Source organism: Myxococcus sp. AM011 (assembly GCF_013372595.1).
Taxonomy (GTDB): domain Bacteria; phylum Myxococcota; class Myxococcia; order Myxococcales; family Myxococcaceae; genus Myxococcus; species Myxococcus eversor.
On record NZ_JABXEM010000030.1, the window covers coordinates 1 to 57,671 of the forward strand.

47 protein-coding genes and 1 other RNA gene are annotated in these 57,671 nt (G+C 68.7%); 27 read left to right on the top strand and 21 right to left on the bottom strand.

Annotated features, from left to right (window positions below):
* The coding region (locus tag HUW62_RS08650; RefSeq protein WP_176434147.1) for a hypothetical protein at positions 1-339 on the top strand (339 nt) is incomplete at its 5' end.
* Between the two features lie 4 nt (positions 340-343).
* Here the strand turns inward: HUW62_RS08650 and HUW62_RS08655 are convergent.
* Complete coding sequence (locus tag HUW62_RS08655) at positions 344-799, bottom strand: hypothetical protein (protein WP_163867439.1); 456 nt, start codon at positions 797-799, stop codon at positions 344-346.
* 328 nt (positions 800-1,127) lie between these two features.
* Here HUW62_RS08655 and HUW62_RS08660 point away from each other — a divergent pair, with 328 nt between their 5' ends.
* The 6 genes from HUW62_RS08660 (at position 1,128) to HUW62_RS08685 (ending at position 8,647) form a co-directional block, all read left to right on the top strand.
* The gene (locus HUW62_RS08660; RefSeq protein WP_176434148.1) at positions 1,128-2,966 is read left to right on the top strand and encodes a DUF1549 domain-containing protein; all 1,839 of its coding nucleotides are present in this window, start codon (positions 1,128-1,130) and stop codon (positions 2,964-2,966) included.
* Positions 2,966-4,006: a hypothetical protein gene (locus HUW62_RS08665; RefSeq protein WP_176434149.1), complete on the top strand. Its 1,041-nt coding sequence runs from the start codon at positions 2,966-2,968 to the stop codon at positions 4,004-4,006. The genes HUW62_RS08660 and HUW62_RS08665 overlap by 1 nt, the downstream gene beginning before the upstream one ends.
* A 12-nt stretch (positions 4,007-4,018) precedes the next feature.
* Positions 4,019-5,596 carry a DUF1501 domain-containing protein gene (locus tag HUW62_RS08670; protein ID WP_176434150.1) on the top strand — a complete coding sequence of 526 codons (1,578 nt, stop codon included), beginning with the start codon at positions 4,019-4,021 and terminating at the stop codon, positions 5,594-5,596.
* Between the two features lie 346 nt (positions 5,597-5,942).
* The gene (locus tag HUW62_RS08675; RefSeq protein WP_176434151.1) at positions 5,943-7,631 is read left to right on the top strand and encodes a hypothetical protein; all 1,689 of its coding nucleotides are present in this window, start codon (positions 5,943-5,945) and stop codon (positions 7,629-7,631) included.
* A 75-nt stretch (positions 7,632-7,706) separates the two neighbouring features.
* Complete coding sequence (locus HUW62_RS08680) at positions 7,707-8,048, top strand: PadR family transcriptional regulator (RefSeq protein WP_163867435.1); 342 nt, start codon at positions 7,707-7,709, stop codon at positions 8,046-8,048.
* On the top strand, positions 8,045-8,647 hold the full coding sequence (locus HUW62_RS08685; protein ID WP_176434152.1) for a hypothetical protein: 603 nt from the start codon (positions 8,045-8,047) through the stop codon (positions 8,645-8,647). The genes HUW62_RS08680 and HUW62_RS08685 overlap by 4 nt, the downstream gene beginning before the upstream one ends.
* A gap of 192 nt (positions 8,648-8,839) precedes the next feature.
* On the opposite strand, the gene HUW62_RS08690 is transcribed toward HUW62_RS08685, so the two are convergent.
* From HUW62_RS08690 to HUW62_RS08700, 3 genes are all read right to left on the bottom strand, one after another.
* Positions 8,840-9,613, bottom strand: coding sequence for an RICIN domain-containing protein (locus HUW62_RS08690; protein ID WP_176434153.1), 774 nt, complete (start codon positions 9,611-9,613; stop codon positions 8,840-8,842).
* A gap of 89 nt (positions 9,614-9,702) precedes the next feature.
* Positions 9,703-10,839, bottom strand: coding sequence for an alpha/beta hydrolase (locus tag HUW62_RS08695; protein ID WP_176434154.1), 1,137 nt, complete (start codon positions 10,837-10,839; stop codon positions 9,703-9,705).
* 145 nt (positions 10,840-10,984) lie between these two features.
* Positions 10,985-13,174, bottom strand: coding sequence for an NBR1-Ig-like domain-containing protein (locus HUW62_RS08700; protein WP_176434155.1), 2,190 nt, complete (start codon positions 13,172-13,174; stop codon positions 10,985-10,987).
* 427 nt (positions 13,175-13,601) lie between these two features.
* Between HUW62_RS08700 and HUW62_RS08705 the strand changes: the two genes are divergently transcribed.
* Positions 13,602-15,077, top strand: a complete 1,476-nt coding sequence (locus HUW62_RS08705; protein WP_176434156.1) for a ricin-type beta-trefoil lectin domain protein — start codon at positions 13,602-13,604, stop codon at positions 15,075-15,077.
* Between the two features lie 125 nt (positions 15,078-15,202).
* Here HUW62_RS08705 and HUW62_RS08710 read toward each other — a convergent pair whose 3' ends face one another.
* Positions 15,203-18,304 (bottom strand): non-ribosomal peptide synthetase, encoded by a 3,102-nt coding sequence (locus HUW62_RS08710; RefSeq protein WP_217911213.1) that lies wholly within the window; start codon positions 18,302-18,304, stop codon positions 15,203-15,205.
* Positions 18,305-18,635: 331 nt separating this feature from the next.
* Between HUW62_RS08710 and HUW62_RS08715 the strand changes: the two genes are divergently transcribed.
* The 10 genes from HUW62_RS08715 to HUW62_RS08760 all read left to right on the top strand — a co-directional run bounded on the left by HUW62_RS08715 (position 18,636) and on the right by HUW62_RS08760 (position 29,318).
* Entirely contained in the window at positions 18,636-20,447 is a 1,812-nt protein-coding gene (locus HUW62_RS08715; protein ID WP_176434158.1) for a hypothetical protein, read from the top strand.
* A gap of 193 nt (positions 20,448-20,640) precedes the next feature.
* Complete coding sequence (locus HUW62_RS08720; protein ID WP_176434159.1) at positions 20,641-21,468, top strand: hypothetical protein; 828 nt, start codon at positions 20,641-20,643, stop codon at positions 21,466-21,468.
* Complete coding sequence (locus HUW62_RS08725; RefSeq protein ID WP_176434160.1) at positions 21,468-22,367, top strand: M12 family metallo-peptidase; 900 nt, start codon at positions 21,468-21,470, stop codon at positions 22,365-22,367. The genes HUW62_RS08720 and HUW62_RS08725 overlap by 1 nt, the downstream gene beginning before the upstream one ends.
* Positions 22,368-22,499: 132 nt before the next feature.
* Positions 22,500-22,874: a hypothetical protein gene (locus HUW62_RS08730; RefSeq protein WP_176434161.1), complete on the top strand. Its 375-nt coding sequence runs from the start codon at positions 22,500-22,502 to the stop codon at positions 22,872-22,874.
* A gap of 21 nt (positions 22,875-22,895) precedes the next feature.
* A complete protein-coding gene (locus HUW62_RS08735) occupies positions 22,896-23,612 on the top strand; it encodes a DUF5819 family protein (RefSeq protein ID WP_163867420.1) in 717 nt (238 codons plus the stop codon).
* A complete protein-coding gene (locus tag HUW62_RS08740) occupies positions 23,609-24,526 on the top strand; it encodes a hypothetical protein (RefSeq protein ID WP_176434162.1) in 918 nt (305 codons plus the stop codon). The genes HUW62_RS08735 and HUW62_RS08740 overlap by 4 nt, the downstream gene beginning before the upstream one ends.
* Positions 24,527-24,591: 65 nt before the next feature.
* Positions 24,592-25,275 carry an ABC transporter ATP-binding protein gene (locus HUW62_RS08745; RefSeq protein WP_368670372.1) on the top strand — a complete coding sequence of 228 codons (684 nt, stop codon included), beginning with the start codon at positions 24,592-24,594 and terminating at the stop codon, positions 25,273-25,275.
* A complete protein-coding gene (locus HUW62_RS08750) occupies positions 25,272-26,444 on the top strand; it encodes a hypothetical protein (RefSeq protein ID WP_176434164.1) in 1,173 nt (390 codons plus the stop codon). Before HUW62_RS08745 ends, HUW62_RS08750 begins: the two co-directional genes overlap by 4 nt.
* The gene (locus tag HUW62_RS08755; RefSeq protein WP_163867416.1) at positions 26,441-26,629 is read left to right on the top strand and encodes a hypothetical protein; all 189 of its coding nucleotides are present in this window, start codon (positions 26,441-26,443) and stop codon (positions 26,627-26,629) included. Before HUW62_RS08750 ends, HUW62_RS08755 begins: the two co-directional genes overlap by 4 nt.
* Positions 26,630-26,639: 10 nt before the next feature.
* On the top strand, positions 26,640-29,318 hold the full coding sequence (locus tag HUW62_RS08760; protein ID WP_176434165.1) for a carboxypeptidase-like regulatory domain-containing protein: 2,679 nt from the start codon (positions 26,640-26,642) through the stop codon (positions 29,316-29,318).
* Positions 29,319-29,630: 312 nt separating this feature from the next.
* On the opposite strand, the gene HUW62_RS08765 is transcribed toward HUW62_RS08760, so the two are convergent.
* Both HUW62_RS08765 and HUW62_RS08770 read right to left on the bottom strand, forming a co-directional pair.
* Positions 29,631-30,092: a hypothetical protein gene (locus tag HUW62_RS08765; protein WP_176434166.1), complete on the bottom strand. Its 462-nt coding sequence runs from the start codon at positions 30,090-30,092 to the stop codon at positions 29,631-29,633.
* 60 nt (positions 30,093-30,152) lie between these two features.
* Positions 30,153-30,548: a hypothetical protein gene (locus HUW62_RS08770; RefSeq protein ID WP_163867413.1), complete on the bottom strand. Its 396-nt coding sequence runs from the start codon at positions 30,546-30,548 to the stop codon at positions 30,153-30,155.
* Between the two features lie 202 nt (positions 30,549-30,750).
* On the opposite strand from HUW62_RS08770, the gene HUW62_RS08775 reads away from it, so the two are divergent.
* Positions 30,751-31,152: a hypothetical protein gene (locus HUW62_RS08775; RefSeq protein WP_163867412.1), complete on the top strand. Its 402-nt coding sequence runs from the start codon at positions 30,751-30,753 to the stop codon at positions 31,150-31,152.
* Between the two features lie 111 nt (positions 31,153-31,263).
* On the opposite strand, the gene ssrA is transcribed toward HUW62_RS08775, so the two are convergent.
* Positions 31,264-31,629, bottom strand: a transfer-messenger RNA (tmRNA) gene (gene ssrA, locus HUW62_RS08780).
* A gap of 230 nt (positions 31,630-31,859) precedes the next feature.
* On the opposite strand from ssrA, the gene HUW62_RS08785 reads away from it, so the two are divergent.
* The 3 genes from HUW62_RS08785 (at position 31,860) to HUW62_RS08795 (ending at position 36,896) form a co-directional block, all read left to right on the top strand.
* A complete protein-coding gene (locus HUW62_RS08785) occupies positions 31,860-33,221 on the top strand; it encodes a pitrilysin family protein (protein ID WP_163867411.1) in 1,362 nt (453 codons plus the stop codon).
* On the top strand, positions 33,221-34,831 hold the full coding sequence (locus HUW62_RS08790; RefSeq protein ID WP_176434167.1) for a pitrilysin family protein: 1,611 nt from the start codon (positions 33,221-33,223) through the stop codon (positions 34,829-34,831). The genes HUW62_RS08785 and HUW62_RS08790 overlap by 1 nt, the downstream gene beginning before the upstream one ends.
* A 148-nt stretch (positions 34,832-34,979) precedes the next feature.
* Positions 34,980-36,896 (top strand): OmpA family protein, encoded by a 1,917-nt coding sequence (locus HUW62_RS08795; protein WP_240356570.1) that lies wholly within the window; start codon positions 34,980-34,982, stop codon positions 36,894-36,896.
* 283 nt (positions 36,897-37,179) lie between these two features.
* Here the strand turns inward: HUW62_RS08795 and HUW62_RS08800 are convergent, their stop codons facing one another.
* Positions 37,180-37,689, bottom strand: a complete 510-nt coding sequence (locus HUW62_RS08800; RefSeq protein WP_163867596.1) for a TlpA disulfide reductase family protein — start codon at positions 37,687-37,689, stop codon at positions 37,180-37,182.
* A gap of 62 nt (positions 37,690-37,751) precedes the next feature.
* Entirely contained in the window at positions 37,752-38,828 is a 1,077-nt protein-coding gene (locus tag HUW62_RS08805) for a CFI-box-CTERM domain-containing protein (RefSeq protein ID WP_163867408.1), read from the bottom strand.
* A 95-nt stretch (positions 38,829-38,923) separates the two neighbouring features.
* On the opposite strand from HUW62_RS08805, the gene HUW62_RS08810 reads away from it, so the two are divergent.
* The 5 genes from HUW62_RS08810 (at position 38,924) to HUW62_RS08830 (ending at position 42,929) form a co-directional block, all read left to right on the top strand.
* Complete coding sequence (locus HUW62_RS08810; protein WP_176434168.1) at positions 38,924-39,214, top strand: hypothetical protein; 291 nt, start codon at positions 38,924-38,926, stop codon at positions 39,212-39,214.
* Positions 39,215-39,301: 87 nt separating this feature from the next.
* The gene (locus HUW62_RS08815; protein ID WP_163867406.1) at positions 39,302-40,561 is read left to right on the top strand and encodes a S1C family serine protease; all 1,260 of its coding nucleotides are present in this window, start codon (positions 39,302-39,304) and stop codon (positions 40,559-40,561) included.
* A gap of 145 nt (positions 40,562-40,706) precedes the next feature.
* Positions 40,707-40,979, top strand: coding sequence for a vegetative protein (locus tag HUW62_RS08820; protein WP_163867405.1), 273 nt, complete (start codon positions 40,707-40,709; stop codon positions 40,977-40,979).
* A gap of 322 nt (positions 40,980-41,301) precedes the next feature.
* Complete coding sequence (locus HUW62_RS08825) at positions 41,302-41,892, top strand: hypothetical protein (protein ID WP_163867404.1); 591 nt, start codon at positions 41,302-41,304, stop codon at positions 41,890-41,892.
* Positions 41,893-41,969: 77 nt separating this feature from the next.
* A complete protein-coding gene (locus HUW62_RS08830) occupies positions 41,970-42,929 on the top strand; it encodes a phosphoribosylaminoimidazolesuccinocarboxamide synthase (protein ID WP_176434169.1) in 960 nt (319 codons plus the stop codon).
* A 24-nt stretch (positions 42,930-42,953) separates the two neighbouring features.
* Here the strand turns inward: HUW62_RS08830 and purB are convergent, their stop codons facing one another.
* From purB to HUW62_RS08885, 11 genes are all read right to left on the bottom strand, one after another.
* Complete coding sequence (purB, locus tag HUW62_RS08835; protein ID WP_176434170.1) at positions 42,954-44,267, bottom strand: adenylosuccinate lyase; 1,314 nt, start codon at positions 44,265-44,267, stop codon at positions 42,954-42,956.
* Entirely contained in the window at positions 44,264-45,211 is a 948-nt protein-coding gene (locus HUW62_RS08840) for an ABC transporter substrate-binding protein (RefSeq protein WP_176434171.1), read from the bottom strand. Before HUW62_RS08840 ends, purB begins: the two co-directional genes overlap by 4 nt.
* Complete coding sequence (locus HUW62_RS08845) at positions 45,208-47,700, bottom strand: SUMF1/EgtB/PvdO family nonheme iron enzyme (protein ID WP_163867400.1); 2,493 nt, start codon at positions 47,698-47,700, stop codon at positions 45,208-45,210. Before HUW62_RS08845 ends, HUW62_RS08840 begins: the two co-directional genes overlap by 4 nt.
* Positions 47,701-47,815: 115 nt before the next feature.
* On the bottom strand, positions 47,816-48,271 hold the full coding sequence (gene dut, locus HUW62_RS08850) for a dUTP diphosphatase (RefSeq protein WP_176434172.1): 456 nt from the start codon (positions 48,269-48,271) through the stop codon (positions 47,816-47,818).
* Positions 48,272-48,415: 144 nt separating this feature from the next.
* On the bottom strand, positions 48,416-49,426 hold the full coding sequence (locus tag HUW62_RS08855) for a M23 family metallopeptidase (RefSeq protein ID WP_163867398.1): 1,011 nt from the start codon (positions 49,424-49,426) through the stop codon (positions 48,416-48,418).
* 8 nt (positions 49,427-49,434) lie between these two features.
* Positions 49,435-50,241 carry a hypothetical protein gene (locus tag HUW62_RS08860; protein WP_176434173.1) on the bottom strand — a complete coding sequence of 269 codons (807 nt, stop codon included), beginning with the start codon at positions 50,239-50,241 and terminating at the stop codon, positions 49,435-49,437.
* A 163-nt stretch (positions 50,242-50,404) separates the two neighbouring features.
* The gene (pnp, locus tag HUW62_RS08865) at positions 50,405-52,573 is read right to left on the bottom strand and encodes a polyribonucleotide nucleotidyltransferase (protein WP_163867396.1); all 2,169 of its coding nucleotides are present in this window, start codon (positions 52,571-52,573) and stop codon (positions 50,405-50,407) included.
* 378 nt (positions 52,574-52,951) lie between these two features.
* Positions 52,952-53,221, bottom strand: coding sequence for a 30S ribosomal protein S15 (rpsO, locus tag HUW62_RS08870; protein WP_141644273.1), 270 nt, complete (start codon positions 53,219-53,221; stop codon positions 52,952-52,954).
* A gap of 208 nt (positions 53,222-53,429) precedes the next feature.
* On the bottom strand, positions 53,430-54,305 hold the full coding sequence (gene truB, locus HUW62_RS08875; protein WP_163867395.1) for a tRNA pseudouridine(55) synthase TruB: 876 nt from the start codon (positions 54,303-54,305) through the stop codon (positions 53,430-53,432).
* 32 nt (positions 54,306-54,337) lie between these two features.
* Positions 54,338-54,697, bottom strand: a complete 360-nt coding sequence (rbfA, locus tag HUW62_RS08880; protein ID WP_141644243.1) for a 30S ribosome-binding factor RbfA — start codon at positions 54,695-54,697, stop codon at positions 54,338-54,340.
* Positions 54,694-55,302 carry a DUF503 domain-containing protein gene (locus tag HUW62_RS08885; RefSeq protein WP_176434174.1) on the bottom strand — a complete coding sequence of 203 codons (609 nt, stop codon included), beginning with the start codon at positions 55,300-55,302 and terminating at the stop codon, positions 54,694-54,696. Before HUW62_RS08885 ends, rbfA begins: the two co-directional genes overlap by 4 nt.
* Positions 55,303-57,671 lie beyond the last annotated feature (2,369 nt).

Consider the following 57,671-nt stretch of genomic DNA (forward strand, 5'->3'; position numbering starts at 1 on the left):
GGGGGGCTGGTGGGGCATGGCGAGGGGGAATATGCGCACTACCGCTACACGGCGGGCGAGACTACGTACGCGTTCGCGGTGAAGACCGTGGCGCCCATCTCGAAGATGACCCCGAGCGACCACTCGCCCTTCTCCACGCGGAAGGAGCGGCGGGCCCATCTGGCCCTGGCGCGACAACAGCAACAGGGCTTCCGGAAGCTGTCGAGCGGACAGGAAATCGAGGTGCGGTTCAATCCCAAGGACCCCGCGGAACACGTGCTCGGGGCACCGCTGCCGCACATCACCCTCTCGACGGTGGCGTTCCAACTCGAACCCATCGTCCTCGCCCGGTCGAGGTAGCGCCTCAGTAGTCGAAGCGCGAGGTGATGATGCCGTCGAGCCGGTAGAAGGAGTTGTCCACGTCGATGTTGTAGGGGCTTCCCACGGGATGACTGAGCCCCTTGGCGTAGCCCGGGCACGCGGCGCACACGAGCACGCCATCGAGCGTCACGTTCCAGAGGCCCTGCACCACGTCGTTCGTCGGCAAGCCCTGGAGGGCCACCAGGTGGAGCTCGAGGACGGTGGCGATGCCACTGGCATCCGCCGTGATCCGCGCATTCGCGAACGCGGGCCCCGCGCCTTCCTTCCAGCTCACCACCGAGGAATTGAGGACGGGCGCGAAGAGGGTGCCTTTGATGACGGCGGCGCCGCCCTTCGTCGACCAGATGCTGTGCACGCCCTGACTCGCCGCGGCCACCAGCCCCGGAACCATGACGACCGCGAACAGGAGGGCAACGACCGCTGGGCGAAGCTTGCGCATGGACGCACCTCGAACCGCGAAGACAGGATTTGAAAGCGAAGGACGCGCGCAGTGTTCGCCCGACGGCCTGCAATGTCAAACACGCCCCCGACAGCGTCAGCCCTCCGTGCCCGTCGAGCAGTCGAGGTGGGGCGGCTGCCCACAAGCCAACCCCATGGCGCGGTGCGTGAACCTGTGGTGGGGAGTCCACCCCACCGTGGCCTCCAGTCACCGCCACCCGGGGCCCGAAAGACAGTCGGGTGTAGAGGAGAGTCCACCCCCGTTCTCGGGGAATGACAGACATCTCTCCCCGTGATTTATTGTGTCAGCCGATGCTATTGTCTCGGGCATGCACTGGCACCTGCACTTGAAGAGCGCGGCCCTCGCGGCCGTGCTGTTCGCGACGTCCGGGCTCGGCGTGCCCGACGCGCACGCGCAGCAATGCGAACCCGAGCCGACGTCTCCGGTCGACCCACCCCAGGACCAGATGAGCGACACGCGCCTGCTGCGGCGAATCGTGCTCGGCCTCACGGGGACGACTCCCACCCTGGAGCAGTACGAGGCCATGGCCGCGACGGCCTCGCCCGAGGCGCGCGCCTCGCTGCTGCGTTCGACGCTCGACGAGGTGCTCGCCTCTCCGAAGTTCTACGAGCGGATGCTGCGCTTCGGACACGAGTGGATCGCCGTGGGCGCCTACACCACGGGCGCCAACGGCGACGCGTACCAGGGCGACATGTCAGGACACCTTCACCGGTGCGCCGACAACACCCCGCACCCGGGCGCGTACTACGCGGTGAACGAGTTCGCCTCGGGGGACCCGGGGCAGCAGTGCTCCGACAAGGATGGGAGCGGGAATCCCGCCGTGCCGGTGGTGCACACCGTCGAGCCCTGGTGGGCTCCGGGGACGACGGTCCAGGTGCTGGGCCTGGCGGGCTCCGACGTCAAGACCGTCACGGACACCGCCACGGGGAAGGTCAACGACTGTGGCATCGCCTACGGCGGCTACTACGACCCCGTGCTGGTCCGGGGTTGCGGGTGTGGCCCCAATTTGATGTGGTGCTCGCCGCTCGCCGGCCTGAACTCCACGGGCACCTCGAGCCTCAGTGGTCAGCGCCGCCACCCCTACGAGGAGCCCGCGCGCCTGTTCGCGCACCTGGCATGGCATGACCGGCCGCTCTCGGACCTCGTCGTCGGCAACTACTCCGTCGGCACCAACTGGCTGCGGGCGCTGTACATCCGCTTCGGCCGGCAGATGGGCAGCACCTCCGTGGACCAGAACACCACGTGGTGGCGTCCGGACGTGGGCAACGCCCCGCGCGACCCGCTGCATCCGACGCCGAACGACCCGCTGGCGTGGCGCGAGTTCGTGGTGGAGGAGCTGGAGCCCTTCCACCTCTCGCTCACTCCCGACAAGACCCGCTCCGGCAGCATGGAGCGCACCTATCGTTTCGACCCGCGCACGACGAAGGACGCGCCCCTGGGCCTGCCCGCCGCCGGGGTGCTCACGATGATGGGGTCCATGTCCTCGTTCCCGCGCGAGCGCGTCCGGGCCGCGCGCTTCCTGGAGATCTTCGCCTGCCAGAACTTCTCCCCGCCTCCCGCGGACGTGCACTTCCCGCCGCTGGAGATCGACCCGGCGACCGGCGGGACGTGCCTGCACTGCCACAAGACGCTGGACCCCGCGGCCGTCGCCTTCAAGCGATGGGACTTCACTCCGTTCCCGAGCTACTACGTGCCGTGGCCCTTCATCGGGGGAATCGGCAACCAGCGCGTCACCGCGGAGTGGCTGTCCGGACAGTATCCGCACATCGGCAATGCGCCGGGCCAGCGCTGGAAGAACGCCTTCGTGCCCAACACGGTGCTGACCCCTGTCACGCCGGAGCAGCTCAAGGCGAATCCGGAGGCGGTGCTGCTCGACACGATGCCGGAGTCGTACACGCTGCTGGGTGAACATGGCGATGGCACCATGGGCCCGCTGGGCTTCGGCAAGCTGCTCGTCCGCTCCGGTGAGTTCGACCGCTGCGCCGCGCGCAAGCTCTACGCGATGTTCATCGGTCGGGAGCTGAATCCGGCCACGGAGAAGGGCTTCATCGACAAGCTCGCGAGGGAGTTCGTCTCCAGGGAGCGCAAGCTGCGGCCCTTCCTCCGATATCTCTTCGAGCAGTCCGAGCTGCGGAGGGGCCTGTGATGCGCACGCTGAGTTCGTTCCTGGGAGCCGTCGCGCTCGTCGCGCTCTCACTCAACCTGGGGGCTTGTTTCGGAGATGTCTCGCAGGGCGGCGATGACAAGCCGGACGCGGGTGACAGCTGCGCCGCGGCGAGCGACAACGACGCGGTCCGCCTCGCGCTCGCGCCCGCCTGCGAGGGCTGCCACGTCAACGGCAACAAGCCCTTCTTCGCCTCGCTCGCCGCGTTCGAGAGCGGGCTCGTCTACGACGAGCGGTTCGTGAAGCGTGGGGACCCGGAGGGCAGCCTCCTCATCAAGATGCTCAAGGGCGTGGCTCCCGGCAGCTACGCCCAGATGCCGCCGGGCCAGCCCTACGAGCAGCTCGTCGCCAGCGGCCGCGTCACGATGACCATCGCCCAGGTGGAGGCGTGGATTCGCGACCTGAAGGCGCCGCCCGTGCAGTTGGACACTCCGTCCCCCGCGGAGTTCAAGGTCCGCCGGCTGGCCGCCGACGAGATGGTGGTGAGCCTGATGGACCAGTTGGGGCTTACGCTCGAGGACTTCGTCAGCACGAGCGACCCCCACTGGCGCGACCAGGCGTACGTGGTGAACTGGAACAAGTTCTTCGTGTGGCCCGGTGACTGGGCTCCCGGCATCTCGGGGCAGTACGTCTCCGACCCGCGCTCCGTCGAGCGCTTCGAGGCGCTCGGCGGCGGCAACTCCCTGGAGTACCGCAAGAAGGACCCGAGCTTCGGCCCCTCCGCCGGGCAGGCGCTGGTCCAGATGTCCCAGGCCTGGTGCGGGCGCGCGGTGGACAAGCCCAACAACAAGGCGGTGCTGCGCTTCGCAACGCTCGCGGACACCTCCACCAAGAGCCCGGACGCCGTGCAGAAGAACCTGCGCAACCTCTACCTGCGCATGCTGGGACAGCCTCCCGCGGACGCGGAGCTGAAGGAGCTGTACGAGCAGGTCTACCTCCCGCTCGAGGCGCAGAGCACGCGCCTGGCCTGGGTGGGCACCTGCGCGGCGCTCATCCGTCACCCGCTGTGGATCACCTACTGAGCCGAGGACCCCATGCCGACTACTTCTCGACGCACGTTGCTCAAGTGGGCCCTCGGAGCCAGCCAGCTCGCCCTCCTCGAACGCGCGGGGCTCCTCGGTTCTGGAGTCGCCCAGGCCGCGGACGCGGACGTCCCCTCCCGGCTCGTGGTGCTCTATGTCCCGGGCGGCTTCCGTCCGGCGTACTGCTTCACGCCGATGGAGGACTCGGAGATTCCGCTCTGCGTCCCGGGGCCCTCGGGCTTCATCAGCGAGCCCGTCTTCTTCGAGGCGAGCAAGGTGGTGAACCTGGCGCCCGCCAACGGCCCGTACAAGCCGCTGCGGACGTGGCAGTCCTGGAATCCTCAGGACCCGGCGGCGCGCGGCTCCTTCAGCCCGCTCATGTATGGCTACCAGCACTTCGCGCTGCATGAGCAGTTGAGCGTGCTGCATGGCATCGACCAGGGCACCAATGACCATGCCAGCGCGTTCATCTCCGCGATGTGCGGCGTCGCGGGCGCGGACTACCGGGCGCCCGCGATGCACTCGGTCATCGCGAACCACCTGTACGCGCGGCACCGGGAGACCCGGCCCCTGCCGTTCGTGGTCGTCTCTGGAGAACGGGGGGTGCCGTCCGGCATGGGGTTGCCGTCGCATGCCTCGCCCGTGGGCGTGCCGTCCATCGACGCGCTCAAGCCGATGCTCTCCGGGAAGCCCGCGGACAACGCCTGGTGGACGGGGCTGGATGCACGCACCGAGGGCGCGGAGCTGGATGCGCGAGGCAGGCCCACGGGGGCCGCGCTGAAGACGACCACGGTGGAGCGCTACTCCCTGGGGCGCGCGCAGCCGCTCCTGGGCCGCTCGACGGCGAAGGTGGACAACTACCTGGAGGGCCTGCATGGCTCGCTGTCATCCGTCTCCCGCGTGCTGGCGACGGATGTGGTGTCCCTGCTGGAGGGCACCAAGGGCATCGACACGCTGAAGACGAACCGGCCCGCGTACCTGTCGAGCTACTTGAACGAGTCGTTCACCTACACGTTCGGCAACGCGAACTTCCACCTCGTCGGGTTGGACCCGCGCATGGACATGGCGCTGCGCCTGCTCAAGTCGGACCTGTGCACGTCGGTGCATGTCTCGCTGCGCATGGACTTCGACACGCACAGCGGCTCGGGGCATGCCTTCAGCTGCGCGCATGGCCGGGGGCTGATGGATTGCGTCGCGCGCTTCCTGGGCGAGATGAAGGCCACGCCCGCTCCGGGCAAGCCGGGCAAGACGCTGCTCGATGACACCCTGGTGCTGGTGATGAGCGAGTTTGGCCGGAGCTGGGCCTCACGCTCGGGGGATGGCAGCTACAACCTGCCGGATGACCATCACCCCTTCACCTCGGTCGCCTTCGCGGGCGGAAACGTGGCGGCGAATCGACAGGTGGGCACGTATACGACGCGCGGGCTCGGGGTCCCGGTGGACATCATCGAGGAGACGGGACAGACGCAGAAGCGCGTCCCCCGGTCCGCGGACGTCGTCACCACCGCGCTGCGCATCATGGGGATGGAGGCGCACGAGTTCTTCATCCCTGGTGGCTATGGCGAGGTGGTGGGACTCCGGAAGGGGTAGCGGCGGTGAGCAGGGCGAAGAGGCGACGCCAGCGGACATCGAGCAGTCACTCGTAAGCTGTCTGCCTGGCGATACCCCTCACATCATCTCTGTCTTGCTAATCCAATACGAACCCCAACAAGCGTTACAACGCGGGCCCCGAGGGAGAGCGCGTCCGCGGCCAGTGATTCTGACGGACGCCTGACACGAGCCCCTGGGTCGCCTCGCCCACATGAGCGAGGCGACTCGGGCACGGGAGCCACTCTGGAGTCACGCCGGACTCGGCATTGAGCGTCAGACGCGAGAGCGAAGGAAACACAGGGCCACCGTCTAGCCATGAGTCCCTCTCGACAAGACGGAGTCCTCCATGCGTCGTCTCCTCGCCTTCGCGGTCCTGGCGCTGCCGTGCCTGGTCCTCGCGGCGCCGGTCAGCCGGTTGAACCTCAACTCCAGCAGCGACAACTCCCGGACCTTCGCCGGCATCACTCCGGACCGGCCCGTCCTCCAGCTCTTCATGAACCATGTGGACCGCGCGACGGACGTGTCGCTGCTGTTCTCGGGCGCGGTGTATGCCTCCAAGCAGGATGACTGGCTTCGCGTGCGCATCCTCGATGGCTGTCTCAACGAGGTCTTCACGCAGCAGTACCCGCTTGGCCTCACGCTCGGCCCCAACCAGCGCAACTGGTTCAACTTCCCCCTGGGAGTGAATCTGACGCACGGCAGCTACTACTACCTGGAGCTGTCCACGCGTTACGGCGGCTGGGACGGCAGCGCGCAGCTCGTCGTGAACAACGCCCGCTACGAGCATGGCCGGCTGTTCGCGCCGGGCTCGGTGCAGGCGCTGGGCTTTCCCGGGAAGAAGGACGACGTGATGTTCATGCTGAACGGCACCGTCGAGGAGGCGAAGTCCTGGTACCCGACGGCCACCACCAACGTCCTCTGCCCCGGCCGCTGCCAGGTGCTGGGCACGGAGAAGCAGACCCACGGAGCGCGCAACCAGTTCAATGTCATCGTCCAGGAGACGGGAACGGCGGGTGCCACCGGCTCGTTCTGGAGTGACTACAACTCCGACCCGGCGCTGCTGTCGCTCAAGGAGAACTTGCGCCGCGTCCTCGAGGAGGCCAGCGGCCCGCCCATTTCTGGCGGGCGCCAGACGGCGCCGCTGTCCCAGACGGTGCCCTTCAACTCCTACTACGGACAGATGAACTTCTACGTCGCGGTGGAGAACCCGGCGATTGACCCTCGCGCGGCGAAGGGCTTCTTGTACTGCGCGAACATCGACGCGCAGGTGACCGTCAAGACAGGCTCCTATGGGGAGTATGGAGCAACCGCCTACAGCGGCGACCTGCCCAGGCCCTCCGGGGGCGCGCCGTGGCAGCACGACTTCTCGCGCGGCATCCTCCAGCACGAGCTGCTGGGCCATGGCATCGGCCAGCTCACCGAGGAGTACATCCTCGCGGGAGACACCGGGGCGATGGTGCAGACGACCTTCTCTCCGAACATGGACTCCATCGGCTGTTCCTCCTGGTGTGGCTCCTCGCTGACAGTGAACCAGCTCATCACCCAGATGGCGGCGGACCCGAACGCCGCCTGCTGGACCTACGATGCGACGACCTGCCGGGCCCGCGAGGCCCCAGGCAGCAGCCCTCGCTGCCTGACATTGAGCGGCTTGAGCAACCCAGGCCTCGCCTGGTTCGGCGGGAGGGCCTGCGCCCCGGTGACGGTGACGAACTACAACATCGGCCAGTCCTGCACCGGGAACACCGGCTGCTACATCGGCAAGACGAATGGCGGCGTCATCGTGGTCAACGCGGCGCAGCCCGGGGGCGACATCATGGGCGCGAAGGGACGCTCGACCGCGGCGGCCCAGGGCTTCAGCACCGCGATGGAGAACCACCTCCGGGACATCATGGACTGCTTCTTCCCGACGACCTGCGCGGCCTACCCGGAGGCGCGCTGCCTGGCGTTCCAGACGAAGTGGAGCGCGGGTGGAAACCGCGAAGTCTTCGCCACCCGCGCCAACGCCTGCGAGAGCGGCTGGTATCGCCGCCGTTAGCCGTTGGAGGTCCTCCGCCGCCTCCCTGGGATGGGGTTCTTGCGGTACTATGCGCGACACAGTACTGTGCTCCGCATGGGTCAGGCGGAACCGTTCCACAAACTGGAGCTCGAGCTGCGCCGAGGGGTGGTGGTGTTGGCCACCCTCTCGCAGCTGCGTGGGCCTCGCTACGGGTATGAGCTGAGACAGGCCTTGGCGGAGAAGGGAATGCCGATTGAAGAGGGCACCCTGTACCCGTTGCTGCGCCGCCTGGAGACGCAAGGCTTCTTGCGGAGCGAGTGGAGGCTCGAAGACGGTCCCCCCCGGCGCTACTACGCGCTGAACGCGGACGGCCGGAAGCTGCTCCAGAACCTCACCGACGCCTGGCAGGGGATGAATGACGCAATGGACCGGCTCCTGAAGGAGGACCCTCAATGAACGCGAATGACGTGCTCGAGTCCTACATCACCGATGTCGCCGTGCGGTTGCCACGCAAGCAACGCGACGATGTGGCGTTCGAACTGCGTGAATTGCTCACCGAGGAGCTTCAGGCCCGGGCCGCCGCGGATGGACGCGACGCCGATGCGGCCATGGCCACGGAGCTGCTCCGTGCCTTCGGTCGGCCAGAGGCGGTGGCGGCGCGCTACCGCCCCGCGCTGACCATCATCGACCCCGCCGACGGGAGCCGCTTCCTGCGGGCGACTGTCATCGGACTGGCCGTCATCTGGTCCACCGGCCTGCTGACGCGGCTATGGCAGCCCATCCAGTCGGGACAAGGTGTGCTCCAGGCGCTCGGCCAATGGTGGGTGCACACGGTGGTGGCTTCGCTGTGGTGGCCAGGCATGTTGGTCGTGGGGTTCGGTCTCGACGCCTGGACTCGCCGCCGGTGGCCGCTCACCTCGAGTTCCGGTCCGTTCGTCCAGCACCAAGCCTCCACGGCACGCATGGCTGACGGGGCCCAAGCCTCCCCCACCCTCAAATGCCTGGGGGAGGTCCGTCGAGACGGACACCGCGCGGGGCTCGCACCGAGCGCGTGAGGCTCTCGACGGAAGCCGGGTGGCCGCGCCCGCTCCCGACGGTGTCATCGCGATGCACGCTTGCATTGACGATGCGAGACACCTCGATGCCGTTGGTCCGCGCGTCAAGGAGCCGTTCAAACACAGCCGAAGGCGGCACCCGGTTCCAGCGGTGCCGCCACACATCCCCTACCGTCTCATGAGCCCCGGGGGTCAGATGTCCAGCTGCCAGAGCTGGTTGTCCGCCCGGCCCTCGCGATGCATGGGGTAGGTGATGAGCCGCCCCGAGCCATCCGTCTTGCCGCCCTCGATATCCAGCACGAGGCCGCTGAGCTGGCTCTGGATGAAGTAGGTGCCACGGACGCGACCGGGCACGAGCTGCCACACCTGATTGAGCCCGCCGTGAGCCTCCCACATGACAACGCGGGTTCCCGCGCCCTTGTTGGCGCCCTCCACGTCGAGCACGAGCCCGTTGAGCTTGCTGCGGATGAGGTAGCCGCCCCGCGTGGGCACCAGCTCCCACTTCTGGTTGTCATTGCCCTCGCGGTTGGACTTGGGCCGGTGGGCGATGAGCCCCGTGCCGGGCGAGCGGTCATTGCCCGCGATGTCGATGACGAGCCCCGCGAGCTTGCTGCGGATGAAGGTGCTGCGCTGGGGACGCGTCTCTCCCCGGCCATGGCCCCAGTCCCCTCCGCCGTGGTCCCGGTCCGGACGCCCGGGCGGCGGCGGAGGCGGCGTGGGGCGCGACTCGCCCTGGCACCAGCCCGCGGAGCTGCACGTCCGCGCGCCATCGCAGTGCGAGTCATTCTGGCAGCGGTTGGGCCCCGGGCGGTTGCGCGACTCATCGTGGCGGTAGGCCGGCCCCGGCCCCGCCGCGGCCGTCAAAGGCAGGAGCAGCAGCGCGAGCGCCATCCATCCCCTGCCCTTCGCGGACGACCGGATTTCACGCGCACCCGCACCCTCGGAACCACTCCGAACCGCCAACATGGGACATCTCCTTGTTTGAAGTCTCCAGTGGAGGGGCGACTCTCGCCGCCCGCTCACCCTGTGCTGTATCTGACGGGGGCCCGGGAGTTTCATTCACCGACGGGCACGTGCGCCTGGAGGAACAGTCCCACCCGCCCTCGGGCGAGCTGACGGCCGAAGCCCCCATCCCAGATGTCGAAGCCGTGCTCCGCGTACGGCAGCGTGAAGAGCACATGGGGCACGCCCACCTGGGCAAGTCGAGCCGCCATCGCACGCGAGGCGTCGAGCGGCACGACGCTGTCCGCCTCCCCATGGACCAGGAGTGTGGGGGGAGAGCGTGGTCCGATGTGGTTGACGGGTGAGAGCAGCTCGTACAGCGCTCGGTGGCCTTCCAGCGGCACTCCCGTGAAGCCCTCGAGCGCGACCTGGTCACCCACCGCGTGGGCCACCAGGTCGCCAGGCGCGTAGAAGCTGATGATGGCCGCCACGGACGAGTCCCCGGAGGCACAGGAGGACGGGAGGCGCGAATCGCCCTCGGAGTACCCCGCCAGGGTCGCGAGGTGCCCGCCCGCGGACTCTCCGAACAGGACGAGCCGGTCCGGGTCGATACCGTAGGTGGCCGCGTGGTCCTTGACCCAGCGGATGCCACACTTGACGTCCCCCGGCGCCTTCAAACCCGTGGCGGGGGGAAAGAGCCGGTAGTCGAGGGCGATGAACACATACCCCCGCGAGGAGAAGAAGTCGGCCCAGGCGCGGCCATATGCGCGCCCTCCGCCACTCCAGCCACCTCCGTGCAGATAGAGCACGGCTGGGCGGGCCTTCGATGCGGGGGCTCCCGGCAGGAAGACGTCTGCGTGCAACTCGTGTCCGGCGACCACGGCGAAGCGAACGGTCTGACTGGGGAGGGGTCGGGCTCCGACGAGGGGACGGAGATACTCCCGGAGGTCGAGCGGAATGTCGGCCGCCCTCGCCATCCGCCACGCGGAGGCGGCGGGCCACACCGCGAGGAATCCGACCAGCAGCGCGGATGCGGCCGTCCCCCAGCGCAGCCACCTCCACGCGTCCGTGTGAGCGCTCCAGACGGACACCAGCGCCGTGAGGAGCGCCGGCAACAGCATCACCAGGCTGTATTCCCTCAAGATTCCCTTGAGGAGGTGGACGAGCGTGGGCGCCCCGGTGGGAGCGAAGAAGACCGCCGCGAGCAGCATGCAACCCACGAGGTGAAGGAGGGCCAGAAGGGTCGGCATGGAGGAGGCGAATCTCGCGGACCCTTGATGACCTCGTCCATGAAGAAGAACTGGGAGGGAGAGCCTGGAGCACCTGAACGCGGAGGGGCGCGAACACTCGCCGCCCTGTCCGCGCGCCCCTCCTCCGCATTGAATGTGTCGCGGGCTACTCGATGGGAGGCGGGCAGGTGTCGGGGCAGTCGAGTCCGAAGGTGCAGCCATCACACGAGAGCGGTGGCATGACGGTGATGGTCAGGGGGAGCGTGCTCTGACCGAACGGCTGGTTGCCCTGTACGAGTCGCCACTCGAACGGGTAGGCCCCCGTCAGCGAAGGGGCGACGGCGGTGAAGACGAAGGTGGCGTCCTGGCCTGGCTTGACGACCTCGTAGGGCATCAGCGGGACTCGGGCCACTCCCCAGGACACGTTGTCCGGCGGGTTCTGGGAGCCCAGTTCGACGGGCGTCTGGGCGTTCCAGCTCTGGGTGCCCCAGTTCTTCATCCGGACGGAGAACTGGAAGGTCTCACCTGGGGCCACGGCGGCGGGAACCAGGGTCTGCTCCACGAGCTCCGAGGCGAACGCGGGGGACTTCACGTTGACGGTGAGGGTCAGCTCCGGGCCGAACGCCACGCCGTTTCGTTGCATCCTCCACCGGTAGCTGAAGCGTCCCGGCGTCAGGGGCGCAGTGGGCGTGACGGTGAACGTCTTGTTCTGGCCCAGGAGGATGGCGTCCCCCGGAGTGAGGACCAGGTTCGGTGCCCCATCGAGCGAGACGCCGTGCGTGCCGTTGGCCGCGCTCCAGAGCGTGGTGCCGGTATTGGTGACGGAGACAGAGGCGTGGAAGGGCTGCCCGGCGACCACGGTGGGCACCCTTCCGTTGGAGTCGCGCTGGAGGGCGCCGAGGGCGGAAGTGTCCAGGAAGCCGCCCAGGATCCGCTGGCGGAAAGGGAGGAAGGTTCCCGTCTGCAAGTCTGAGATGAGGAAGCGGGGCTCATCGGGTGGAGCGGTGGGGTCCGGGACTTCGTTGGTGTGGACGAAGGAGGTCCGGATGTTGGGAAAGGTGCCGATGGTGCCTCCCAGGTCCGCGAAGCTGCTGCGGTTGTGGCAGCCGGCGCAGGACAGCACCTGGGCGCGTGAGACCACCTGTTCGGGCGTCAGCGAGCTGCCGATGCGCTGGAGCTCCGTGGAGATGGCGGTGGCGAAGCGGTTGCCTGGAGGACCGAAGAGGAACTCGTTGAGGTAGTCGTCCGAGGAGAGGAACGACTGCGCATCGCTCTGGGCGGCGTTGTAGATGTCGGGGACCTCGTAGTTGAAGCGGTTGATGTCATCGACCGCGAGGCCCGCCACCTGGGTGATGAAGTGCTCGCGAAAGCTCACCGCGAGCGGGGATGTGTTGAAGATGTTGAAGAAGTCGCCGCGCGGGTTGACCTTCACCGTGACGGGCACGAAGCGCAAGGTGCAGCCGGTGGGGCCGCACTGCCGCTTGAGCTTGAACTCACGGAGCATCCACGGGGCGGGCGGTCCCTGCTGGATGAACTGATTGGTGCGAATCTGTCCCTCGCCCAAGGGGTTGTTGCCGTAGTGATTGGCATGGACGACGGGGACATGGCCGGGGCTGCTCGCGTCCAGGAAGAATGACCTCACGAGGCCACGGCGGGCGATGGGGTCCGTGAGGGTGGAGAAACCCGCCCAGGTCTGGGCGATGGGGCGGCAGCCCTCCAGGCCCAGCTCGCGGCGAGGGTTGGGGAGGACGGCCTCGAAGATGACCAGGTTGCGGTCCGCGGGCGGGCGGGCGAAGACCATGCGGTATTCGCCGCAGTTGGCGCCGTCGGGAGGGGCCAGGTCGAAGCGGTTGAAGAGACCGATGAGGTTGTAGCGGTCCAGGACGGAATCGGCGCCGAGGATGGCCTCCCGGCCCTCCGACGGACGACAGGCATACGGCGCCCCATTGAGCGTGAAATTCTGGTCGCTGCAGTGCGCGCCCCCAGGGAGGTCGGACTCGCCCGGTGCGGGGTTCTGGGTGTCCCAGAGCTGGCGGAAGAGCTGCTCGGCGGTGAAGCCCGTGTTTCCGGCCTGATGGACGAGCTGGTTCATCACCATCCGGAGGGTGATGGTGGAGACGGTCGCGAAGTCGGTGATGGCGAGCGAGCGGCGCGGGTCCAGCACCGTGGCCGTGGTGGAGGGTTGGTCGGCCAGGGGCGACGTGTGGAGCCCTCCACGCTCGGAGTGGGGAGAGGCCGCGAGGGAGGCTCCCAGGCTCGCGAGGAGCAAGCTGGCGCCCGCGAGGCGCGAGGCGGTGAGCCACCGGAAGAAGTGGCTCGGGGGCGGAACGGCGGAACGGGAGTGTGGCTGATGCATGGCTGTGGCCTCGGAGACACCGATGTCCACGCGCCATTACGCCAGCAGGCGTCAACCTGGTTGATGGGAGCGGCCGGCTCTCGAAGCAGCTCGGGGCCCCCGCGGTACAGGGCCCTCACTTCACACCCTCCGAAGCAGAGGACAGGCGCATGAGCGACAACCTGAAGTGCAGACAGAATTACCGCACGTGATGCGTCGCCACAGCGCCCTTGGCTGTTGAGCGCCAAGGGGCCCGGAGGCGGTGAGGAGACTCAGCCCTCACCACCTTGGGTGATGGCTTACAGCGTGAAATCCACCTTCGCTTCCGGTATTTCCGTGGTGCACCGCGCGAATCCAAGGATTGGGACGCTGCGCGTTCCTGACAGCGCGAGACCTCGGCGCTCCGGCCATTTTCCGGGCAGCGCTTCGAGGGATGAGAGGGACGGACATGCTGCGTCAAATGGCGGGAGTGCTGGCCTTGCTGCTGGTGGGTTGTGGCACGGAGCTCGAGGTCGTGGAGGACACTCCCCTGCAATTCCAGCGGGAAGGACTCATCGTTGGCGGCAATGACCTCATCCCCGTGGCGGCGGATGGCTCGAACATCCCGGCGAAGTACCGCCCGCTGCTGGATGCCTTCGGCCTGCTGAAGATCGGCGGGGCGGGCTTCTGCACCGCGACCCACCTGGGCAACGGCGTGGTGATGACGGCAGGCCACTGTTTCGCCGCGGGCTCCAGCGAACAGTGGAACCTCGCATGTCCCACGGACACCACGGTCTCCTGGGGAAAGCGCGCGGGGACCGGCCCATATCTGGTCTCAAGCTGTACCCGCATCCTGTCGATGCAGAACTCGGGCGCCTGGGACTACGCCTTCATCGAGGTGAGCCCGCGACCCTTCGCGGCGGTGGGGTTCCAGTCCAACGCGGGCGGTATCAACAATGCGGTGGGCTCCACTGGAACCATCTTCAGCCACCCCCAGGGCAGGGACCTCGAGTGGTCACAGACGTGCTACATCCCGCCTCTCGCCGCCGGCTTCCTCCACTCCTGCGACACGGAGTCTGGAAGCAGCGGTGCCGCAATGATTGAAGATGACTCGCTGCAGGTGGTCGGGCTGAACCACTCGAACAATGGCATCCACAACCAGGGCATCTACCTGGACCACACCTCCATCGGGTGGCTCTGGCGGGCGCACCGCCCCACCGGGGAGCTGAAGGCATGGGGCGGCAAGTGCCTGGACGCGCAGGGCGGCGGCACCGCGAACGGCACCCCGTTCCAGCTCCACTCGTGCAACGGCTCCTCGGCGCAGACGTTCCGGCGGGAAGGGCTGGCCTTCGTCGGCAACGCGGGCAAGTGCCTGGACGCGCCCTCCGCGACCGTCGGTGCCACCACCCAGCTCTTCGACTGCGTGGGGAGCACCAGTCAGCAGTGGCGGATGGAGAACGTGGAGCTTCGCCACCTCTCCGGCAAGTGCGTTGACGTCCCCTATGCGTATGACGGCTCGGGGACCTGGCTCTTCGACTGCTATGGGGGCCCCAACCAGAAGTGGACGGTGACGGATTCAGGCCTCATCCGCGCGCCAGACGGTCGGTGTCTGGATGTGCCGTGGAGCACCGCGAATGGCACACCGGTGTGGGCCTATGCCTGCCATGGCGGCGCGAACCAGCGGTGGACGTTCAACCCGGGCGGGGAGATTCGCGGCCTCGGGGGGAAATGTCTGGACCTCGCCAACGGAGATACGACCAACCGCACCCCCTTCCGGCTCTGGGACTGCAATGGCTCGTCCGCGCAGAAGTTCCATCTGCGCGGGGAGATTCGGGGGCCGGGCGGGCTGTGCCTCGACAACCCCTGGAGCACGTCCGATGGGACGCTGCCGCTCGTGTGGAGCTGCCACGGGGGTGACAACCAGAAGTGGGAGCACCGCTGGTAGGGCGTCCACCCGGTGAGAGGCGCACTCTGACCTAGACGAGGTGCGCCACTTCCCGCTCCCGCGCGGAAGCCTCGCAGCCTTGAGCCTCCACTTCCCCGCTGCTTCGCGGGGAGCCCCGGGGCGCGTCAGCGGGTGGGGAGCAGGCCCTTGCGGCGCCAGTCCTCCAGGTGGAGGGACATCAGCGCGGGGTCCATCTGACGGAACACGAGGCCGAGCTCGGAGATGGCCTCCCTCGCTTTCCGGGTATCGTAGACAGGCTGGCCTTCGTGGAGCTCCCAGCGCGTCGCGCTCCCGCCGTAGACCCGCTCGTAGAGCATGGGCACCAGGGCGCAGAGAGGGTTCTCCGCCGCGCGAGGGTCTCGCATGAGGCGATCCACCCACTCCTCATAGGGGACACGGCTGAGGGGCTGTCCGCACTCCGCGAGGAGGGAGTAGAGCCCGTCCATGTCCATGGAGTCGCGAGGTCCGGGAGGAACCAGGTGATAGGCCTTGCCGACCGCGCCTTCGCGCGAGGCGATTCCTAGCAGGGCGCCGCTGACGAAGTCCACGGTGACCATCTCCTTGCTTTGACGAGGAAGGATGGGACAGCAGCCAATCTGGATGCAGCCGCGGATGAAGCGCGCGACGAAGTCATCCGGATTCCCGATGCCTGTCTCCCCATGGCCCATGACGAAGCCAGGACGGTAGACGTTGACCGCCAGGCCTCTGTCCCGGGCTTCCCACACACGCTTCTCCGCCACCCACTTGCTGGCGGCGTATCCCACGTCATGGCGCAGGCCTTCGAGGTGCCCGTCCAGGCCCTCGTCCTCGCGAAGGACGCGCATGTCATTGAAGTAGCCGGCGGGGCCGAACACGGCGATGGTCGACACGTAGTGCAGCGGTGTCGGTCCGAGTGCGGCCAGCCGCAGCACCTCCGTGGTTCCGTCCACGTTGCCGGCCCGGAGCCCCTCGTAGGACTTCACGAAGTTCACATGCGCGCCGACATGGAAGATGGCCTCGGCTCGCTCGGCGAGTGAGCGGTGTCGCTGGATGTCCATTCCCAGGTTCGGGGCCCCCAGGTCTCCGAACACCGGCTCGATGCGTGGGGCGAAGCGGTCCTCCCACAGCTCGTACTTCTCCAGGGCCTGGCGAATGCGAGCAAGCGCCGTCTCCGAGTCCTTGGCGCGTACGAGGCAGGCCACCTGCGCCTTCGTGGTCCGCAAGAGGTCGCGCAGGACGTAGGCGCCGAGGAAGCCCGTTGCGCCCGTGAGGAAGATGCAACGCATGTCCGTCAAGGGCTTCCCCTTCGTCACGGCCCTCCCTGGAGCGAGGACGATGTCCGCGGGCAGTCGCGCTTCCTCGCGCCAGGCCTCGGGCCCCGAGATGGCGTGGCCTTCGTCCTGGATACCCGCGAGCGCCCGTCGCACCGCTTCGATGAAGTCGCCCAGGGTGCGCGCTTCATGCAGGGCATACGCCGAGAGGCCCACGCCGAACTTCTCGCGCAGCCGCAACACCAGGCGTCCCGTCATCAGGGAGTTCCCCCCCAGCCGAACGAAGTCGTCGCCGGGAGAGGCGGCCTCCACGCCGAGCAGTTCGGCCCAGATGGTGCTCACTCCCGCGACGACGGGGTCCTCCGAGGTCGTCGTGCTCCGCGTGAGCGCGGGTCCGCTTCGCGGCGACACGAGCTTGGGCAGTGCCGAGCGGTCGGTCTTCCCATTCACCGTCACGGGGAGCCGCTCCAGCAGGACGAAGCGAGCGGGCACCATCTGCTTCGACACCCTGGCGTGCATGAAGTCCCGCAGAGCCTCCTCGACGTCCGAGGTGGAGTCCTTGGGGACGACGAAGGCCGCCAGGGACTTCTCACCATCCGGCCGCTCCTGGAGCGTCACCACGGCGTCCCGGAGCAGCCCGCTCTGCAAGAGCGCCTTGGAGACCTCTTCCAGTTCGATGCGGTGGCCGAGAATCTTCACCTGCTGGTCGTTTCGGCCCAGGTATTCCAGCGCGCCATTTTCATCCCACCGCGCCAGGTCTCCCGAGCGGTAGATGCGGAGGGCCTGGCCTTCCTTCAATCCAGACACCGTGGGGAAGCGCTCCCGGGTGAGCTCCGGCTGGTGGAGGTATCCACGTGTGACGCCCTCTCCCGCGAGGCACAGCTCTCCCGGTTGTCCCGGCGCCACGGGGCGCAGGTGCTCGTCGAGCAGGAAGACCTCGGTGTGGGCAACGGGCTTCCCGATGGGAATCGCGCCGCTCAAGGTGTCCTGGAGGCGCACCAGGTGCCCGGTCGAGTAGATGGACACCTCGGTGGGACCGTAGGCGTTGAAGAGTTGCTCCGGAGGCTGGCTCTCGAGCACCACGCGGAAGGTGCGGGCATTGGCGCGCTCCCCGCCCACTATCAACCGACGAAGCCCGCTGAAGGCGTCAGGATAGGCATGGGCCACCAGGTTGAACACGGCGGTCCCGATGCTCAGGATGTCGACGCGCATGTCGCACAGGGCCTCGCGGAGGGCATGGGCATCCAGGAGGGTCGCCTTGGAAATCACCACGACCGTGGCCCCGTTGAGGAGCGCGCCCCAGATTTCGTGCAGCGACATGTCGAACGCCAGGTTCGACGTCTGAGCCACCCGCGCCCCGGGATGGATGCTCAGCATGGAGTTGTCGACCATCAGTCGTCGGATGCCCTTGGCGAGCACCTCGACGCCCTTGGGACGGCCCGTCGTCCCGGAGGTGTACATGACGTAGAGTCGTCGCTCCGGATTGTCGCGGGGCCCGGAGAACGACTCGGGCTCGCGCGCCACGGCGTCCGCGTCACGCTCCAGGCATATCCGCGGGAGGTCCCCCACCGCGCACTTCGTCTCCTCCGTCACCGTCTCGGCGAGGAGCACCTGTGCCCGCGAGTCCTCCATGATGTAGGCGATTCGCTCGCGAGGATACTGAAGGTCCAGCGGCACGCAGGTGGCCCCCAGCTTGATGAGGGCCACGAGGGCCGCGATGGCCTCGATGCCTTGCCGCATGGCCATCGCGACGGGCGTCTCCTCGCCCACGCCTCGCTTGCGCAGCGCATTCGCGAGCTGGTTGGCACGACGGTCCAGGGCGTCATAGGTGATGCGCTTGACGCCCCAGTGGATGGCGATGGCTTCGGGCCGGAGACCGACTTGCGCGTGCCACAAGTCGGCGAGTCCTGCCTGGATGGGATGGCTGACCGCAAGGGTATTGCCCTCGGACCTGGAGTCGATGCGTGTCATTGTCATGGCATTCCCAATGGATGACTGGGGTGGGACGACCGGGCGGGCCATCAATCCGTGAACAATAAAGCATGGGCCGACGAAATTCCCAGGGGTTGTTGTTGATGATTGAAGGAGAGAGCAGTGCGGGGTCATTCTCATCCCCGCAATGTCTGTTCATGCGGGGCGCGTCTGCACGGAGGCGAAGGCCGGGTATCGGCGCGGCGGGCTTCCGCACCGCGCCCCACCTGGGAATGGGCGCGATGTAGCCCCACGGGTCGTCCCCCCTTCCCAGACGTCACGCGGTGGAAGACAGCCCCGCATGTCAGGCTCGGGACCTCAGCGCGAGGAGTGATTCGTGAAGGCCTTCGAGCAGCAGGGCGACGTCTCCAGGGTCGAGCAGGCCACCACCCGCGACGAGCGGACCGACACAGGTGCGCCGGAGTCCCCTTCCACACATCCGCGAGTGGCGGCCTTGCAAGCGATGGGGGCGCGGCTCAATCAGGGCCCCCGCGTGGTGGCGCAGGCGAAGCTGGCGTCGAGCCTGGGGGGACGCTCCCCGACCGCCCCCATCCAGCGTGTCGGAGGCGCGAAGTTTGGACTGGGCGTGGAGGCGGCGGCCCGCGAATCCACGGGGCACCAGCGGCTCCGCGAACTCTATGCTGAATACAAGCAGGAGGTCAGGACTGGAAAGCAGAACGCCCTCACCGCCTTCGGCGGACATGAGGGCGACATCGACGCCCAGACGACCTACAGCCAGGCGCTGGCGAACGCCGAACTCACTCCCGAGGGACTGAAGTCACGTCTCGGCGACGATGAGGCCTTCAGCGTGGAGGGAGACGTCATCTCGTACCAGGGCGCGCCCTTGGCCAACATCCTCAGGGGAGGCGCGGCATATGCGCTCACCACTCCCGCGGCGGGGGGCGTCGCCAACATCTACAAGAAACACACGCTGGAGGGGCTCAGCGCCAAGGACTATGTGCGGGTCCGTGGGAGCATGCTCCGCCGCAAGGCCTGGCGCGGCATCACCCCGCCCGAGCGCAAGGATCTCAAGGAAGGCCGGGCGCTCACGCCCATCAACCGGGGCCACGTCACGGAGGGTCAGCTCGGGTACAACTTCGATGACAGCACGGGAGCACCGACAGAGCGGGTCTGGAACCAGGCCGAGGGCAAGGTGAGCGACCTGGAGTGGCTCAACAACCACGCGCACACGGCACTGCAAGCCATCCCCAACAACCCCAGACTGCTCTCCTTCCTGCAGACCCGCAAAGGCGTGGGCAAGCTGCTGTCGGCCAGGTCCACGCCTGGAGACATCACCTCCAACCATGGCGTGGGTTTCAGCGGATATGGCGAGGTGGAAATCGACCTGGCCCGGGTTCCCGTCGCGAACTTCTTCCACCACTACAAGGACCAGCCCTTCGGTGCGAATGAACTGGCGGGGCTGGTGAGGAGGCGCGAGCCCTCGGGTCCCCTGCAGTGGGAGACCGAACGCGCCAACGAAACGGTCCTCCGCAACCGGGAGCTCGTCCTGAGCGCGATTCCCAATGCCGCTGTGACGGACCTCCGGGAAGCCCCCTCCCGGACTGCCTATGAAGCGGAATTCGACCGCGCCTACATCCCGTACTACCAGGAGACATACAAAGAGGCGGTGAGCGAGGCAACGGGGCTCGAGGAGCCCGCGCCCCGTCCGGCGCACGACGCCATTCCCTATATCCAAGACCACTTCACGCAGATGCAGGCGCGGACGGATGGCGGCTACGTCGCCAGGGAGGCGAGACAGCGCGGTGGCGCGGATGCTCGCCAGCGTGTCGCCTACATCGTCGCTTGGCGGAAGGCCTACGGCAGTGCCTGGAAGCAGGCCTATGAGAATGCGGCCTGGGAAGCGGTCGTAGTGGACGAGGAGGGGAACGCTCCCGAGGTGGAGGTTCCCAAGCCACCCGAGCCGCTGCAGGTTGAAGCCGGGCTCGGCGCTGTCGCCGGACTGGCCGATGGCGGCGCCGCGGGAACACGCGATGGCGAGGAGGCGGCGCGGGCCGGCCCGTCCTCCAGTTCCAGTGAGTCCAAGCAGCAGGATGAGGACGACAGGGATACCGACGCGCCCAAGTCCAAGCCCAACAAGCCGGCCGCGCGGGCTGGGAAGCGCAAGAAGAAGAAGGGCGACCGCACCTGAAAGATGCCCTTGACCGGAAGGACCTCCAGCCAGCGGGACTCGAGTCGGCGTTCCATCAGGACGCGCGGGCGTTTCGTCAGGACGCCGGGCGGCGTCTGCCCTCTGGGCTCCTGTCGACAACGGGCCTGGAGCCGTGGATGGCATGCGCCTTGCCCTGCGACTCACCGCGCCCCCTCTCTTCCCCGAGCCGACCATGTCTGAGTATGCAGGGAGTCGTCGAAGTGCGTCCCTGGATGCGTTGTTCGTCGAGACGCCCAAGTCCACGCTGCTCGAGCCCAGGAAGCAGTTGGAGGTCGGCAGGCCGCTCAAGCAGTCGAGCCCCCAGCAGAAGGCGCTGCTCCACCGCCTGATGGCGATGCACCCCGTCGACCACCTGTTGATGGGCGCCTCCGGGGGCGTCGCGTTCGCGGAGTCGGCCAGCCAGCGTGCGCAGAGCCTGGGCTTCACCAAGCCCGCGGACGTGCTCAACTACCTCGACCTGATGGTCATGTTCGGGCACCGCTTCGACATCGACCCCCAGCTTCCCTGGGTGGGGCCCGCGCTGAGCAAGAAGTCGATGACGGTGCTCTTCGAGAGCGCGCTGTCCTACCTGGGCGTCGTCTCCGGGGACACCGGCAACCTCTACATCAAGGCATTGCTCCGGGCGCGCAAGCTCTCCCCTCACTCGCTCCTGGACAGGGTGGGCATCTCGGAGGGCGAGGCGTCGCGCCTGCTCTCCACCCTCCACCCCGAGAGGAGCCGGGTGATGGACTCCCAGATGCAGTCCCTGTCCACGCTCGCGCAGGCGCTCGTGGCCCAGCACAGCAAGGGCGTGCGTCCTCTCTATCTCGTGCTCATGTTCCTGCTGGGGAGTCACTTCGAGACCGACCCGAGGTATGCGTGGGCTGGCGTGATTCTCCGCGACTCCCAGACCAGTGAGTCCCTGCGCTACAAGAATCTCTACGCGGAAGCCTCATCCAGACTCCGCCTCGCGCTCCAAGCGCGCGGTGGGCTCGAGACGCTCGCCGAGGAGGTGCGCTGATGGGCTGCTGTTTCGGCAGGAGACGAGCGCAGCGCCTGCGTCCCGTCGAGGTGGAGGAGCCGCCCCTCGAGCAGCCGTGGGTGACGGAGGAGTGGGCGACCCGGACGATGTGGACGCTGGCCGAGCGGGGCGAAGCCGATGATGTCTTCGACATCCTGACCGTGTTCACGAGCGACTGCGCATTCATGGAATCGTTCGAGCGCATCGACCAGGACCAGCTCCTGGTGAACATCCACGAATGCATCGGGCAGATGAACGAGGCGTTCCAGCACAGTGGCATCGCCGTGAGAGGGCGCCTGGTGGCCATCGAGCGATTTTCGCCTCCGCCTCCCTTCATCAGCACCGGCATGTACCGGGACGCGTTGCTGGGGGAGCCCGCGAACGGCGAGGAGCGCGTGCGTCGTCGGCAGGAGCCCATCCCGAAGGACATGGATGGCTACTACGGGACCATCCGCGAGACGTGCCTGACGCTCCGGGAGCGCTATCGGCCGCACGTCATCCTCTTCGTCTCGGGGAACATGGGAGACCCCATCAGCGGTGGCATTGGCGTCACGAGGTGGGACGAGTCCATCGTGGTGGTACCGGCCTCCAAGCTCCTGGATGAGCACGCGCCCGCACACGAGATTGGTCACCTTTTCGGGTGTGAGCACAACCGGGAGGCCGTCACGGTGCGCCTGGACGCATCCTGCTACGGCTACATCGCGAACCACTGGCGCACCATCATGGCCTACAACACCACCAATCCCCGCCGCGAAGTCCCCGTCATCGGACGGTTCAGCAATCCCGACGTCATCTACGACGATGGAGAGAATCCGCCGCACGCCACGGGTGACGCGGGCGCGAACAACGCCGCGCAAATCAATACATTTGCTCCGACGATTCTGGGGATTCGCGACTGAGGATGTCGTTCTCCCCCTGGGGAGGTATGGCCGGCGATGAGGCTCCGAACGATGCTTGGGTGACTCCTCAGCTGCTCGTTGAGGGGGAACTCCTTCGGCACAGCGGGTGTGCCGACATCCCGGAGGTATCACTTGAACGTTGCCATCAAGACGATTGCGGTTGTTGGCGTTGTCGGCCTGGGGTTCTCCACCACCACGGTTCGCGCGGAGGCCACCCTGTCTCGGGAGGCGTCCCCGGTGTCGGGCGTCATCCGCGAGGCGAGCTGGACCTGGACGGACTTTGGCGGCCAGGCGATAGGCTGGGCCGCGGGTGGCGCGGCGGGTGGCGCCGTGTCGGCCGCGATGGTCGGCTCTCCGGTGGGCGCCGCGGGTGGTGGAGCGGTCGGCGCGGTGGCCGGTGCGGCGTCCGGCGCGGCGTACTACGCGGGGACCCAGGCTTGGAACTACATGATGGGCGACAGCGCGGAGGCGTTCGCTTCCTTCGTGCCGGCGACAGCGCTGGATTGATTCTCCTGTTTCCACACTGTCATGCTCCGTCTGCTCACTCGCTGTGGTCATGTGCTGGGTCGCGCCACGCGTGTCATCACGCTCGTGGGGCTCGTCCTCCACTTCGCGCTGACGCTCCTGTACGTGTTCCCGCTCAACCCGGTGAAGATGGAGCTCGGATTCCTCGCCAACCTCACCATCGGGACCTACTTCCCGCAGAACTGGAGCCTGTTCGCGCCCACGCCGGTACAGAGCACTCAAGTGCTGCTCGTCCGCTGTCTGAGCGCCGAGGAGGTGCCCGCGGACTCCACGCATCCCTTGCCCACGGAGGGATGGGAGGATGTCTCCTCCGCGCACTTCAAGCAGGCCCAGCGGCACCGGCTGTCTTCCTATGAGAGGCTGGTGCGCCCGCTGCAGAACTCGCTGCGCACGTATCTCAATGGCGGGCCAGACCTGTACTCCTTCCACGAGGCCTGTGAGAAGGGAGACACCGAGGCGTGCAAGGCGAGGGATATCGCCATCAAGCCCCGCCGAGAGCTGGCCGCGCGGATGTTCCGCCGCGTCGGCTCCGTGTTCTGCCGCGAGGCCTTTCCGCTGAGGCGACTGAGCGCCGTCGCCCTCCGCTTCCGCGAGCGTGGCGCGGTGCCCTGGTCGGCCCGCGCGGAGGGAAAACCCAAGGAGCAGGACTTCGAGCTGGGGCTCTTCAAGCTCGATGAGACCGTCTCATTGCCAGGCATCTACGAGGCGCAGGGGACATGAAGACCCTGTCGAGACAGGCCTGGAACTGGCTCGCGCTCGAGCCCCACCAGCGACAGGGGCTGCGGGCGTTGCAGATCTGCCTGGGGCTCATGCTGCTCTTCCGGGCCAGCACGGAGGGCCGCTTCGCCGCCTATCTCTGGGGCCCTCAAGGCCTTGGCGAGGGAACCAGCGGCGACTTCCTGAGCGCGCCGGTGGCGCGCCTCGCGGATGGGATTTTCACCGTGGCCTGGGGACCCGCGGCCCTCGTCGTGCTCATGGGCGCCGCGGCCATCAGCCTCGTTTTCGGCGGGTCCACGCGACTCGCGACGGCGGTCGCGCTCCTGTCCTCCCTGTTCCTCGCGGCGCGGCTGCCAGAGCTGGGGGATGGGGGAGACAACGTGGCCCGTCTGGTGTTGACGTACATGGTGTTCGCCCTGCCAGCAAACAAGGTCCACCGGAGTGGTTCCTTGGAGGTCTGGCTTCACAACATCGCCATCCTCGCCATCGGGCTCCAGATTGGCGTGCTCTATCTGACAGCGGGCTTCCTGAAGGCGACGGGAGACAAGTGGAGCAATGGCACCGCCATGTACCTCGTGAGCCAGGTGGAGTGGTTCTCGCACCCGTCGATGCGCCAGCTCTTCCACAATCCCTATCTGACGACGGTCGCCAGCTACACCACGCTCTTCTATCAACTGTGGTTTCCCATCGCAGTCCTGACGCGGCTGCGGCTGCCCTTCCTGGCCGTCGGCCTGTTCCTGCACCTGGGTATCGCGGGCTTCATGGGCCTCGTCTGCTTCTCGCTGGCGATGATTGGCCTGGAGCTGTTCCTGATTACAGACGAGGAATATGCGCGGTGGGCCAGTTGGCGAGCGCGGCTCTGGCGAGCTTCGCGAGCGAGGCTTCGGGCCTTCGTACCCGCGACGGAGGAGTCCTGATGCCAGGCGTGGAGCTCAGTGGAGTGTCGTTTCGTCATGGGCGAGGGCCGACCGTATTGGACCAGGTGTCACTGGAGGCGCGCCCCGGAGAGGTGCTGGGTTTGCTCGGAGCCAATGGCGCTGGGAAGACCACGCTCTTCCGCGTCGTGGCGGGCCTGTTGAAGCCTCGGACAGGTCAGGTGCGCGTCGCTGGCGTCGACGTCGCCACGAACCCGGGCGAGGCCAGCCGGCGGCTGGGCTTCGTTCCGGACGAACCCCTGCTCTACCCGCGTCTGAGCGCGCTGGAGAACCTCAACCAGTTCGGCGTGCTGTGGGGAGTGCCCGCCGCGCAGGCCCGTCCCCGGGCCGAGGCCCTGCTGCGAGAGACGGGCCTGTGGGAGGAGCGCGATGCCTGGGTGGAGGGCTACTCGCGCGGGATGCGTCAGAAGCTCTCTCTCTGTTGCGCGCTCCTGCACCGGCCAGCCGTCCTCGTGCTGGACGAGCCCTTCAACGGGCTCGACCTGGGGGCGAGCCTGTGGCTGCGGGCGTTGCTCCGAGCGCGGGCCGAGGCGGGTGACTGCATCCTGCTGAGCCACCACCAACCCGAGGTGCTCGACGCGCTGGTGGATCGGCTCGCGGTGCTGCGTCGCGGCCGGGTGATGGACCTGGTCGACCGCGTGGAGGTGGCACGACAAGGCGGCACGGCCAGGCTCTACCAGCGCGTCTGCGGTGACGAGACGCGCCGCGCGGTTCGGGAAGGAGTCCCATGAACTGGGCCCTGGCGGCCGGTTGGGAGGCCCGGCATGCGCTGCGCCAGTTCGTCCCCTGGCGTTGGACCCGGTGGTTGCTGGCCCTTCTCGGGCTGGCGCTCGGGGTGGGGCTGTCCGTGTTCGTCCTCTTCCTCGCGCCTCCGTCTCCGCGAAGGCTCGAGGTGGGCGTGGTGGGCGGCTTCGTGGGCTTCAACCTGCTGCTGGCGACAGGCGCGGCCGGCGTGGCCCTGTCCCGGTTGATGGGCAGGCCACAGGGCCCCTGGTTGCTGGCGCTATCGCCGGTGGGTGCGCGGGATGCACTGCGAATCGCGCTGACGCCCACCCTGCTCGCCGCGCTGTGCCCCCTGACTTGCGCAGGCCTGCCCTTCGCACTGTTGGCTTCGCGCGCGGCGCCGTGGGTGGCCGTCAGCATGCTCGTGGCGGGTGCTTGCGCGCTGGGGTGGGCCCTGTGGGCCTCGGTCGTCCTGGCGACATTCCTGGGGCGGAGGCTCGGGAAGGAGCGGGGCGCCCGCGTCCTGGGGGTGCTCTCCGGCTGGCTGGCGTTCGTGGCCATGATGGCGTTTGGAGCCTTGGTCCGGATGGAGTTGGGGACGCCCGCGCTGGTGCTGTTCCTCGTCCTGACGCCCCCGCTGCTGCCACCGCTGTGGGAGCGCGCCCTGCTCGGATTCATGGAGATGCTCCGCGGGACGGAGACGCTCCGACGCGCGCCCGAGCCCAGGTGGGGACGCGGGGGCTGGGGGCGACTCGCGCGGCGCTCGCCATGGGCGCCCGCGCTGCTGGCGCTGGTTCCCGCCACGGTGGTGGGGTTCGGCAGGCCCGAGTTGCACGGGACGCTTTGCGCGCTGCTGGTGGTCGCGGGCGTCACCGCGGTGATGGACCGCGTCCTCGCACCGGAGCTGGCGCTTCCGGACCGGCTGCGTCTGGCTCCCCGGGGGTCCCTCCTCCGCGCGCGACTGCTGAGTTCGTGGGGCGTGGCGGCGCTCGCCCCCGCGCTGGTCGTCTGTGTCGCGGTGGGCTGGGGGCGTTGGTACTGGCTCGCGGCCATGACGGGGGCGGGAGTCCTGGTCCCGTTCACCTACCTCATCCTCAACCGAGGCCCCCGTATGGCGGGCCAACTGGGGTTGCTCGTCATGGCGCTCACGGCGTCCTTGCTCTGGGGAAGAGGATGAACTGTCTGCGTTGCAACGTCCGCATGACGCCCGCGTCCATGGGGTTGCTCCGGCTGCGTGTCACCCCGCCGGGTCGCTCCCGGATGCGCAAGGGCGTGGAGACGTCCGTCCACGTGTGTCCGCGCTGTGGCCACGTCGAGCTCACGGTGAGCACCCCTCAGTCCTTCGTCGTCCCCGAGGAGTGACGTGCGCAGGATGACAAGCATCGCCGTCGCGGTGTGCGTCGCGGCGCTCGCGGGACTCGTGCTGAGCCATCAGCAGGGCCCGGCGCCCGCACCGCCCATGGCAGGGCAGGCGGCGGCCCGGCCCGCCCCGGCCTCGACCTCCCGGCCCTCTCCCGTTCGCGAGGCCCCTCCCCTCCTGCGACTGGAGAGCCAGGAGCCCCATGGCCCATCGCGGATGGAGGGGCAGGTGATTGACGCCGCGCGACTGCCCGTCGAAGGAGCACAGGTGAGCTTGGGAACCGTCCCGCTTCGCACCGTGCTCACGGAGCGCGATGGCACCTTCTCCTTCGAGCGGCTCCAGCCCCGGAGCTACACGCTCCAGGCGCGGCGAGGAGCGCTGGCAGCGGAGCCCGTGGAGGTCCGGCTCTCGCCTACCTCGGAGCCCGTCATCCTGGTCCTCCGTCCCACGGTTCCCGTGGAGGTGTCGGTGCTGGACGCCCGGGAGCGCCACCCCTTGGAGGGCGCGCGGGTGGAGGTCGAAGGCCAGGAGGGCGTCGCGGTGATGACGGGTTCCGACGGAAAGGCGCTGCTCCAGGGGCTCGCCGCCGGACGCCACGTCATCCGGGCCTCGGTCGAGGGACATGCCCCCGAGCGCGCGACGGTGCTCCATACGCCCCAGGCCGCGAGCGTGAGCCGGGTGACGCTGCTCCTCCGGGTCGGAGCGCCCGTCCTGGGAGAGGTCGTGGATTCCGAAGGAAGACCTGTCCTCGGAGCGAGTGTGCGCGCGCTGCGGACCGGCAGTGCCCTGCCCGAGTCGGAGAACATCGTGGAGGAGGTCCTCACCACCTCGGAGGGAGTCTGGAGGATGAGGGCACTGCCCGAGGGCACCTTCCGCTTCATGGCGACCCATGCCCGGTTCGCACCATCCTTGTCGGAGCAGGTGACACTGGAGGGGCTCGCATCGCCACCGTCCGTCCGCATCGTGCTGCGGCCTGGCGCGGTGCTTTTCGGGCAGGTGGTGGAACGCTCGGGTGCACCGGCTCGGTTCGCGAGAATCCAGGCACGCCAGGGCGGGGCGGGCGGCCTTCCTGGCACACGGCATGGCACCTTCGCGGATGCCAGTGGCCGCTTCGAGTTGAGGGGGCTACCGCACACCCGCTTCCGAGTGGATGCCCAGGGCGAGCGCGCCTCGTCACTCGCCCAGGACGTCGACCTGGGCTCGGGAGCAGCGGAGGTGACGCTGCGGCTGGAGGCGGAGGGGAGCATCGCGGGCGTCGTCGCGGCGTCGGACGGTGCACCGGTCGCGAGCGCCCAGGTCGTCGCCGTTCCCGAGGACCGGGCCGCGCTGGGTGCGCTGGCGGAGTCCCACAGCGGCCGGTACGCCTCGGATGTCAGTGACGGAAGCGGCCGCTTCCGACTGACGGGCCTGGCACCGGGACGCTACCGCCTGCGCGCCTCCGTTCACCATTCCGTGCAGTCCTCGTCGTTCTGGCTGGCGACAGGCGTCATGGCCGAGGTGGGAGACGAGGACGTGCGCATCCTCCTCGAGTCGCCGGGAGCGCTGCGTGGACGGGTGGAGCTCTCGGACGGAGAGGTGCCCGAGTCCTTCTCGGTGGCGCTCACCTTGTCGCAGCCCACGGCGTTCCAGGGAACACAGGGGGCCTTCGTGCTCGCGGACGTGCCCCCTGGCCACTACACGTTGACCTTCCTGGCGCGAGGGTCCGCGCCGCGCACGATGGAGGGCGTGGAGGTCGGGGCTGGCGCGGACAAGGGTGTGGGCCTCGTGGTGCTGGAGGCGGGGCGGAGGCTCCGCGGTGTCGTGCGCGACGCGGAGGGCGTTCCGGTCCCCGGCGCGGAGGTTCTCGCGGGCCCCCAACTGCTCGGCGATGGCAGCCAGGCGGGTCCGGCGCCCCTGCGGAGCGTCAGCGATGCGAGTGGACACTTCGCCCTCACGGGGGGCGGTGAGGAGGCGTTGACCGTGGTGGCCGAGCATTCCACGCGGGGGCGCTCATCGCCCCTCGTCGTTGCGGCGGGCGCGGCCTCCGACGCGCTCGAGCTGACGCTCCGGCCGCTCGCGGGACTGGAGGGGACGGTGACGAGACAAGGGCACCCCGTGGGGAACGTGGCGGTGGTGGCCGCCCCGCGTGGCAGCAGTACGGGCCGCTTCATGGTGATGACCCAGGCGGATGGTCGCTATCGCTTTGCTCGCCTGTCCCAGGGGCAATACGTCGTGACGGCGGCGCTCCGCGAGGGTGCGACGGAACAACTGCTCCAGAGTGTGCTGGCCCAGGTCGAAGAGCGCGGAGCGCCACGGGACATCCAGGTGGCGCTGGGAGGACATGCGCTGTCCATCCAAGTGTTGGAAGCCGACGGCCAACCCCTCCAGAACGCCCAGGTCTACCTCGGCACGGGGCCGCTGGGAGCAGTCACCCTGGAGCAGCTCGAAGCAGTCCTGGCGGCCCGTGGCGAAGGTCAGACCCGCATCCTGCTGCTGATGAAGGGGCAGCCGCTGACCGTGACGGCTCTGGCCCCCGGGGCCTATACGTTGTGCGTCGTCCCGGTGAGGGGAAACCTGGATGACCCGACCTGGGCCCAGCGCGTGCGTGACGGCGCGAGCCAACTCCCCGTGTCCTGCGAACCCGTGGAGATAGGCGCGACTGGCACGCCACGGCCGGTGGTTCATCGGCTGCCGCCCGTGCCGAGTCACTGAGCGGAGCCCCCATCAGCCACGGCTTCCATCGGCGGTGCAATCACAGCCACCAGCCGACCACGAGACAGGCACATCCAGCGTCATCGGCTGAGCAAGTTCTTGAAGGCATCGAAGCGGAAGCATTGAAACGCCCCGCTCACCATCCGCGAAACCACTGGGCCGAGAACGGGCCCGACGCCTACGCAATGACAACACCCGTACCAACTGACAGGGAGCGCGGGTGCGGTTCGAGCCGGAGTGGATCTTCGTGATGCGGAAGGAGTACTCAGCGGAGAGCAGGACCCGCCGGGTGCGCTGGGATGTCGCGCGAACTCAGAAGGGCGCACCCCCGGTCCGCACATCGAGCGCCTGACTGTTGATCGTGGTGAAGAACCGACGCATGGCCTCGCCGCGCTGGTCCGGCGTCATGTCGACGAGCGCGGCGCGGAAGGCCTGGCCATCCTCTTTCGTCCAGCGCCGGACCTGGAGCGCGGCGTCGATGAGCTGCTGTCCCTCCTGGACGGCCGCGAGGCTCCGAGGGGACGGCTCCGTGCCCATGGAGGGCGCGCTGGGGGCCGGGGTGGAGGACGCCTTGGATGGGGGCTCCACATCACGGTGCGCGTCCGGCGGAGCGGCGGTCCGCGCCAGGAGCGTGTCGAGCACCGCGCGCTGGCTCGCGAGTTCCTGAAGGACCCGCTCATTCGCATCTGGGGCGCTCTGCCGTCCGGCGAGGAACGCGGTGGCGGAGGTGCCCAGGAGGAGGAGCGCGAGGATTGGTTTTGACGGAGGTGGCATCGGTGGAGGCTGCGCGCGGGGATGCGCGCGATGGACGCGCGCATCCCCGAGGTCTTCAGACTACGGCTGCTTGGGCGCGCCGAGCGACGCGTTCGTCACACTGAGGGACGTGCAGCCGGAAAACGCGTCCCAGGTGAAGGTGATGTAGGAATCACCATTGATGGACTGCGCTGTCGCCAGCAGGTCCGCATTGGTCGAGGAACATCCCACGTAATTGCTGGAGGTATCCATCGCGAAGCAGGCGACGGTGGGGGCGCTCCCCACGTACGTGGTGATGCCGCAGCCAATGAACTGCTGGGTGTCCGCGGTGTTTCGAGCGTCGCCCAGAGAGCCGGATGCGGTCCTCGCGACCGTGTTGACGAGGACGGTATTGGTGTTCTTGGCGCCTGCCCAGGCCACCGTCCCGATGAGGGCTGAGATGGCGATTCCCACGAACTTCGCGGTGTGCTTCGTCATGGATGTCTCTCCTGGAGGAAACGAGATGTCTCTCCATGCCGGGAAATGACACATACACCCAGTGAAGGCAAACTTTAGAGACACGGGGTTTCGTGAGACACCCCGGGTCTGGATTGCATCGCCTGGGTCCGCGATACGGGCTCGACTGGGATTGAGATTGCATTAAGGTGGCGTCTGTTCCACTCACCCGACGAGGCCACTCATGAAGCACTCTCTTGCTGTGACGGCGGTGTTGCTCAGCCTCTCTCTCCTGGGCTGTGGCGGTCCGGTTTCCGAGCCCACGATGGAGCCCGAGGCGGTGTCCGAGAACGGCGAGTCCTCGACGGTCTCCCAGTTTGGGACGTGCACGGCGCAGTGTTCGGGAGGCCAGAGTGTTTCCTGTTCGGGCACCACCTGTTCCCAGACGGACTACCAGGGCGTGACGTGCGACGGTGTGTTCACCGCCTGCCCGGCGCCTCCGGCGTGCACGGGCTACCCCTCGTGCAGCGCGCTCGTGGGCAAGCGTTGCTTCATCGAAGGCGAGCCGCAGACCTGCTGCGCCGGCACGTCCACCTCCGAGCTCTACTGCGTGTATTCCAACGGCAGACTCATCTTCGTGTACTGACGAGCGTCCAGGTCCTCGGACCTGAGTGACGCCGGAAGGACACACCGCGGGCCCATGAAGCGCGAGGCCCCAAGAAAAAGCCCAGCAACCTCACGGCTGCTGGGCTTCTCACTGTGGAGGCGGAGGGAATCGAACCCTCGTCCGAAAGCCTTCGGTTCTTCGACCCTACGTGCGTAGTCCGCGATTTGCTACGTCCTCAAGACTCCCACGGACGGGATTCCTGAAGCCGGTCCTGGAAAGGTCTCGCCACCTCGGGCCCAGGCACCCTTGGCAGCCAGCCCGCATTATGACGGTCGATCCCAACCCCACGGGCCGAGAGCTGGGGGACCGCACGCTAACAGCTGTTTTTAGGCAGCCAGCGCGAGCTCAACGTTGTCGTTGGCTTTTGTGTCTTTGCCGGGTTGGATTTACGAGCTACCTGACAAGCTCGGCACGCGTCTCGAACTTCTATGCCCCCGTCGAAACCGGGTCGCCCCCGGGGTGTTGACTGACTGCTTGCTGCACTTGCGGTCACCGCTTCGACCGCGTCTTCCTCACATTAACCGCTGACGGCCGCGCGTCAATCCTCCTGAGCGTCCACCACCGCACCTTCTCGCACGAAGGCGGACACTCGGCCTGGAAGTCGCTTCCCCTCCTGCTTCACCGGCGTAGGGTCGCCTCCCCGCTCGGTCAGCCCTCGCGCTCCCCAGCGGCCACGAGGACCCCGAATGAGACGACTGCTTCCCCTCCTCCTGCTCGTACTGGGCACCGCGCTCCCCGCGCTGGCGCAGAAGAGCGCCGCCACCCAGACGTTCCCGTACACCCTCCAGACGGACAAGCTCCCCAACGGCCTCACCGTGGTGCGGGTGCCCTACCCGTCGAAGGGAATCATCGCGTACGTCACCGTGGTGCGCGTCGGCTCGCGCAACGAAGTGGAGGCCGGCAAGACGGGCTTCGCCCACTTCTTCGAGCACATGATGTTCAAGGGGACGAAGCGTCACCCCGAAGGCGAACGCGAGCGCATCCTCGGTACGTTCGGCTTCGACGACAACGCCTTCACCACCGACGACATCACCCTCTACTACTCGTACGGGCCGACGGCGGGACTGCCCCAGCTCATCGACATCGAGGCGGACCGCTTCCGCAACCTCGAGTACTCCGAGCCGTCCTTCCGCACCGAGGCGCTCGCGGTGCTCGGCGAGTACCACAAGAACGCCGCGGCCCCGTACCTCAAGATGGAAGAGGCGCTCAACGCCACCGCCTTCACCAGGCACACGTACCGCCACACCACGCTCGGCTTCTACGACGACGTCAAGGCCATGCCGGAGGCCTACCAGTACAGCCGCGACTTCTTCGAGCGCTGGTACACCCCCGACAACGCCATGCTCTTCATCGTCGGCGACTTCGATGACGCGCAGGTGATGAAGCTCGTCCGCGAGCACTACGGCCCGTGGAACCGCAAGACGTCCACCATCACCGTCCCCACCGAGCCTCCGCAGACGCAGCCGCGCACCGTCCACGTCGACTGGCCCCAGCCCACGCAGCCGCGCCAGGTGCTCGCGTGGCACACGCCCGCCGCGTCCGCCAACACCGCCGACTCCGCGCTCCAGACGGTGCTCGTGGCCTACCTCGTCGGCCCCACCAGCCCCGCCTACAAGCAGCTCGTCCTCGACAAGCAGCTCGTCGAGGCCATCGGCAGCGACTACTCCGAGCACCGCGACCCGCACCTGTTCACCCTCACCGCCACCCTCAAGGACGAGAAGGACCGCGAGCGCGTGCGACTGGCCCTGCTCAAGGAGGTCAGCAACCTGGCGGCCGGCAAGGTCGACGCCGCCCGCGTCAAGGCCATCCAGGACAACGCGCGCTATGGCGCCCTGATGGGCCTCCAGACGCCGCGCGAGGTCGGCATCCAGCTCGGCTGGTACGCCGGCATCCTCGGCACTCCGGATGGGCTTCAGCGACAGCTCGCGAACCTGGCCAAGGTGACGCCCGCGCAGCTCTCCGACTTCACCAAGCGCTACCTCAAGGCCACCAACCTCACCCAGCTCAGCCTCACCCCCAAGGTCGACGCCGCCGGAGGGACGAAGTGATGAACACCAAGGCCCTGCTGTCCCTCACCGCCCTCCTCTCCGTCGCCGGCTGCGCCTCCACGCCGAAGCCCGCGCCCGAGACGACGCCTCCTCCCGCGACGGAGACTCCGGCCACGCCTCCCGCCGCCGAGAAGACCCCGGCGCCGCCGAAGGACGTTCCCGCCGTCCCCTTGAAGCAACCCGAGCCGATGGAGCTGGTGGTCCTCGCCCGCCCTGACACGCCCATCGTCACCTTCAGGCTCGTCTTCCACACGGGCTCCATCGATGACCCGAAGGGCAAGGAAGGCCTCACCGCGCTCACCGCCTCGCTGATGGCCGAGGGCGGCACGCAGAAGCTCACCTCCGCGCAGCTGCTGGAGGCGCTCTTCCCCATGGCCGCCGAGCTGGAGGTCTCCACGGACAAGGAGTTCACCACCTTCGCCGGCCGCGTCCACAAGGACTTCCTGCCGCGCTACCTGGACCTCTTCACCGACGTGCTGCTCGCGCCCCGCCTGGACACGTCCGAGCTGGAGCGCCTGCGAGCCAACGCCGTCAGCGACGTGGAGAACGGCCTGCGCAGCGCCAATGACGAGGGGCTCGGCAAGGTCGCGCTCGATGCGCTCATCTACGAGGGACACCCCTACGCGCACTACACCGGCGGCACCGTGCAGGGCCTCAAGTCCATCACCCTGGACGACGTGAAGGCCCACGCCCAGCGCGTCTTCACGCAGGACCGGCTCGTGGTCGGCCTGGCCGGCGCGGTGGACGACGCGCTCAAGCAGTCACTGCTCTCGCGCCTGGGCACCCTGCCCGCCACCGGCGCGCCTCGCGTGACGCTGCCCACGCTGCCCACGACCTCGGGCCGCACCGTCATCATCCAGAAGCAGACGCTCTCCACCGCCGTCAGCATGGGCTACGTCAACCCGGTGCGCCGAGGTGACGCGGACTTCTTCCCGCTGGCCTTCGCGCTCACGCACCTGGGCGAGCACCGTCAGTCCATCGGCCTGCTCTTCAACGAGCTGCGCGAGAAGCGCGGCCTCAACTATGGCGACTACGCCTACGCCGAGCACTTCATCGAGGACCCGGGCACCACGTACAACCGCACCAACATCGCGCGCACCCAGCAGGACCTCACCCTGTGGATCCGCCCGGTGGAGCCCGCCAACGCGATGTTCGCCACGCGCGGCGCGGTGTACTTCCTGGACCAGCTCGTCAAGGAGCCCATCCCCCAGGAGCGCTTCGACCTGATGCGCGGCTTCCTCCAGGGCTACTCGCGCCTCTGGGAGCAGACGGACCCGCGCCGGCTGGGCTACGCCATCGACTCGCTCTTCTACGGCACGCCTGACTTCCTGGAGCAGTACCGCCAGGCCCTCACGAAGATGACGCCCCAGTCCGTGCAGGAGGTGCTGCGCCGCCGCCTCCACCCCACGGGCCTCAACTTCGCCTTCGTCGCCCAGGACGCGGAAGGCCTCGCCAACGCCCTGCGCGCCGGCCAGCCCTCGCCCATCACCTACGCGTCCGACAAGTCCCAGGAGCTGCTGGACCTGGACAAGGTCATCGTCCCCTTCAAGCTCCCCGTGAGCCCGGACGCCATCACCGTCATTCCCGCGCAGTCCTTCATGGAGAAGTAGCGCAGGGCTGTATTTCGGCCCGAGGGGTGGGTCATTTGTTTCCGCCCCTCGGGACCGGATGGTATGAGCTGCCATCATGCGAGGCACCAGCTCCGGCCACTCTCCACGGTGGCGGCCCCTGAGCGGTTCCGCCGTACGACTCGTCCTGATGGGCCTGGTGTTGGCCTCGGCGGCGGTCCACGCGGAACACGACCCCTTCTCCCGAGGCTTCGACGCCGTTCCGGTCAAGCCCACGCCCGCGCAGAACAGCGGCATCGCGCTGGAGGGCACGACGAACAACGAGCCCGTCGGCAGCTTCCGCGGTGCGCTGCTCTTCGACTTCAACTGGCGCATCCTCGCCCTGAAGGATGGTGAGGAGAAGCTGGGCGACCTGCTGCCGTACCGGCTCGACGCCCACCTGCTGTTCGCCTACCAGCTCCACGAGCGGTTGGAGGTGGGCATCGACCTGCCCTTCACGCTCATCCAGGGCGACAACTTCCACCTCCTGGGTGAAGTGCTGAACGCCCCGAACTTCCCGGGCGCCGCCGGGGTGAGCCGCACCACGCTGGGCGACCTCCGACTGGTGCCGCGCGTCCACCTGCTGGACCGCGAGAAGTTCCCCGTGGGCCTGTCGCTCATCGCCGAGGTCCGCGCGCCCACGGGTTCAGCGGACAGCTTCACGGGCGAGCGGGGCTTCGTCTTCGCGCCGCGCCTCGCGGTGGAGCAGCGCTTCGAGGTCCTGCCCATCCCCATCCGGGTGGTGGGCAACGCGGGCGTGAAGCTGCGCAAGCATGCGCAGTACCTGAACCTCCTGGTGGACGACGAGCTGACGCTTGGCGCTGGCGTCATCGGCGAGCTGCCCAACATGGGGCGCTTCACGGACGTGCAGGCCACGGCGGAGATGCACCTGGGCACGCCGCTGGTGCGCCCCTTCAACTTCGACCAGTCCGACTCGCTGAAGACGCCGTGGGAGCTGCTCGTCGGCGCTCGCGCGAAAATCTGGGGCAACTGGGGGCTGGAGCTGAACGTGGGCCGCGGCCTCAACATCTCCAGTGGCTACGGACGTGAGGCCCTGCGCGTCATGTTCGGGTTGCGCTACGACGAGCGCTTCCAGGACTCGGATGGCGACAACGTGCCCGACGTGAGGGACCGCTGCCCCAACGAGGCCGAGGACAAGGACGGCTTCCAGGACAGCGACGGCTGCCCCGACCCGGACAACGACGGCGACGGCGTGGTGGACGGCGAGGACAGCTGCCCCGACGTGAAGGGACTCAAGGAGCGCAAGGGCTGCCCCGAGGTGGACACCGACGGCGACGGCATCACCGACGAGTTCGACAAGTGCCCGGACAAGCCCGGCCCCAAGGACTACGACGGCTGCCCGGACACGGACGGCGACGAGGTGCCCGACAACGAGGACGACTGCCCCGAGCAGTTCGGACCGCCGGAGAACAACGGCTGCCCGTTCGACTCGCCGCCGTACGTGTTCGTCGAGTCGGACCGCATCCGCATCAAGGGCAACGTGCTCTTCGAGACAGGCTCCGCCGTCATCCAGAAGCGCTCGTATCCGCTGTTGGACGAGGTGGCGACGGTGCTCCGGAAGAACCCCACGCTGGGTCCGGTGCTCATCGAAGGCCACACGGACAACAAGGGCTCGCGGCAGCTCAACATGGGCTTGTCCGACAAGCGCGCGCGCTCGGTGCTCGAGTACCTGGTGTCCAAGGGCATCGACCGCAAGCGCCTGACCTCCGCGGGCTTCGGCTTCGACAGGCCCATCGCCACCAACGACACCGCGCTGGGTCGCGCGAAGAACCGCCGCGTCGACTTCAAGCTCGTGCGCTCCGAGGTAGAGACCGAGGGCCGGGAGACCGTCGTCCCGGCGGGACAGCAGCCTCCCGCGGGCACGACGACGCCCACGGCGAAGCCTCCGGCCACGGATGCCAAGCCGGCGACGACGCCCGCCACACCGGCTCCCGCCGCGAAGCCTCCGGCCACCGACGCCAAGTCGGCGACGACGACGGCTCCCACCGCGAAGCCTCCGGCCACGGATGCCAAGCCGGCGACGACGCCCCCCACGCCCGGCAAGTAGCAGGGCCACGCACCGACGAGAACCCAGGCGCCCTTGTCCCACGAGGACATCGGCGCCTTTCTCGTGCGCGCCGTCGGTTCTCGATGAGGAATGAGGCGCGGCGGTCCCCGAGGACATCGGGCCTCGCGCAGGCGAACTCGTCGGGCAAGGGCCCGGCAACGGGCTCCACGTCAGATGAAGCAGCAGGGCCTGGCAGACCTTGAGCCCGGCGTCCGGCCAACACTCCACTCAGCAGCCTCGTGACGGTGACGGTGTCACTCCGTCACGACGGGCGCGAGCACCACTACTGCTTCAGCGCCCGCTCGATGCGACGGCGCAGGGCATCCTCGGACAGGGCGCCTCGCTGCGCGTCCGTCACCTTGCCCTCGCGGTCCAGGAAGTAGAGCGTCGGCAGCGCGCTGACCTGGAAGGCCTGCGCCATGTCGTCCCCGGCGTACACCACGTAGGGCTTCAGGTCCGGCAGGTTGTTCCGCATGAAGTTGTCCACCAGCTTGGGCGCCATGTCCCCGTCATCCCGACTGGCCGCCAGGAAGACGAGCCCCTGGGACTCGTACTCCTTCGCCAGCTTCACCAGCGCGGGCATCTCCTCGCGACACGGCGGACACCACGTCGCCCAGAAGTCCAGCATCACCACCTGGCCTCGGAGGTCCTCCAGCTTCAGCACCCCACCCTCGTGGCGCTGGAGCTCGAACGAGGGCGTGGCCGCGCCATCCGGAACCAGCTGCGAGCGCCGGGCCTCCAGCACCCCCAGGTACACCACGCCCGCCATCCCCAATCCGGCGATCAGGGCCATGAACAGCTTCGTCCCGCCACCTGTCGGCTTCGCGGGCGGCGGCGCGCCGATTCCTTCCTGCGTCACGAGTATCCACTCCTGGTCAGGCGGTCATGCACCTGACGCAACACCCAGCGCACTCCGCTCCGGGCCACCGGTCTCCGCGACACCCACCGCGCCACGTCCGGCCCCCAGCGATAGTAGCTCCGGATGAACCCCCGCCCGAGCGGGCTCTTCCGCAGGACGTCGTCCCGGTACGCGCGGAAGGCCACCAGCTCCGGCGCGCCCTCGCCAAACGCCACCGTCGCCACGAAGCACGACGACGCGGGGCTCACCCACATGAGCCGCTGGTTGGTGAGGTTCACCACCACCTTCAGCTCCCGCGCCTCCGTGTAGAGGAACGCGAGCAAATCCCTGCGCGCGGCGGGGAACTCCTGCCCGCCTGCTTCCTCGAACTCGATGCGCGAGGAGTTGGTGGTGCCCACCTCGTCCACCGTGAAGAAGTAGCGCTTCGAGCTGCGGCGGACCTCCACCTCCAGCCCTCGAAGCTCACCGAAGTACGCCAGGAACGGCGTGCCGCACACCGGGCAGACGAAGCGGTTGTACGCGTGGCTCGTCAGGAAGGCGTAGTCGCCCACGCGCTTGCAGCCCGTGTTGGGACACACGAGCTTCACGCTCGCCTGCGGCGCGGGCCGGGGGTCGAACCGCGAGCCTCCCGACGGCTTGTCGAACACGGGCGGAGGACGCGGCGGCGCCGTCACCAGGTGCCGCGTCGGATGCGCGGCCCGCTCCAGCTCCAGCGCGCGTCGCCAGGCCGTCTCGGCCGCCTCCAGCCGCCCGCTCGCGGTGTGGCACAGCGCCTCGCCATGCGCGAGCAACGCGGCCACCAGCTTCTCCAGCGCGGGCGCCATCGACGGGTCCCTGCCCGCCGCCAGCGCCTCCGCCAGCACCCGCTCCATCTCCGGCAGCAACGCCTGCGCCGCCTGACGTGAAGGGTCCTCGGCGCGGCGATACACCGGCGGCTCGGGAATCCGACTGAACAACGACGAGGCGGCGGCCCGGACGCGCTCCACCACCGCGTCTCCACGCCCCACGTCCATCTGTGCCGCCCTGGCTCGGGCGGCCTGAAAGAGCTCTTCGGGCTGCAAGCCGGCGGACATTAAGTGCCCGAGGTCCCCCTGTCAGTGCGGATCACATCCACGCGGTCGGAAACTCGCCACCCACTCCTGCCCGATGTAAGAAGACGTAGGAGGCTGTGAGCATGGGAGCTTTGAAGTTCATCGTCTGGACGGTCTGCGCGGTGGGGCTCGGCATCTTCCTGTCGTCGGGAGAGGTGGACGGCCGCACGCCCCTGCAGCACATGGAGAAGGCCTGGAAGCGCGCCGTGAAGCCCGACGCCATGGACCGCGTGAAGGACGGGCTGGAGGACGCGTACGAGGACGCGAAGGGCGCTGTCTCCCGCACGACGGACGCCCCCGCCCCGCGCGAGCGCATCAGCGCGGAGGACCGGGCAGCGGTCAACCGCATCATCGCGCAGAAGAAGTAGCCTGGCCGACAGGTCCGCTTCCGCGACAGGTCTCCCCTCCCTAGGTTGCGTGGGTGGTCGGGTGGTCGGTCGGGGCGGAGGCGGGGCATGGGCAGGGCTCCTTTCATCAAGAGTGTCGTCATCCTCACGGCGCTGGTGTGCGCGCTGGCGACCCCAGCGCAGGCCGCCGGACGCGGTCGCGGACGTCTGTGGCTCGAGGCCCAGAACCGTTCGCTGGACAACCAGCGGGCCACGCTGAGCGACGTGGCTCGCAAGGCGATGCCGTCGGTCGTCTCCATCACCACCCGGCAGATGACGGAGGAAGCCGCGGTGTCGGGCGAGGAGCCGCAGAAGGGCATCGGCTCCGGCTTCATCATCCACGCCGACGGCTACATCCTCACCAGCGCCCACGTGGTGGAGGGCGCGTCGGAGGTGGTCGTCTCGGTGATGCACCCTCGCGGCTACGCGGAGGAGTACGTCGCGCGCGTGGTGGGCGAGGACGCGCGCACCGACTGCGCCCTCCTGAAGATTGAGGCCCCGCGCCGGCTTCCGGTGCTGCGGCTGGCGTCCGCGTCACACGTGCGCTCGGCGGACTGGATTGTCGTCATCGGCAACCCGTTCGGCCTGTCGCACTCCGTGACGGTGGGCGTGGTCAGCTACATGGGCCGCACCGACGTGACGCCCAATGGCCGCGACGGTGACTTCGACTACATGCAGATGGACGCGTCCATCAACCCGGGCAACTCCGGCGGCCCCGTGCTCGACTTGCATGGCGACGTGGTGGCGGTGGCCAACGCCGTCAACGTGGCGGGCCAGGGCATCGGCTTCGCCATTCCCATCGACATCGCGAAGACGGTGATTCCGCAGCTGCGGGCCCACGGGCGCGTGCGCCGGGGCTGGCTGGGCATCAGCGTGCAGGACTACTCGCCCGAGGTCGCCGAGGCCTTCAACCTGGGCCACGGCCAGGGCGTGGTGGTGACGGAGGTGGTGGAGGGAGGCCCGGGCGAGCGCGCGGGGCTGCACCACGGCGATGTCATCATCGGGCTCGACACGCGGCGCGTGCGGCGGGCTCACACCCTGCGCTGGCAGGTGGCGGCCCGTGGCGTGGGCCATGATGTGCGGCTGCGCATCCACCGGCTGGGCAAGCCGATGCGGCTCAAGGTCCGGCTGGAGGAGATGCCGAGCGAGGAAGCTCCCGCCCCCACCCTCGCCTCCTCCCGGCGGCAAGGGCGGCGGCCGACCCGGGGCCAGTCCTCCGTGCTGGACGACCTGCTGTCGCCCGTTCCCAGGGCGAAGACGCTCCCACCCACGGCCCCGGAAGCGGAGCCCGCCGGCCCGGGTTCCGAGGACGGCGCTCCGGCGCCTTGACACCCGCGCGGACACCGGTCTTCCGGCGTCTCCTTGCGTTCGGGTGGCATGGGCGCTAGACAGTGCGCCTTTTTCGTACCCGGCGGATGGTCCACGTGCTCGTGGCGCCGAGGTACCCGTATCGTTTCGCAGGAGAGGTTCCACAATGGCCGAGGCCACCCCGACGACCCAGAAGAAGCTCACCCACTGGCCCCGCACCGCCAAGGGCAGCGGCAAGAAGGCGTGCACCGTGGAGGGCTGCAAGCGCCCCTACCGCGCCAAGAGCTACTGCTTCTTCCATTTCAAGCAGTGGCGCCAGGGCGACCTGCCCCACTCGCGCTACCGCACCTGCTCCAAGGACGGTTGCCGCACCAAGACGTTCAAGGCCGGCCTGTGCGAGAAGCACCACGGCGAGACGTACAAGAAGGACGCGGCTTAAGTTTCCGCCGTCGTTCTCGCAGCGGCGCCGGGGTCTTCTCTCCTCCCTGACTGAATCTCCAGGGAGAGGTGCCCCGCGCCACCGCGAGACCTGGTTGCTGGAAGGCCGTGAGCTCTTGCTCCGCCTCGCGCCGGGTCTGGCTCCACCCGTTTCAACCATCCGCTCCAGCGCGTCGAGTCAGGTGAGAGACGGGGTGCCAACCACGCACACTCCCGGGTCCACGGGCGCGTCCGGGGAGGAACGTCGGGGAGTTGCTCCCCAGGACGCATGCCTCCGAGTTTAGCTGGTTGATCCTGGTGCAGATCGGTATATTCCCGCGCGTATGCGTCGCTGGCTCCCTGGGTTGCTCCTCTCGCTCGTCTCCGTGCTCACCGCTTGTGGCGGTGCGGGCACGCCCGTGCGCGCGACCATGAGTGCCCGTCAGGCGCTGTCGCATCCGCCAGAGTTCCTGGAGTTCGAGTCCCCCGCGACGCGCCTCGAGATGTTCCGCGAGGTGGCCCGTCAGTCGGACCTGGAGGCCGGGCAGGCGGCGCAGGCGCTGGTGCTCTTCCCCATCAGCCAGCACGGTGAGCTGCTCGCCGCGCCCGGCTTCGACTCGCGCATGGACCTGTTCCAGGCGCCTGACGCGGGCAAGGCCATCGAGCTGGTGCTGGAGGCCCGCGCCGCGGAGCGCTGGCCGGAAGACCGGCGGGAGAGCCTGCAGGGGCTGTCCGAGCGTGAGGCGGCGGAGCTGGTGGCCCGCACGCTGCTGGCGCACTGGGGCATCCAGCCGGAGAGCGCGGTCCAGGTGGACCGGGCGTCCGGCGCTCCGTATGCGGTCGCCTACGTGGACGGCATCCTGCGCGTCAACCCGGCGTTCCTCTACCTGGCGGCGTCCTACGGTCCTGCTTCCATGCCGGCCACGCTCCAGTAGAGTCCCGCGCCTCAGCAACAGGCCCACCCTTCTCTCGCCGTGCCCCACTTTCCAGGGGGGCGGGCCGCGAGGCGCCAGTGAATACCTCCGCTCTTCACGCTCAGCTTCCCCATACGCTCCAGCAGACGAATCTGCCGGCGCTCGGTCAGCACTACCGCGGCAAGGTCCGTGACACGTACCGGAGCGGCGACACGCTCGTCCTGGTGACGACGGACCGGCTCTCCGCGTTCGACCACGTGCTCACCACCATCCCCTTCAAGGGCGAGGTGCTCAACCGGCTCGCCGCCTTCTGGTTCGAGCGCACGAAGCACATCTGCCCCAACCACGTGCTCGACGTGCCGGACGCCAACGTCACCGTGGCGCGCGCCTGCCAGCCCTTCACGGTGGAGGTGGTGATTCGCGGCTACCTGACGGGCAGCCTGTGGCGCGACTACGAAAAGGGCACGCACACCGCCTACGGCCTGCCCTTCCCCGCGGGCCTCCGCAAGGACGCGGCCTTCCCCGAGCCCATCATCACCCCGTCCACCAAGGCGGAGTACGGGCTGCACGACGAGCCGATCTCAGAGAAGGAGATTCTCGCGAAGGGCCTCGCCAGCGCACGCGACTGGGCGCGCATCACCGAGGCGGCGCGCGGCCTGTTCGCCGAGGGCCAGAAGTGGGCGCGCACGCGCGGCCTCATCCTCGTCGATACCAAGTACGAGTTCGGCAAGGTGGGCGACGACATCTACGTCATCGACGAGATGCACACCCCGGACTCCAGCCGCTACTGGGTGGCGGACGAGTACGAGGCCCGCTTCGCCAAGGGCGAGGACCAGCGCATGCTGGACAAGGAGAACATCCGCCAGTGGCTCATCCGCGAGCGGAACTTCTCCGGCCAGGGCACGCCCCCGCCCATCCCCGATGACGTCCGCGTGGAGCTGGCCACCAAGTACGTGGCCGCCTTCGAGCAGATTACGGGGACGACGCTCGCGCTCGAGCCGGGAGACGTGCACGCGCGAATCGAACAGAACCTCCGCCAGAAGGGCTACCTGAAGTAGCCCTCCCAGCAGGACGGCGGGGCGCTACTCGCTCCGGCCGAAGACGCGGCGGAAGACGTCGTCCATGTGCCGCGTGTGGTAGCCCGGGGAGAAGCAGTCGTTGATCTCCTCGGGCGTCATCATCTTGCGCAGGTCCTCGTCCGCGAGCAGCGCCTGCCGGAAGTCCACGCCCTCCTCGTAGAGCTTCATCGCGTTGCGCTGGACGATGACGTAGGCGGCCTGTCGGTCCATGCCCTTGCGCGCCAGCTCCAGCAGGAGCCGCTGCGAGTTCACCACGCCGCCGAGCAGGTCCAGGTTCTTCTTCATCTGCTCCGGGTAGACGCGCAGGTCCTCCATCAGCCGGGCGAAGCGCATCAGCATGAAGTCCGCGAGGACGGTGGCGTCCGGGCCGATGACGCGCTCCACGGAGGAGTGGGAGATGTCCCGCTCGTGCCACAGCGCCACGTCCTCCATGGCGCTCACCGCGTAGCCGCGCAACAGGCGCGCCAGGCCCGTGAGGTTCTCCGAGAGGATGGGGTTGCGCTTGTGCGGCATCGCGCTGGAGCCCTTCTGCCCGGCGGTGAAGGGCTCCTCCACCTCGCGCACCTCGGTGCGCTGCAGATGGCGGATCTCCACCGCGAACTTCTCGATGCTGGAGCCCAGCAGCGCCAGCGAGGTGAAGTACTCCGCGTGCCTGTCACGCTGCACCACCTGACTGGAGGCGGGCGCGGCCTTCAGGCCCAGCTTCTTGCAGACGTGCTCCTCCACGGCCGGAGGCAGGTGCGCGAAGGTTCCCACCGCGCCGGAAATCATGCCCGTGGCGATGGTCTCCCGCGCGTGCAGGAGCCGCGTGCGAGCACGGCGGAGCTCGTCGTACCAGATGGCCAGCTTGTGGCCGAACGTCACCGGCTCCGCGTGGATGCCGTGGCTGCGGCCCATCTGGAGCGTGTGCTTGTGCTCGAAGGCGCGCTTCTCCACCGCCGCCATCACCCGCTCCAAATCCTGGAGGATGAGGTCCACGGCGTCGCGCAGCGTCATCGCCAGGGACGTGTCCAGCACGTCCGAGGACGTCATGCCCAGGTGCAGCCAGCGCGCGCTGGGGCCCACGCGCTCCTCCATGAAGGTGAGGAAGGCGATGACGTCGTGCTTGGTGGTGCGCTCGATTTCGTCGATGCGCGCGGCGTCCTCGAGCGTGAAGTCTCCGGCCTTCTGGAGGCAGTCCTCCAGCGCCTCTCGCGGGGCCAGTCCCGCCTCCACCATGCCCTCCAGCGCGGCGAGCTCCACGTCGCGCCACCGGCGCAAGCGGGCCACGTCGTTCCAGAGGTTGGACATCTCCTGTCGGCTGTATCGGGGAATCACTCGTAGACCTTCACGGCAAAGTCCTTCCGCGCCGCGAACCGGAGCAGCTCCAGCACGGACTCGGAGGACGGGCCCAACTTCCGGGCGGTGGTGAGATTGATGGACAGGTCCAACCCCTCCGGCTGCGCCACCGCCAGCGCGCCCGGGTCGACCTTCTCGTGGATGATGCGGTTGGCCAGCCGGCCCGCTTGCAGGCCAATGGCCATGGGGCTGGGGGACAGCGCCAGCGACGCGCCCTCCTTCACCTGGCTCGGCGTGAGCGCCACCAGCGGCAGCCGCTTCGACTGCGCGAAGGCGATGAGTTCCTGCACCACGGCGGCGTTGCCCACCGTCTTGTCCGCCACCATCAGCAGCGCGTCCACGCGGCCAGCGGCGCCCTCCAGCACCTTGCCCACCTTGCCGGGCGAGTCCACCTCCAGCGGGAGGATGGACAGGCTCCGGGACCCGGCGGACGTCTGCGCCTGCGTCACCGTGCCGGCGGAGAAGCGCGGGTCATGCACCATGCCCACGCGTCGGGTCTTGGGCGCCACCGCGAGCAGCGCCTCCAGCTCCGGGCCCAAGTCACTGGTGAGGGAGATGCCGGTGACGTTGGGGCCCTCCAGGCCGTACTTCTCGAAGTACGGCACCATGGCGAAGAGGACGGGCACGTCCTCGCCCAGCGAGCGGCGCGCGGCGTTGGCGGCCAGTGGCCCGAGCGCCAGCACCAGCGCGGGCTTCTGGGCCGCCAGCTTCTTGAAGATGCGCGCGGCGGTGGCGGGACTCTCGTCCAGCGTCATCTCCTGCACCTCCGCGCGGGCCTCCGCGGCGAAGCCGGCGATGACGGAGGCATAGGGCGCCAGGTTGGCGGACTTCACCGCCACCACGCGCGGACGGGTGGCGCCTTGAGCCCCCACGGCCCCTGGCACCACCAGCAAGAGCAGGAGCGCGAGGGCCCGCCAGCTCATGGCTTCACGCTCGCGCAGCAACGGAAGCCCACGGAGAGCGAGGTCTTCTCCCGAGCGCTGAAGACCCTCGCGCTGCACCTCGATGCGAGCTGCGGGTCGTTGAACGAGCCGCCCTTCTGCACGGCGCCCCGATTGGGAATCACGGTGCTCGTCCACTCCGCCACGTTTCCGGAGAGGTCCGACACGCCGTAACCCCGTGACACGCATTGAGAGAAGGCCCCCGAGGGAGCGACCGCGGGAGGGGTCTCCTGCATGGAGACCTTCGTGTTGCACATGCCCGGAACGTACTCGTCGCCGTAGGCGTAGCGCGCGTTGCCCGGTCCCTTGCATGCCTTCTCCCACTCATCGGCCGTGCAGAGCCGCTTCTCCGCGGCCTCACACAGCCCTCGCGCCTGCTCCCAGGTCACTTCCACCCGAGGGGCGCCGCCCTTCTTCCTCGAGCCCGAGTACTCGAACTCATCCACGCAGAAAGAGCCCACCTGGATGTTCTCGTACTCGGGCTCATCCACCTGCGCCTCGCTGTCGTCCCGGGCCCTTCCACGTCGGAAAGACCCACCGCTCACCAGTCGCATTCCCTCCGGGCACTCTCCCGCCAGCGCGACGAGCGGAGGAGCATTGGCTTCCGGCACCACCGGGCGAGCGGACGGCCCTCCCAGGGGAACCACCGGCGCGGTCCGCTGGGTCGACCGCAGGTGGCGCAAGAGCAGGTAACCGCCACCGGCGCCCAGCGTGAGCCCTCCCACCGTCAGCACCACCATCCAGATGAACGCCGAGCGGCGACGCGAGGACGAGGACTTCGACGGACGCGTGGACCGCTGGGTGGGAGCGATGCGCGGCGCCGAGCGCGCCGCCGAGGTGATGGGCGAGTCCACCGTGCGAGGACCCGACAGCGCCGGAGAGGACTCCAGCGTGCGCGCCGTGCGGATGGCCGGCACCGGCACGGCGGGCGCGGCGTCCAGCGTGCGTGCCAGGGGGCGCGGCCCGGAGGACGCGGGGGAGGACTCCAGCCCGCGCGCCGACCGCGGCCCTGAATCGGAAGGAGCGGGCTCTTGTCCCGCCGAGTCTAGTCCCTTGGCCTTGGGCGACGGGCGCGGCGGGGCGGCGGGCGCCGGACCCGAGGGACGCGGCGCGGGCGCGCCACCCCGGGCGGCGACAGGCTCGGGAGGCAGGCGCCCACCGTGAGCGGGCTCGGCGGCGCCCCTGGCGGAGCGTCCACCCTGCGACGACTCGGAAGCGGAGCGCCCGCTCTGCGGAGCGTCCATGGCGGCCCGCGCGGCGGACGCGGTGATGAATGGCAGCGCCTGCTCGGTGAGGTGCTGGGACGAGCCAGGGTTCGCGCCGATGATGGCGGCCAGCGTCGCCGCGTCGAGCGGCTGCGTCGCGTCCGGCGGAGGAGGCTCCTCCTCGACGTGCGCGGCGGGCTTCGGCGACGTCACGATGCCGGTGGGGACGGGCATCATGTCCGTGGGCACCGGAGGCGGTGGACGCGCGGACATCCGCACCGCGGCCGCCTGCGCCGAGCCCACGGGCGGAGGCACCGAGCGCACGTGCGTGGCGACCGCCGCGGGGGCACGCGCGAGGATGCTGGCGAACTCCGCGTGCAGCTCGCCCGCCGTCTTTGGCCGGGCCAGCGGGTTGATGTTGAGCGCGCGCCGGTAGAGCGCCTCGAAGGACGTGGGCAGGTCCGGGTGCAGCGACGTGAGGCCGGGCACCACGCCGTCGGACGGCACCAGTCCCGTGAGCATCTCCCCCATCACCACGCCCAGCGAGTACACGTCCATCCGCGTGTCCAGCTCACCGCCCGCGACATACTCGGGAGCGACGTAGACATCCGCGCGGTGCCCCTTCTGCGCCTGGACGAAGGGAAGCTGCGGCACGGCGAGCCCGAGCCCGTAGTCCGTCACCTTCAGCAGGTCCGGCAGGACGATGACGTTCTCCGGCTTGAGGTCGGAGTGCGGACCGAAGCGATGGGCCGCGTCCAGCGCCGCCGCCATCTGCGCCAGCAGGGGCTCCACGTCCTTGAGCGAGAAGAGCTGCCCGCGCGAGGCGCGCTGCTCCATCATCCGCCGCAGCGTCATGCCCTCCAGCAACTGCATGGTGAAGAAGGGGCGCTCACCGTCGAGCCCTTCTTCGTAGACGCGCAGCAGGTTGGGGTGGTTGAGCTTCTTGCCCACCCGCATGGAGAACGCGAACTGGGTGCGCTCCTCGGGCTGCTGGACGAGGCGCGGGTGCACCGTCTTCAGGGCGACCTCGACGTCGATCTCCTCGTCCTGGGCGCGGAAGACGAAGCCCATGGGGCCGGAGCCCACCACCTCTTGGATGGCGTAGCGACCAGCGACGACGTCCCCCGCCTTGTAGGGGGCGCCTTCCAGGCCACGCTTGCGGACGACACCGGCCGATTGTCGCGCGGCCGCGTCGTACTTCATCCCGCAGGTGGGACAGGTGTCGGTCGTCTCGGGGACGTGGCTGCCGCAGCGGTAGCAGAGCAAAGCAGTCGGACTCCTGGGGCCGGTCGAAGGCGGACCGCGAGCGGGGGATGCGGTCCGGCCTCATATTCTGCACGCTCCCCTGTCATCAAGGAACGATGCCGTCGGCTTCCCTTTGCTAACGGCCGGTGGAACCGAAGCCGCTCCCCCCCCGTGACGTGACGTCGAGGACGTCGACCTCTTCCAGCCTGGCGGACGTCACCGGCGCCACCACCAGCTGCGCCACCCGGTCGCCCCGACGCAGCGTGAAGGGTTCGCTGGAGAGGTTGACGAGGATGACCTGCACCTCCCCCCGGTAGTCCGCATCCACCGTCCCAGGTGAGTTGAGCAGGGTGATTCCGTGGCGCAGCGCCAGCCCCGAGCGAGGCCGCACCTGCCCCTCGTACCCTGGGGGCAACCCCAGCGCGAGGCCCGTGGGCACCGCCAGCCTCGCCAGCGGCGCGAGCACCTGCTCCCCTTCGATATCCGCTCTCAAATCCAGCCCGGCGGCGAGCTCCGTCTCGTAGCGGGGAAGCGGCAAGGGCTCCGGATGGGCACGCACGCGGCGCACCTGCACGGTGAGGGACGAGGCCATGGCGCGGATGTACCACAGCCCTGCCCCGTCTCCAGTTCGCGCGCCGACGTCACGGGTTGTCCGCGAAAACGACGACAGCCCAGGGAAGCCGAGAGGCGCTGGAACGCGCTCCAGCCTCGAAGCCCGGCGTCGGGAGCCGGCCGCTCAGGGTGCGCTGTCGTGGGACACGGCTCGAACGGAGGCGCGGAACTTGAGCGGGTCCATGGGTCGGGAGGCCAGCTCCAACTGATAGTGGAGATGAGGCCCCGTGGAGCGACCGGTGTTGCCAGAGCGAGAGATGAGCTGCCCGCGCGTCACCCGCTCCCCCACCCGCACCAGCAGCTCCGAGTTGTGGCAGTACGCCGTCGTCACGCCCCGGCCATGGTCCAGCACCAGGACGCGGCCATTCACCGCGTCCTCGCTCGCACGCCGCACCACGCCCTCCGCCACGGCCGACACCGCCGTCCCCGTGGGCACGCTCAGGTCCACGCCCGTGTGCATCCGCCGCATGCCCAGCACGGGGTGGTACCGCTCGCCGAACGGGCTCGACACCCGCGCGCTCTCAGACACGGGCCACGCGAGCCCGAAGGCGGTGGACAACGCCAGCGCCTGAGCCGCGCCCACCGAGGCCGTCTCGAAGCCGGGAGGAAGCTGCCGGTTGAGCGCCTCCAGCGTCGGCACCCCGCCTTCGGCCACCACGCGTTCCTGGGCGTAGCGCGCGGGGACGCGGCCGACGAAGAGGGCCGTGAGTCGAGCCTCCTCTCGAGGGAAGTCTCCCTCCAGCGCGGCGTGGAGCCTGCGCGCGGCGATGGGCCCCTCCACGGGGTCCAACAGCCGGTCCAGGGGAATCCCCAGTTCCTGGGCCAGCGCCGCGGAGGGCTCCCGCGCACGCGCATCCAGGCCCTTCAAGGCGAGGTGCGTGCCCCAGGCCAGCGACTCCGCATCCGTCAGCGGCCGCACCAGGGACACCTCGGGCGCCAGCATGGGCGCGGCGAGCGAGGTGCCCGTCATGCCATCGTAGTACGCCAGCAACGGCCTTGCGGTGCTCTTCGTGGAGAAGGCCCAGGCGGAGGCCTTGCGCACCAGCGCGCCCGCGGGCGTGTGGTGGTACGCCGTCCACACGCACAGCACCGCCATGCAGAAGTCCAGCAGTCCCCTGGCGCGGCTCGCGAACATGGCGGTCCTCAGCGCAGGAAGGAGAGGAGTGGAGTGGCGTCCAGCACGGCGGCCAGTGCCAGGGGCACCACCACCGCGCATCCCAAGAGGCCCCGGGTGAAGGCCCGTCTGCCGCGCTCCTGAGCGCAGGCCGCGTCCGCGTGCTGGAGGTTGCGCAGCACCGCGCGCCACCCGAGCGTGGCCAGCACGCCCACCAGTGCCCCCAGCGCCAGGCCCCTGGCGACCCAGTCCGAGACCTGGTCCCCCATCAGCTCACGCCACGACAGGTACACCGTGCCCTGCATCAGCTTCGCCACCGTGCACGCGCCGGCCACCACCACCGCGGCGGTGGACAGGGGCCGGAGCCAGCGCATGGGCGTGGGCTGGCGCAGACAGCGTCGCCACAGCGCGCGCCATGAGGGCTTCTCCGCCGGGCCCTCCAGCGCCGCGCGCCACGACTCGGCGGGCTTCACCGCGGCCGACTTCGCCTCGCGGTAGCCCAGGGCCGGCAGCGCCAGCACCAGGTCCGCGGCCAGCTCCCAGGTCAGCGCCAGGATGCGAGCGATGCGCGTGCGCAGCTCCAGCGACACCCACTCCACCATGGGCGCCGTCACGTCGTAGCGCCCCACCAGGCCATCGAAGGCCGCGTCCACGCGGTCCACCACCGCCACCAGCCGGTCGTCCAGCGTGTCCGCCGCCGCGTGCACGCCCACCGCCACCAGGGCGAGAAGGCCCAGGGGCATGAAGGCCCACCGGAAGGAGCCCAGCAGACGCGAGACGTCGGTGATGAAGCCGGTGGAAGGCTGTGGCGTGGCGGACGGCGGACGGGGCGGCAACGGGGCCTCCGGAAGGCGGGGCTCGTGCCTCCAACGCACGGCCCCCACCCCCAGGTCTAAGCCAGTGCCGTCCCAAACGAAAACACCCCCTCCCGCGCGGTGGCGGAAGGGGGCGTTGGCACGACTCCGAGCCTCACGAGGAGGCTCGGACGCGAGGCGTCAATCAGGCCTTCGCGTCGGGCTGGGTGGCCTCGGGGGCCGGCTGTGCGGCGACAGCGTCAGCGGCACCCTGCTGGGTCGCCGCGCGCTCCGCCATCGCCTCCTTGCGCGACAGGCGAATCTTGCCCGTCTTGTCGATGCTGACCACCTTCACCAGCACCTCGTCGCCCTCCCTCAGCACGTCGGAGACGCTCTTGACGCGCTTGTCGGACAGCTCGGAGATGTGGATGAGGCCGTCGGTGCCCGGGAACAGCTCCACGAAGGCGCCGAACTCGGCGATCTTCCGCACGGTGCCCGTGTAGATCTTCCCGATTTCCGCCTCGCGGGTCAGCGCCTGAATCATCGCGATGGCGGCCTTCACGGCCTCGCCGTTCGCGCTGGCGATGTCCACCCGGCCGGAGTCCTCGATGTTAATCGCCGCGCCCGTGCGAGCGATGATGTCCTTGATGACCTTGCCGCCCGGCCCGATGACGTTCTTGATGAACTCGGGGCGAATCTGGATGGTGGTGATGCGGGGCGCGTACTGGCTGATTTCCTTGCGGGGCTGCGCCAGCGTCTTGAGCATCTCGCCCAGGATGTGGATGCGGCCCTGACGCGCCTGCTCCAGCGCGCGGCTCATGATCTCCGTGGTGAGACCGGTGATCTTGATGTCCATCTGGATGGAGGTGATGCCCTTGCTGGTGCCGCACACCTTGAAGTCCATGTCGCCCAGGTGGTCCTCGTCACCGAGGATGTCGGACAGGATGGCGATCTTCTCGCCCTCCTTCACCAGGCCCATGGCGATGCCGGCCACCGGCGACTTGATGGGGACACCCGCGTCCATCAGCGCCAGCGTGCCACCGCACACGGAGGCCATGGAGGAGGAGCCGTTGGACTCGAGGATGTCCGACACGAGGCGAACCGTGTACGGGAAGGACTCGCTCTTCGGCACCATGTTGCGCAGCGCGCGCTCCGCCAGCGCTCCGTGGCCGATTTCACGACGGCCCGGGCCGCGCAGCGGCTTGGTCTCGTTCACGCTGAACGGGGGGAAGTTGTAGTGCAGCATGAAGCGCTTGAAGGACATGCCTCCCAGCATCTCCAGCCGCTGCTCGTCATCGCTGGTGCCCAGCGTGGCCACCACGAGCGCCTGCGTCTCGCCGCGGGTGAACACGGCGCTGCCGTGGGTGCGCGGGAGCACGCCCACTTCGTTCGTAATCGAGCGAACCACGTCGTGACCGCGGTCGCCGATGCGGCCGCCGTTGACCGTCATCTCGCGCATGTGCTCGTACTTGAGGTCTTCCACCACCTGCTTGGCGTGCTTCTCCACCAGCGGGGAGTAGGCCTCCGCGAGCTGCTCCTTGAGCTTCGCGATGGTCTCCTTCTTCGTCTTGGAGAGCGAATCGTAGCGGGCGCCCTTCTCCTTGATGGCGTAGCCGGCCTTGATGCCGTCCATCGCCAGCTCGCGCACCTTGGAGCGCAGGCCCTCGTCCACGGTGGCCGGCTTGTCGAACGAGCGGACCTGCTTGTTCAGCTCGCGGCGCAGCTCGTCCTGCAGGTCCAGCGCGGGCTGGGCGGCCTGGAAGCCGAAGTCCAGCGCGGCGACCATGTCCGCCTCGGACACCTCTTCCGCGCCGCCTTCCACCATGACGATGGCCTTGCGGCTGACCGCCATGACCAGGTCGAGGTCGCTCTGCTCACGCTGCTTCGCGGTGGGGTTGGCCACCAGCTGACCGCCCACGCGGCCCACGCGAATGCCTGCGAGGGGACCGTCGAACGGGATGTCCGACACCCACAGCGCCGCGGAGGCGCCGGTGATGCCGTGCACGTCGCCCTCGTTCTCCGGGTCCGCGGAGATGACGCTGGCGATGACCTGCGTCTCGTACGCGTAGCCTTCCGGGAACAGGGGACGCAGGGAGCGGTCCACCACGCGGGAGGCCAGCGTCTCCTTCTCCGTCAGCCGGCCCTCGCGCTTGAAGTAGCTGCCGGGGATGCGGCCCGCCGAGTACAGCTTCTCCTGGTACTCCACCGTCAGCGGCAGGAAGTCGATGTCCTTCTTCTCGCGCGCGCTTACCGCCGTCACGAGCAGCATGGTGTCGCCGTAGCGCACCACCACGGAGCCATCCGCCTGCTTGGCCAGACGACCCACTTCAATGCTCAGCTCGCTCTCGCCAATCTTGACGCTCTTCTTCAGCATGTCCTTGCCTCGGTATTCTTCGGGCGAGGACCCCACCGCACGCACCTGGCCCGCAAGGGACCTGGCACCCCGGGAGGGCCCTCGGGGTGTATGAGCGGTCGCCAAGGCCCGAAACAGGCACATGACAGGCAACCGCCAGCCTGTACTGCGGAAGGGCGCTTGCGGAGCGCCGGAGGGATGTCTCGGAACTTTTGATCCCTGATCGCACCGGCCGACACCGTGTCAGCCGGTCCGAACGGAAACCAAAACCTCCGTCGGCACCACTCCCTTGCCCGCCACCACCCACCGCTTCTCAACTGCTCTTCGTCCTGCCAATTCCCTGCGTCTGAAACGCGCGGGGCGCTGGTTGAACCAGCGCCCCGGGTCCTACCGAGATGCCTACTTGCGGATGCCGAGGCTCTCGATGAGCTTCTTGTAGCGGGTGACGTCCTTCGACTTCAGGTAGTCCAGAAGCCGGCGACGCTGACCGACCAGCTTCAGCAGACCGCGGCGGGAGTGGTGGTCCTTCTTGTGCGTCTTGAAGTGCTCGGTGAGCTGGTTGATGCGCTCGGACAGCAGCGCCACCTGCACTTCAGGGGACCCGGTGTCCGTCTCGTGGGTCCTGAACTTCGTCACCAACTCCGACTTGCGCTCCTGATGCAGCGACATGTGATTCTGTCCTTCGTACCCCGCTCCGGAGTGATTCCACTTGAGTCGCCCAGGTCCGCGGAGGGGTACAGACCGGGTCTCATGCTCCACTTCTAACGAGCGGGGGGCTTATAAGCTTCACCCTACCCAGGGTCAACCTTGGACGCCTGCCCGTGCGCCTCACGAGAGGTGGAGCGTGTGAAGACGCACAGCCAGGGGGCAGCCGGGCCTAGACGAGCACTCGCAGGTAGCGCAGCCGTCCACCCACGCCCTCCGCCACCGCCAGCAGTGCCCCGTCCGGGCCCGTCACGCGCAGCCGGCCCGGACGCAACGAGGAGGGAGCCACCTCCACCGGCACGCCGTGGGACACCCGCTTGGCGTCTTCCGCCCCCACCCGCACCTCGGGCAGGTCGACCAGGGCCTCGGCGATGGGCACCAGCCGCGAGGCCAGCGTCCCGTCCTTCAACAGGGCCGGCACGTCCGCGAGCGGCAGCGCCCGAGCCAGCACGAAGGGGCCGCTGGCCGTGCGCCGCAGCGCCTCCAGGTGGGCCCCGCAGCCCAACACCCGACCCAGGTCGAAGGCCAGGGTGCGAACGAAGAAGCCCTTGGAGCAGCGCACGGACAGGTGGAGGCGGTCCGCGGAGAAGTCCCGCAGCACCAGCTCGTACACCGTCACGTGACGGGCGGCGCGCTCCACTTCCTCGCCAGCGCGGGCCAGCTCGTACAGTCGCTTCCCGGCCACCTTCACCGCCGAATACATGGGCGGCACCTGGTCGAAGCTTCCTCGGAAGCGCGCCAGCGCGGCTTCCAGGAGTGCGGGCGTCAGCGCGGGCACCTCCCCACGCGCCGTCACCTGCCCCTGTGCGTCCTGGGTGTCCGTCTCCGCGCCCAGGCGCACCGTGGCGTCGTAGGCCTTGTCGCCCTCGGTGATGAAGCCGGCCACCTTGGTGGCCTCTCCCAGACACAGGGGCAGCACTCCGGTGGCCATGGGGTCCAACGTCCCCGTATGACCCACCTTCTTGATTCTCAACAGCGAGCGCACCTGTCGCACCACGTCGAAGGACGTGGGGCCAGAGGGCTTATCGATGACGAGGACGCCGTCCATGTCGCGCCAATCTTGTGGGCCCGGGGCTGGAACTACCAGCCTTCCTTGCTCCGGACCTCGCGAAGCAGACGGTCGATCTTGTCCCCCTCGCCCACGGACTCGTCGAACGAGAAGAAGATCTCCGGCGAGACGCGCAGGTTGACGGCGGACGTCACGTGGCGGCGCACGAAGCCCTTGGCCGCCTCCAGCCCCTTCTGCGTGTCCGAGCGCTCCTCGGCCGTGCCAATCATCGAGTAGAAGACACGGGCCACGCGGAGGTCCGGGGAGACCTTCACCCCGGTAATCGTGATGTAGCCGATGCGCGGGTCTCTCAGCTCGCCCCGGGTCAGCAGGTCGCCGATGGCCACCTGGATTTCCTGCCCCACTCGCTCGGGTCGGGAATGCGTCGTCATTTCTTCTCCCAGTCTCGCGGGTTGCGCAGGGAGCGGGCTCGAACCCGCGCCTCGTCCAGCGTCATCCGTCCACCGCCCGACGGTGACGGGCGGCCCGTACCGGGGTCGCCGTCGTTGTCGCCGTCATGACGGCGCTCCCACTCACCCAACCCCTCGGCCTCCGCCAGGGAGGCCCGCTCGCCCCGCAGGAAGCGAGCAATGGCCGCCTCCGACTGGGCCGCCGCCGCTTCCGGCGACAGCGGTGCTTCGTCCTCGTCGTCCAGGGCGGACTGCTCGGCCCCGGCACCCGCCGTACCGCCGGCGGCGAAGAGCTGATCTCCAAAGGCGAAGATCTCCGTCTCCCGCGCCATCAGCGGGGCGACGTACATCTCCTCGATGAAGTGGATGACCTTCTCCAGTTGCTCGTCCACGTGGCGGCGGTCATTTCCCACCACCGAGAGGGCGAGCGAGGCCTTCTGCCAGAGGTCCTGGTCGTCCACCTCGGCCACGGCCACGTTGAAGCGAGCCTTCACCCGGTCCGTCACCCGGCGCAACACCTGTCGCTTGGACTTCAGCGACCCGCTGTCCGGAATCTGGAGGGTGAGACGTGCGACACCTACGAACATGCCAATCCCCCGACCCCGGGGGACCTGGCGACTGCGCGAGGCCCCCAGGGCGAAACCTCCCCGGGAAGGTGGGGCCTTCCCGGGGGCGAGAGGACACGCGGCCGAAGACTAGGTGAGGCTCTGCCGGGTCTCTTCGATCTCGTAGGCCTCGATGATGTCGCCGGCCTTGAGGTCGTTGAAGTTCTCGATGCCGATACCGCACTCGAAGCCCTGAGCGACCTCCTTGACGTCGTCCTTGAAGCGCCGCAGCGACGCCATCTTCCCGGCGAACAGCTGCTTGTTCTCGCGGATGAGGCGAACGATGGCGCCTCGCTTCATCACACCGTCCAACACCGCCGCGCCGGCGATGGTGCCCAGGCGAGGAACGTTGAAGGTGCTGCGGACCTCCGCGCGGCCCAGCTTCTTCTCCGTGCGGATGGGCTCCAGCAGGCCCTCCATCTCCAAGCGCACCCCGTCGATGAGCTCGTAGATGATGGTGTAGCTCTGCAGGTTGACTTCCTGAGCCTTGGCCGCGGCCTCCGCACCCGACTCCGGGTGGACGTTGAAGCCGAGCACCACGCCCTTGGAGGCGGCCGCCCGCATCACGTCGCCCTCGGTGATGGCGCCCACACCGGAGTGGACGACCTCCACCTTGACCTTGTGGGTGGAGAGCTTCTGGACGGCCTGCTTGACGGCCTCGGCCGAGCCCTGCACGTCCGCCTTGATGACGACGCGCAGTTCCTTGGGACCGCCGCCCGCCTTCGTCTTGGCGAACAGCTGCTCCAGGGACTCACGGCTGACCTTGCCGAGCTCGGTCTGCCGCTCCTTCATGTTGCGGTGCTCGGCGATCTGCTTGGCCGCCTTCTCGTCCGCCACCACGTTGATGGCGTCACCCGCGCTGGGGACACCGGACAGGCCGATGACCTCCGCGCAGTAGCCCGGCTTGACTTCCTTCACCATCTCGCCGCGGCTGTTGTTCATCGCGCGGACCCGGCCGTAGTGCGAGCCGGTGACGACGGCGTCGCCCAGCTTGAGCGTGCCTTCCTGCACCAGCACCGTGGCGACCGGGCCACGGCCGCGGTCCAGCTTGGCCTCGATGATGGCGCCGACCGACGGGCGGTTCGGGTTGGACGTGAGCTCGAGGACCTCGGCCTGCAGCGCCAGGTTCTCCAGCAGCAGGTCCAGGTTCTGCTTCGTCTTGGCCGAGACGGGAACCATGATGGTGTCGCCGCCCCACTCTTCCGGGACGAGCTCGTGGGCGGCCAGGTCCTTCTTCACGCGGTCCGGGTTGGCGCCGGGCACGTCCATCTTGTTGATGGCGACGACGATGGGGACTTCCGCCGCCTTCGCGTGCTTGATGGCCTCCACCGTCTGCGGCATCACGCCGTCGTCGGCGGCCACCACCAGCACCACGATGTCCGTCACGTTGGCGCCGCGGGCGCGCATGGACGTGAAGGCCTCGTGGCCCGGTGTATCCAGGAAGGTGACGTCACCCCGCGCGGTGGTGATGCTGTACGCGCCGATGTGCTGGGTGATGCCGCCCGCCTCGCCCGACGCCACATTGGCGCTGCGGATGGCGTCCAGCAAGCTCGTCTTGCCGTGGTCGACGTGGCCCATGATGGTGACGACCGGCGGACGAGGACGCTCGTCCTCGGGACGGGCCTCCACCTCGGGCAGGTAGTCCTCCACCTCGAAGCCCACGCGCTCGATCTTCCAGCCGTAGTCGGCGGCGATGGTCTCCGCCGTGTCGGCGTCCACCAGCTGGTTGGCCGTGGCCATCTTCCCCTGCGCCATCAGCTTCTTGATGAGCTCCGCGCTGCGGATACCCATGCGCTGGCCCAGGTCGGACACCGAGATGCCCTCCTGCAGCTTGATGACCTTCTTCTCCTCGGCCATCTGGGTGATCTGCGTCTTGGCGCCCTTCTTCGTGGGCTTCTTCTTCTTGCCACGGATGGGGATGGTGACGCGGCCCCAGACCATGTCCGTCAGTTCCTGCTTGGACACGCTGGTCGTATCGCCACTGGTGCGCTTGCGCTGGCCCCGCTCCTTGTTCTTGGAGACGTCCACCAGCTCGCGGCCCCGGCCCAGATGGTCCGGAACCACCTTGTACTCACGGCGCTCGGGGATGCCCGCGCGACCCGGCGCCATGGGGTACTGCTTCGCCTGGCCGGCCGTGGGGGTGACGCGGCGCACCTGGATGAGCGGGCGCGAGATGACGACGGCCTGCGTGGCCGTGGGACGCGCCTGACCACCCGTCGGAGACACCTGGGCGTGAGGAACGCCGCCCACCATGATGGTGGGACCCTGCGGCGCGGGAGCGCCACCGGCCACGCCCTGCGCTCCAGGAGCGGAGCTGGGACGCACCGGCCCCTGGCCGGGACGCGCGCTCT

What these genes read in the sequence shown, in the direction of transcription:
- HUW62_RS08655 (WP_163867439.1), bottom strand. Translation starts at nt 799, where the DNA reads ATGCGCAAGCTTCGCCCAGCGGTCGTTGCCCTCCTGTTCGCGGTCGTC.
- HUW62_RS08660 (WP_176434148.1), top strand. Translation starts at nt 1,128, where the DNA reads ATGCACTGGCACCTGCACTTGAAGAGCGCGGCCCTCGCGGCCGTGCTG.
- HUW62_RS08665 (WP_176434149.1), top strand. Translation starts at nt 2,966, where the DNA reads ATGCGCACGCTGAGTTCGTTCCTGGGAGCCGTCGCGCTCGTCGCGCTC.
- HUW62_RS08670 (WP_176434150.1), top strand. Translation starts at nt 4,019, where the DNA reads ATGCCGACTACTTCTCGACGCACGTTGCTCAAGTGGGCCCTCGGAGCC.
- HUW62_RS08675 (WP_176434151.1), top strand. Translation starts at nt 5,943, where the DNA reads ATGCGTCGTCTCCTCGCCTTCGCGGTCCTGGCGCTGCCGTGCCTGGTC.
- HUW62_RS08680 (WP_163867435.1), top strand. Translation starts at nt 7,707, where the DNA reads ATGGGTCAGGCGGAACCGTTCCACAAACTGGAGCTCGAGCTGCGCCGA.
- HUW62_RS08685 (WP_176434152.1), top strand. Translation starts at nt 8,045, where the DNA reads ATGAACGCGAATGACGTGCTCGAGTCCTACATCACCGATGTCGCCGTG.
- HUW62_RS08690 (WP_176434153.1), bottom strand. Translation starts at nt 9,613, where the DNA reads ATGTTGGCGGTTCGGAGTGGTTCCGAGGGTGCGGGTGCGCGTGAAATC.
- HUW62_RS08695 (WP_176434154.1), bottom strand. Translation starts at nt 10,839, where the DNA reads ATGCCGACCCTTCTGGCCCTCCTTCACCTCGTGGGTTGCATGCTGCTC.
- HUW62_RS08700 (WP_176434155.1), bottom strand. Translation starts at nt 13,174, where the DNA reads ATGCATCAGCCACACTCCCGTTCCGCCGTTCCGCCCCCGAGCCACTTC.
- HUW62_RS08705 (WP_176434156.1), top strand. Translation starts at nt 13,602, where the DNA reads ATGCTGCGTCAAATGGCGGGAGTGCTGGCCTTGCTGCTGGTGGGTTGT.
- HUW62_RS08710 (WP_217911213.1), bottom strand. Translation starts at nt 18,304, where the DNA reads ATGACAATGACACGCATCGACTCCAGGTCCGAGGGCAATACCCTTGCG.
- HUW62_RS08720 (WP_176434159.1), top strand. Translation starts at nt 20,641, where the DNA reads ATGTCTGAGTATGCAGGGAGTCGTCGAAGTGCGTCCCTGGATGCGTTG.
- HUW62_RS08725 (WP_176434160.1), top strand. Translation starts at nt 21,468, where the DNA reads ATGGGCTGCTGTTTCGGCAGGAGACGAGCGCAGCGCCTGCGTCCCGTC.
- HUW62_RS08735 (WP_163867420.1), top strand. Translation starts at nt 22,896, where the DNA reads ATGCTCCGTCTGCTCACTCGCTGTGGTCATGTGCTGGGTCGCGCCACG.
- HUW62_RS08740 (WP_176434162.1), top strand. Translation starts at nt 23,609, where the DNA reads ATGAAGACCCTGTCGAGACAGGCCTGGAACTGGCTCGCGCTCGAGCCC.
- HUW62_RS08750 (WP_176434164.1), top strand. Translation starts at nt 25,272, where the DNA reads ATGAACTGGGCCCTGGCGGCCGGTTGGGAGGCCCGGCATGCGCTGCGC.
- HUW62_RS08755 (WP_163867416.1), top strand. Translation starts at nt 26,441, where the DNA reads ATGAACTGTCTGCGTTGCAACGTCCGCATGACGCCCGCGTCCATGGGG.
- HUW62_RS08760 (WP_176434165.1), top strand. Translation starts at nt 26,640, where the DNA reads ATGACAAGCATCGCCGTCGCGGTGTGCGTCGCGGCGCTCGCGGGACTC.
- HUW62_RS08765 (WP_176434166.1), bottom strand. Translation starts at nt 30,092, where the DNA reads ATGCCACCTCCGTCAAAACCAATCCTCGCGCTCCTCCTCCTGGGCACC.
- HUW62_RS08770 (WP_163867413.1), bottom strand. Translation starts at nt 30,548, where the DNA reads ATGACGAAGCACACCGCGAAGTTCGTGGGAATCGCCATCTCAGCCCTC.
- HUW62_RS08775 (WP_163867412.1), top strand. Translation starts at nt 30,751, where the DNA reads ATGAAGCACTCTCTTGCTGTGACGGCGGTGTTGCTCAGCCTCTCTCTC.
- HUW62_RS08785 (WP_163867411.1), top strand. Translation starts at nt 31,860, where the DNA reads ATGAGACGACTGCTTCCCCTCCTCCTGCTCGTACTGGGCACCGCGCTC.
- HUW62_RS08790 (WP_176434167.1), top strand. Translation starts at nt 33,221, where the DNA reads ATGAACACCAAGGCCCTGCTGTCCCTCACCGCCCTCCTCTCCGTCGCC.
- HUW62_RS08795 (WP_240356570.1), top strand. Translation starts at nt 34,980, where the DNA reads ATGGGCCTGGTGTTGGCCTCGGCGGCGGTCCACGCGGAACACGACCCC.
- HUW62_RS08800 (WP_163867596.1), bottom strand. Translation starts at nt 37,689, where the DNA reads ATGGCCCTGATCGCCGGATTGGGGATGGCGGGCGTGGTGTACCTGGGG.
- HUW62_RS08805 (WP_163867408.1), bottom strand. Translation starts at nt 38,828, where the DNA reads ATGTCCGCCGGCTTGCAGCCCGAAGAGCTCTTTCAGGCCGCCCGAGCC.
- HUW62_RS08815 (WP_163867406.1), top strand. Translation starts at nt 39,302, where the DNA reads ATGGGCAGGGCTCCTTTCATCAAGAGTGTCGTCATCCTCACGGCGCTG.
- HUW62_RS08820 (WP_163867405.1), top strand. Translation starts at nt 40,707, where the DNA reads ATGGCCGAGGCCACCCCGACGACCCAGAAGAAGCTCACCCACTGGCCC.
- HUW62_RS08825 (WP_163867404.1), top strand. Translation starts at nt 41,302, where the DNA reads ATGCGTCGCTGGCTCCCTGGGTTGCTCCTCTCGCTCGTCTCCGTGCTC.
- HUW62_RS08840 (WP_176434171.1), bottom strand. Translation starts at nt 45,211, where the DNA reads ATGAGCTGGCGGGCCCTCGCGCTCCTGCTCTTGCTGGTGGTGCCAGGG.
- dut (WP_176434172.1), bottom strand. Translation starts at nt 48,271, where the DNA reads ATGGCCTCGTCCCTCACCGTGCAGGTGCGCCGCGTGCGTGCCCATCCG.
- HUW62_RS08855 (WP_163867398.1), bottom strand. Translation starts at nt 49,426, where the DNA reads ATGTTCGCGAGCCGCGCCAGGGGACTGCTGGACTTCTGCATGGCGGTG.
- pnp (WP_163867396.1), bottom strand. Translation starts at nt 52,573, where the DNA reads ATGCTGAAGAAGAGCGTCAAGATTGGCGAGAGCGAGCTGAGCATTGAA.
- rpsO (WP_141644273.1), bottom strand. Translation starts at nt 53,221, where the DNA reads ATGTCGCTGCATCAGGAGCGCAAGTCGGAGTTGGTGACGAAGTTCAGG.
- truB (WP_163867395.1), bottom strand. Translation starts at nt 54,305, where the DNA reads ATGGACGGCGTCCTCGTCATCGATAAGCCCTCTGGCCCCACGTCCTTC.
- rbfA (WP_141644243.1), bottom strand. Translation starts at nt 54,697, where the DNA reads ATGACGACGCATTCCCGACCCGAGCGAGTGGGGCAGGAAATCCAGGTG.
- HUW62_RS08885 (WP_176434174.1), bottom strand. Translation starts at nt 55,302, where the DNA reads ATGTTCGTAGGTGTCGCACGTCTCACCCTCCAGATTCCGGACAGCGGG.